General features: G+C 51.4%; 52 protein-coding genes and 1 other annotated feature (2 of these 53 only partly in view). Of the genes, 13 read left to right on the top strand and 39 right to left on the bottom strand.

Annotated features, from left to right (window positions below; genetic code table 11):
• From msrA to ACAN56_RS16500, 3 genes are all read right to left on the bottom strand, one after another.
• Positions 1-802, bottom strand: the 5' portion of a protein-coding gene (msrA, locus tag ACAN56_RS16510; protein ID WP_379144201.1) for a peptide-methionine (S)-S-oxide reductase MsrA. 164 nt of this gene lie to the left of the window's left edge; 802 of the gene's 966 nt are visible here — the first part of the coding sequence; the start codon lies at positions 800-802; the stop codon falls past the left edge of the window.
• A 62-nt stretch (positions 803-864) separates the two neighbouring features.
• Complete coding sequence (locus tag ACAN56_RS16505; protein ID WP_038586727.1) at positions 865-1,662, bottom strand: ABC transporter permease; 798 nt, start codon at positions 1,660-1,662, stop codon at positions 865-867.
• Entirely contained in the window at positions 1,659-2,579 is a 921-nt protein-coding gene (locus ACAN56_RS16500) for an ATP-binding cassette domain-containing protein (RefSeq protein WP_379144198.1), read from the bottom strand. The genes ACAN56_RS16505 and ACAN56_RS16500 overlap by 4 nt, the downstream gene beginning before the upstream one ends.
• Before the next feature lie 185 nt (positions 2,580-2,764).
• On the opposite strand from ACAN56_RS16500, the gene ACAN56_RS16495 reads away from it, so the two are divergent.
• The 3 genes from ACAN56_RS16495 to ACAN56_RS16485 all read left to right on the top strand — a co-directional run bounded on the left by ACAN56_RS16495 (position 2,765) and on the right by ACAN56_RS16485 (position 5,189).
• Positions 2,765-3,499, top strand: a complete 735-nt coding sequence (locus ACAN56_RS16495; protein WP_197073655.1) for a LytR/AlgR family response regulator transcription factor — start codon at positions 2,765-2,767, stop codon at positions 3,497-3,499.
• Entirely contained in the window at positions 3,496-4,782 is a 1,287-nt protein-coding gene (locus ACAN56_RS16490) for an ATP-binding protein (RefSeq protein ID WP_379144196.1), read from the top strand. The genes ACAN56_RS16495 and ACAN56_RS16490 overlap by 4 nt, the downstream gene beginning before the upstream one ends.
• Positions 4,783-4,997: 215 nt before the next feature.
• A complete protein-coding gene (locus ACAN56_RS16485; RefSeq protein WP_379144194.1) occupies positions 4,998-5,189 on the top strand; it encodes a hypothetical protein in 192 nt (63 codons plus the stop codon).
• A 29-nt stretch (positions 5,190-5,218) separates the two neighbouring features.
• Here the strand turns inward: ACAN56_RS16485 and ACAN56_RS16480 are convergent, their stop codons facing one another.
• The 10 genes from ACAN56_RS16480 to ACAN56_RS16435 form a co-directional block, all read right to left on the bottom strand.
• On the bottom strand, positions 5,219-5,548 hold the full coding sequence (locus tag ACAN56_RS16480) for a hypothetical protein (RefSeq protein ID WP_038586712.1): 330 nt from the start codon (positions 5,546-5,548) through the stop codon (positions 5,219-5,221).
• Positions 5,535-5,711 carry a hypothetical protein gene (locus ACAN56_RS16475; RefSeq protein WP_156130817.1) on the bottom strand — a complete coding sequence of 59 codons (177 nt, stop codon included), beginning with the start codon at positions 5,709-5,711 and terminating at the stop codon, positions 5,535-5,537. The genes ACAN56_RS16480 and ACAN56_RS16475 overlap by 14 nt, the downstream gene beginning before the upstream one ends.
• Entirely contained in the window at positions 5,708-6,016 is a 309-nt protein-coding gene (locus ACAN56_RS16470) for a hypothetical protein (protein WP_379144191.1), read from the bottom strand. The genes ACAN56_RS16475 and ACAN56_RS16470 overlap by 4 nt, the downstream gene beginning before the upstream one ends.
• Before the next feature lie 233 nt (positions 6,017-6,249).
• Complete coding sequence (gene groL, locus ACAN56_RS16465; protein ID WP_038586705.1) at positions 6,250-7,881, bottom strand: chaperonin GroEL; 1,632 nt, start codon at positions 7,879-7,881, stop codon at positions 6,250-6,252.
• A 189-nt stretch (positions 7,882-8,070) separates the two neighbouring features.
• Entirely contained in the window at positions 8,071-8,352 is a 282-nt protein-coding gene (groES, locus tag ACAN56_RS16460; RefSeq protein ID WP_038586703.1) for a co-chaperone GroES, read from the bottom strand.
• Positions 8,353-8,847: 495 nt separating this feature from the next.
• Complete coding sequence (gene tatC / locus ACAN56_RS16455; protein ID WP_379144186.1) at positions 8,848-9,612, bottom strand: twin-arginine translocase subunit TatC; 765 nt, start codon at positions 9,610-9,612, stop codon at positions 8,848-8,850.
• Positions 9,613-9,723: 111 nt separating this feature from the next.
• Positions 9,724-9,966 (bottom strand): twin-arginine translocase TatA/TatE family subunit, encoded by a 243-nt coding sequence (gene tatA, locus ACAN56_RS16450; RefSeq protein WP_038586698.1) that lies wholly within the window; start codon positions 9,964-9,966, stop codon positions 9,724-9,726.
• Between the two features lie 136 nt (positions 9,967-10,102).
• On the bottom strand, positions 10,103-10,588 hold the full coding sequence (locus ACAN56_RS16445; RefSeq protein WP_038586695.1) for a MogA/MoaB family molybdenum cofactor biosynthesis protein: 486 nt from the start codon (positions 10,586-10,588) through the stop codon (positions 10,103-10,105).
• A 175-nt stretch (positions 10,589-10,763) separates the two neighbouring features.
• A complete protein-coding gene (gene moaC / locus ACAN56_RS16440) occupies positions 10,764-11,237 on the bottom strand; it encodes a cyclic pyranopterin monophosphate synthase MoaC (RefSeq protein ID WP_076113504.1) in 474 nt (157 codons plus the stop codon).
• A complete protein-coding gene (locus ACAN56_RS16435) occupies positions 11,228-11,869 on the bottom strand; it encodes a 5-formyltetrahydrofolate cyclo-ligase (RefSeq protein WP_379144180.1) in 642 nt (213 codons plus the stop codon). The genes moaC and ACAN56_RS16435 overlap by 10 nt, the downstream gene beginning before the upstream one ends.
• A 278-nt stretch (positions 11,870-12,147) precedes the next feature.
• Here ACAN56_RS16435 and ACAN56_RS16430 point away from each other — a divergent pair, with 278 nt between their 5' ends.
• The gene (locus ACAN56_RS16430; protein ID WP_379144178.1) at positions 12,148-14,103 is read left to right on the top strand and encodes an ABC-F family ATP-binding cassette domain-containing protein; all 1,956 of its coding nucleotides are present in this window, start codon (positions 12,148-12,150) and stop codon (positions 14,101-14,103) included.
• A 478-nt stretch (positions 14,104-14,581) separates the two neighbouring features.
• On the opposite strand, the gene ACAN56_RS16425 is transcribed toward ACAN56_RS16430, so the two are convergent.
• The 7 genes from ACAN56_RS16425 to ACAN56_RS16395 all read right to left on the bottom strand — a co-directional run bounded on the left by ACAN56_RS16425 (position 14,582) and on the right by ACAN56_RS16395 (position 21,240).
• Positions 14,582-16,156 carry a 2-isopropylmalate synthase gene (locus tag ACAN56_RS16425; protein ID WP_379144176.1) on the bottom strand — a complete coding sequence of 525 codons (1,575 nt, stop codon included), beginning with the start codon at positions 16,154-16,156 and terminating at the stop codon, positions 14,582-14,584.
• A gap of 419 nt (positions 16,157-16,575) precedes the next feature.
• Positions 16,576-16,868 (bottom strand) — a binding site (T-box leader).
• 447 nt (positions 16,869-17,315) lie between these two features.
• Complete coding sequence (tsaD, locus tag ACAN56_RS16420; protein WP_038586684.1) at positions 17,316-18,365, bottom strand: tRNA (adenosine(37)-N6)-threonylcarbamoyltransferase complex transferase subunit TsaD; 1,050 nt, start codon at positions 18,363-18,365, stop codon at positions 17,316-17,318.
• Positions 18,362-18,886 (bottom strand): ribosomal protein S18-alanine N-acetyltransferase, encoded by a 525-nt coding sequence (rimI, locus tag ACAN56_RS16415; protein WP_379144173.1) that lies wholly within the window; start codon positions 18,884-18,886, stop codon positions 18,362-18,364. Before rimI ends, tsaD begins: the two co-directional genes overlap by 4 nt.
• A complete protein-coding gene (tsaB, locus tag ACAN56_RS16410) occupies positions 18,883-19,716 on the bottom strand; it encodes a tRNA (adenosine(37)-N6)-threonylcarbamoyltransferase complex dimerization subunit type 1 TsaB (RefSeq protein WP_038586679.1) in 834 nt (277 codons plus the stop codon). The genes rimI and tsaB overlap by 4 nt, the downstream gene beginning before the upstream one ends.
• Positions 19,713-20,204: a tRNA (adenosine(37)-N6)-threonylcarbamoyltransferase complex ATPase subunit type 1 TsaE gene (gene tsaE, locus ACAN56_RS16405; RefSeq protein WP_038586676.1), complete on the bottom strand. Its 492-nt coding sequence runs from the start codon at positions 20,202-20,204 to the stop codon at positions 19,713-19,715. Before tsaE ends, tsaB begins: the two co-directional genes overlap by 4 nt.
• Before the next feature lie 304 nt (positions 20,205-20,508).
• On the bottom strand, positions 20,509-20,694 hold the full coding sequence (locus ACAN56_RS16400; protein ID WP_038586673.1) for an H-type small acid-soluble spore protein: 186 nt from the start codon (positions 20,692-20,694) through the stop codon (positions 20,509-20,511).
• A 357-nt stretch (positions 20,695-21,051) separates the two neighbouring features.
• A complete protein-coding gene (locus tag ACAN56_RS16395) occupies positions 21,052-21,240 on the bottom strand; it encodes a hypothetical protein (protein WP_038586670.1) in 189 nt (62 codons plus the stop codon).
• Between the two features lie 152 nt (positions 21,241-21,392).
• Here ACAN56_RS16395 and ku point away from each other — a divergent pair, with 152 nt between their 5' ends.
• The 3 genes from ku to ligD are packed head-to-tail and all read left to right on the top strand — an operon-like array spanning position 21,393 to position 24,304.
• Positions 21,393-22,361, top strand: a complete 969-nt coding sequence (ku, locus tag ACAN56_RS16390; protein ID WP_379144169.1) for a non-homologous end joining protein Ku — start codon at positions 21,393-21,395, stop codon at positions 22,359-22,361.
• A gap of 36 nt (positions 22,362-22,397) precedes the next feature.
• Entirely contained in the window at positions 22,398-23,363 is a 966-nt protein-coding gene (locus ACAN56_RS16385; RefSeq protein WP_038586664.1) for an ATP-dependent DNA ligase, read from the top strand.
• 56 nt (positions 23,364-23,419) lie between these two features.
• Positions 23,420-24,304 (top strand): non-homologous end-joining DNA ligase, encoded by an 885-nt coding sequence (gene ligD, locus ACAN56_RS16380; protein WP_038586661.1) that lies wholly within the window; start codon positions 23,420-23,422, stop codon positions 24,302-24,304.
• Between the two features lie 181 nt (positions 24,305-24,485).
• Here ligD and ACAN56_RS16375 read toward each other — a convergent pair whose 3' ends face one another.
• Together ACAN56_RS16375 and cls are read right to left on the bottom strand one after the other, a co-directional pair.
• The gene (locus ACAN56_RS16375; RefSeq protein ID WP_038586659.1) at positions 24,486-25,394 is read right to left on the bottom strand and encodes a YitT family protein; all 909 of its coding nucleotides are present in this window, start codon (positions 25,392-25,394) and stop codon (positions 24,486-24,488) included.
• A 168-nt stretch (positions 25,395-25,562) separates the two neighbouring features.
• Positions 25,563-26,993, bottom strand: coding sequence for a cardiolipin synthase (gene cls / locus ACAN56_RS16370; RefSeq protein WP_379144165.1), 1,431 nt, complete (start codon positions 26,991-26,993; stop codon positions 25,563-25,565).
• A 315-nt stretch (positions 26,994-27,308) separates the two neighbouring features.
• Between cls and ACAN56_RS16365 the strand changes: the two genes are divergently transcribed.
• Positions 27,309-28,547 carry a M23 family metallopeptidase gene (locus ACAN56_RS16365; protein ID WP_379144162.1) on the top strand — a complete coding sequence of 413 codons (1,239 nt, stop codon included), beginning with the start codon at positions 27,309-27,311 and terminating at the stop codon, positions 28,545-28,547.
• A 13-nt stretch (positions 28,548-28,560) separates the two neighbouring features.
• Entirely contained in the window at positions 28,561-29,010 is a 450-nt protein-coding gene (locus ACAN56_RS16360) for a bactofilin family protein (protein WP_038586653.1), read from the top strand.
• 75 nt (positions 29,011-29,085) lie between these two features.
• Here the strand turns inward: ACAN56_RS16360 and ACAN56_RS16355 are convergent, their stop codons facing one another.
• From ACAN56_RS16355 to ACAN56_RS16335, 5 genes are all read right to left on the bottom strand, one after another.
• Entirely contained in the window at positions 29,086-29,868 is a 783-nt protein-coding gene (locus tag ACAN56_RS16355) for an ABC transporter permease (protein WP_038586650.1), read from the bottom strand.
• On the bottom strand, positions 29,861-30,778 hold the full coding sequence (locus tag ACAN56_RS16350) for an ABC transporter ATP-binding protein (RefSeq protein WP_038598699.1): 918 nt from the start codon (positions 30,776-30,778) through the stop codon (positions 29,861-29,863). Before ACAN56_RS16350 ends, ACAN56_RS16355 begins: the two co-directional genes overlap by 8 nt.
• 159 nt (positions 30,779-30,937) lie before the next feature.
• Entirely contained in the window at positions 30,938-35,533 is a 4,596-nt protein-coding gene (gltB, locus tag ACAN56_RS16345; RefSeq protein WP_379144159.1) for a glutamate synthase large subunit, read from the bottom strand.
• Positions 35,534-36,005: 472 nt separating this feature from the next.
• Positions 36,006-38,360: a YhgE/Pip family protein gene (locus tag ACAN56_RS16340; protein ID WP_379144157.1), complete on the bottom strand. Its 2,355-nt coding sequence runs from the start codon at positions 38,358-38,360 to the stop codon at positions 36,006-36,008.
• A 227-nt stretch (positions 38,361-38,587) separates the two neighbouring features.
• Positions 38,588-39,169, bottom strand: a complete 582-nt coding sequence (locus tag ACAN56_RS16335) for a TetR/AcrR family transcriptional regulator (protein WP_038586643.1) — start codon at positions 39,167-39,169, stop codon at positions 38,588-38,590.
• A 394-nt stretch (positions 39,170-39,563) separates the two neighbouring features.
• On the opposite strand from ACAN56_RS16335, the gene ACAN56_RS16330 reads away from it, so the two are divergent.
• Positions 39,564-40,751, top strand: a complete 1,188-nt coding sequence (locus ACAN56_RS16330) for a UDP-N-acetylglucosamine--LPS N-acetylglucosamine transferase (RefSeq protein WP_038586640.1) — start codon at positions 39,564-39,566, stop codon at positions 40,749-40,751.
• 105 nt (positions 40,752-40,856) lie between these two features.
• On the opposite strand, the gene ACAN56_RS16325 is transcribed toward ACAN56_RS16330, so the two are convergent.
• The 3 genes from ACAN56_RS16325 to thpR form a co-directional block, all read right to left on the bottom strand.
• On the bottom strand, positions 40,857-41,540 hold the full coding sequence (locus ACAN56_RS16325; RefSeq protein WP_038586637.1) for a metal-dependent hydrolase: 684 nt from the start codon (positions 41,538-41,540) through the stop codon (positions 40,857-40,859).
• A 121-nt stretch (positions 41,541-41,661) separates the two neighbouring features.
• Positions 41,662-42,552, bottom strand: a complete 891-nt coding sequence (locus ACAN56_RS16320) for a cell wall hydrolase (RefSeq protein ID WP_038586635.1) — start codon at positions 42,550-42,552, stop codon at positions 41,662-41,664.
• An 82-nt stretch (positions 42,553-42,634) separates the two neighbouring features.
• Positions 42,635-43,204 carry an RNA 2',3'-cyclic phosphodiesterase gene (gene thpR / locus ACAN56_RS16315; RefSeq protein WP_379144152.1) on the bottom strand — a complete coding sequence of 190 codons (570 nt, stop codon included), beginning with the start codon at positions 43,202-43,204 and terminating at the stop codon, positions 42,635-42,637.
• Between the two features lie 126 nt (positions 43,205-43,330).
• On the opposite strand from thpR, the gene ACAN56_RS16310 reads away from it, so the two are divergent.
• Positions 43,331-44,287 (top strand): D-2-hydroxyacid dehydrogenase, encoded by a 957-nt coding sequence (locus ACAN56_RS16310; RefSeq protein ID WP_038586632.1) that lies wholly within the window; start codon positions 43,331-43,333, stop codon positions 44,285-44,287.
• A 140-nt stretch (positions 44,288-44,427) separates the two neighbouring features.
• On the opposite strand, the gene ACAN56_RS16305 is transcribed toward ACAN56_RS16310, so the two are convergent.
• From ACAN56_RS16305 to ACAN56_RS16295, 3 genes are all read right to left on the bottom strand, one after another.
• Positions 44,428-46,203: a methyl-accepting chemotaxis protein gene (locus tag ACAN56_RS16305; protein ID WP_379144149.1), complete on the bottom strand. Its 1,776-nt coding sequence runs from the start codon at positions 46,201-46,203 to the stop codon at positions 44,428-44,430.
• A 270-nt stretch (positions 46,204-46,473) separates the two neighbouring features.
• Positions 46,474-50,766, bottom strand: coding sequence for a glycosyl hydrolase (locus ACAN56_RS16300; protein ID WP_379144146.1), 4,293 nt, complete (start codon positions 50,764-50,766; stop codon positions 46,474-46,476).
• A 418-nt stretch (positions 50,767-51,184) separates the two neighbouring features.
• Positions 51,185-52,594 carry a deoxyguanosinetriphosphate triphosphohydrolase family protein gene (locus ACAN56_RS16295; RefSeq protein WP_038586625.1) on the bottom strand — a complete coding sequence of 470 codons (1,410 nt, stop codon included), beginning with the start codon at positions 52,592-52,594 and terminating at the stop codon, positions 51,185-51,187.
• Positions 52,595-52,789: 195 nt separating this feature from the next.
• Here ACAN56_RS16295 and ACAN56_RS16290 point away from each other — a divergent pair, with 195 nt between their 5' ends.
• Both ACAN56_RS16290 and ACAN56_RS16285 read left to right on the top strand, forming a co-directional pair.
• Positions 52,790-53,563, top strand: a complete 774-nt coding sequence (locus ACAN56_RS16290; RefSeq protein WP_379144318.1) for a polysaccharide deacetylase family protein — start codon at positions 52,790-52,792, stop codon at positions 53,561-53,563.
• A gap of 121 nt (positions 53,564-53,684) precedes the next feature.
• Complete coding sequence (locus tag ACAN56_RS16285) at positions 53,685-54,692, top strand: helix-turn-helix transcriptional regulator (protein WP_379144144.1); 1,008 nt, start codon at positions 53,685-53,687, stop codon at positions 54,690-54,692.
• Between the two features lie 25 nt (positions 54,693-54,717).
• On the opposite strand, the gene ACAN56_RS16280 is transcribed toward ACAN56_RS16285, so the two are convergent.
• From ACAN56_RS16280 to modA, 6 genes are all read right to left on the bottom strand, one after another.
• Positions 54,718-55,104 (bottom strand): hypothetical protein, encoded by a 387-nt coding sequence (locus ACAN56_RS16280; protein WP_038586619.1) that lies wholly within the window; start codon positions 55,102-55,104, stop codon positions 54,718-54,720.
• A 5-nt stretch (positions 55,105-55,109) separates the two neighbouring features.
• On the bottom strand, positions 55,110-55,493 hold the full coding sequence (locus ACAN56_RS16275; RefSeq protein WP_379144141.1) for a hypothetical protein: 384 nt from the start codon (positions 55,491-55,493) through the stop codon (positions 55,110-55,112).
• A gap of 64 nt (positions 55,494-55,557) precedes the next feature.
• A complete protein-coding gene (locus tag ACAN56_RS16270; RefSeq protein ID WP_342438579.1) occupies positions 55,558-55,869 on the bottom strand; it encodes a hypothetical protein in 312 nt (103 codons plus the stop codon).
• A complete protein-coding gene (locus tag ACAN56_RS16265; RefSeq protein ID WP_379144137.1) occupies positions 55,869-56,435 on the bottom strand; it encodes an RNA polymerase sigma factor in 567 nt (188 codons plus the stop codon). The genes ACAN56_RS16270 and ACAN56_RS16265 overlap by 1 nt, the downstream gene beginning before the upstream one ends.
• A gap of 180 nt (positions 56,436-56,615) precedes the next feature.
• The gene (gene modB / locus ACAN56_RS16260; protein ID WP_038586608.1) at positions 56,616-57,278 is read right to left on the bottom strand and encodes a molybdate ABC transporter permease subunit; all 663 of its coding nucleotides are present in this window, start codon (positions 57,276-57,278) and stop codon (positions 56,616-56,618) included.
• Between the two features lie 31 nt (positions 57,279-57,309).
• Positions 57,310-57,671, bottom strand: partial view of a molybdate ABC transporter substrate-binding protein gene (modA, locus tag ACAN56_RS16255; RefSeq protein WP_379144134.1) — the final stretch only. It continues 421 nt past the right edge of the window; only the last 362 of its 783 coding nucleotides appear in the window; its start codon lies off the right edge, out of view; its stop codon occupies positions 57,310-57,312.

Raw genomic sequence — 57,671 nt, 5'->3', positions numbered from 1 at the left:
CCGTCCGTACTTGACCGCTGCTGTAGTCCGCTTCCCTGCGGATCAGCCCCTCCTCAATAGGTCTGGTAAAAGCGGGCCAGCCGGTGCCGGAATCGAATTTATCGGCTGAGTTGAACAGCGGATCGCTGCTCAGCACGTCAACATACAGCCCTTCACGGAAATGGTCCCAATATTCATTCTGGTACGGCGGCTCCGTACCCTTGTTCTGCGTGACTTCGTATTGCAGCCCGGTCAGCTGCTTACGCAGCCGCTCCCGGTCTTCGCGGTTGTTCCAGTGCTGCTCAGTGAATTCGCCTCGGCCCGAGCCCTTCAGATACATTTTATAATCCATCGGGTGGGTCTTATAGTAATCCTGATGTAAAGCCTCCGCCGGATAAAACGGGGCCGCAGGCAGAATCTCCGTCACAATCGGAGCTTTGAACCGCTTGCTTGCCTTCAGCGCCACCTTCGAGGCTTCCGCCTTCTCCCGTTGCTCTTCGCTGTGCACGAAGATCGCCGTCCGGTAGGAATAGCCCCGATCCATGAATTGCCCGCCCTTATCGGTAGGATCTATGAGCTGCCAATATATCTCCAGCAGACGCTCATACGGGAATAGCTCCGGCTCATAGGTGATCTGCACTGCCTCAATATGCCCTGTCGTCTCTGTTCCCACTTCCTCATAAGTCGGATTGACTGTATGCCCGCCGGTATAGCCAGACACCACCGAAACAATGCCCGGCAGCTCGTCGAACGGCTTGACCATACACCAGAAGCAGCCGCCGGCGAAGGTGGCGAGTTGTTGTACAGCTTTGTCTCCATTCATCCAGAACAACTCCCTCCGAATTTAGTCCAGGCACTTCATCATCCGTCCATGCTGGAATTCCATTATATATGAATATCCTGCTTCTCCAAAGAAATCAGGGCCACCGGCAAGCAAACGAGGATAACAATAACCGGAATGAGCACCGCTTGAATGTAATCTCCCGCACCCGACAGCAGGATCTGCTCCGAGTCCGCTACATACATCCCGGAAAATTTCATGATTTGCGTCATCAGGGAATGATCCGATACCCATTTCAAGAATGCCGAAGACGAATCCTTGAGATAACCTGTAAGAAGTAAATTACCGAAAATAAAGAAAAAGGTTGCCACCACAGCGGAAGCCGCTTTACGGATAAGCACCCCCAGCATCATGATTACGGCGCAATAAGCCGCCAAATATAAGATATTCAACCCGAAAGTCCTGACCGCCTGAATGGTGTCGTCTCTTAAGCTCTCCATCCCAATAGGAGATCCGGTAACAAGCGCCGCAGCCAGATATAAGATGGAGAAGAGTCCGAAAAATTGCAGCAGCCACCAAAAAATCGCCAGCAGCTCCAGCATATATTTACCCATATAATACCCCGGCCGGCTCTGCCCCGAAGCGATTATATTCTGCACCGAACCGTATTCAAAACCTTCTGTAGAGAAAAAGCAGGCATGCATCGGGATAACCAGATATAGAAACAGGGAGAATGAACCAGCGAGCTTTAAGGGCTGCATGGGACTGCTTAATTCATACCCGCCATGGTTCCCGATGATCACAACCAGCAGAATCGATCCCAGCACAAACACAGCATTGATGCTTTTGAACGCCAGATCTTTTCGCAAATAATAAATTTCAGCCTGCAAAAAATTCCTCATTGACCTTTGCCTCCAATCAGATCCATATAATAGTGTTCCAGATTAGGCGCGGACAGGTTGAACCCTTCAACCGGAATTCCCTGCTGCAGGAGAACCGTCATCAGCTGCTCCAAATCTGCGGCTGCCTTAGGAATCTCAATGGCCCCGGCAGTATTGATGGAGATGTCTTCAAGCTGCAGCTTCTCCTTCAGAAGAGCCATAGCAGCAGCCGGATGAAGTGTTGAAATTGTAATCATTGACTGTGCCGCTTGCAGTAATTCACCGGCAGAGACCTCTTTGATCAGCCGCCCCTGATGTATGAACCCGTATTTAGTCGCCAGAAGCTGAAGCTCACCCAGAATATGGCTGGAGATCAATATCGTTACCCCCTGCTCATGCGCCAGCAGCTCCAGAATCCTCCGCATTTCCACAATCCCCACAGGGTCCAGCCCGTTGATGGGCTCGTCCAGCACAAGGAACTTCGGATGATTAAGCAGCGCGATGGCGAGGCCGAGACGCTGACGCATGCCGAGGGAATATTGCGAGGTTTTTTTGCTTCCGGCATCCGTTAACGCTACAGTCTGCAGCACCTCCCCGATTCTTGCTTTATCCTGAATTCCGAAGATCCGGCAATAAAAACCCAGGTTCTCCTCGGCGTTCATATGCGGATAAAGAGACGGCGTTTCAATCAGAAACCCAACCTGCCGCCTGGCACGGATGAGCTCCTGCTTTTCCCGCTGCCCAAACAGCGAGACTTCTCCGCTTGTCGGGTGTACAAGCCCGCCGATCACTTTCATCAGCGTACTTTTTCCGGCACCATTCTCCCCGACAAATCCGTAGATATCTCCCTCTTCAATGGTCATATTCAAATGCTGAAGCGCAAACGCGGAGCCATACTTTTTAGTCAGCTCTCTGGTTTCGAACACAAGCGGTTTCAATCAGAACACTCCTTCATCTCGCTGATATGTCTACTCGGCAACCTTATCATGGGTAAACGGTCCGGCCACACCGTCTGCTATTTTTAGGCAGGTTGTTGTCGTTTTTAAGGAGTACTCCATAACATCTGGCCCGTTTTTCCCTGGAAATGTATAATAGAGCGATAAATACGGAACGGAGTGAAGGCATGATTCATATCGCCGTTTGTGACGACGATCTGCAGGCTGCAGGACAGATTGAGAACCTGATTCTAGATGCCCGGCACCAATGTTCGGAAGAGCTGGAGGTATCCCTCTATTACTCCGGGGAAAGTTTCGCCCAGGCTCTTCAGGACGGAGACCGCTTTGACCTTATTTTCATGGATATTGAAATGGGTGGAATGGATGGAATTACAGCGGGGCAAGTGCTGCGGGAAGATGACGGAAATGATCTTGTACAATTGATTTATATCTCCAGCCATGAGCAGTATCATCTGCAGCTGTTCGATGTGCGGCCGTCGGGTTTTATTAAGAAGCCGGTTGAACCGGAAGCATTCATACATAAGCTTATTCCCGCCTTACAAAAGGCCATACGTACCCGCCAGCAGGGCAAAACCAACTTCCTGCCGGTACAGCAAAAAGGAAAGGAGCTGCTGATCCCTTTTCGGGACATCCTCTATTTGGAGAGCAGCATCAGACGGGTTTCCCTTATCACGAAGGACAGGGAGATCCAGTATTACGGCATGCTTAAGGATGAGGCGCGCAAGCTGCCCGGCGGTCATTTCGTGCGGATTCACCAATCTTACATTGTGAACTTTTTCTTTATTAAAGAAATCAGTGCGAAGAGGGTTACGCTAGTCAGCGGCAAGGAGCTGCCGGTCAGTGAGAAGCACAGCTTATCCGTGCGGAAAGCCTACCTCAGCTTTAGGGGGACGCTCGTATGAATACCATGCTGCGGGAAGAGCTGCTGTATCTGATCACTTTTCCGCTGATTCCTGTAATCCTTCATTATTTCTTCAGCCGCAGCTTCACCTGCCGGATCAAGAGCAACCCTTATCTTGTCCTGATCTACGCTCTCTATATGGCTTGTCATCTCGCGCTGCATCACAGCCAGCTTCCGGACATGGTTCTGCTCACCGCAAATACCGGCTTGATCTTCTTGTTATCACTGCTCTACCGGGGGGATAACCTGTGGAGGGGGTATTCCGCCTTTTTTGTTACGGCTCTCATCTTTCTTGGCGAAGCCGTGATGCCGTTTGCGTATACGGATAGCGGATACATAGCAAACCTCTTTCTTTCCAAGCTGCTGGTATTGTCACTCGTATACCTTCTGCTGCGAATCACCAAAGGGGAAGGGCGCGGTAATTTAGCGGGATGGTACTGGAGTCTGCTGCTGGTCTGCCCTGTTCTGAGCGTTATTACTTTGGTCTCGCTGTCGGACAACTTCTTCTTCCAGGCGTATCCCAAGCTGTTCCCCGTGGTACCTACCATGCTGCTGGCGATCAACTGCCTGATTTTTGTGCTCAGCGACCATATCCTGTGCGTGCAGTCCGAGAGAAGCAAACGTCTGCTGCTGGAACAGCAGAACACCTACTATGTTAACCAATATCTGATGACCCGGGACAAGCAGGAGGAAGCCTTCAAATTTCAGCATGACTTCAAAAACATCCTGCTTGGCTTGCGCGCAGGGCTTGCCAAAGATGAAGAAACTTCCGTCCATGAACTGGACCGTCTGCTGGGCACGATTGGACAGCCTGCAGGCAGCTGCGATACCGGAAACCCGGTCATTGATGCGATGATCAGCTACAAGGAGCAAACCGCAGGCAGCTATGACACCCCCTTTCGCTTAGAGCTGAACATTCCGCCGCAGCTTGAGCTGGACACTACGGTGATCAGCGTCATTCTCGGCAATACCCTGGACAATGCAATTGAAGCCTGCCGGGAGACCTTTAATCAGGAGCGTTATGTCTTGATCCATATGCATTATCTGAATGACAGCTTGTTCATAAAAATTCAGAATCCGTATGCCCATGAAATCAGCACCAACCGTTATGGTGAAATCTCTTCGACCAAGGCCGATACACGGTCGCATGGCATCGGACTGCGAAACATCCGGAAAACTGTGGAGGAATGGGGCGGCCTGCTGGATATTTCCTATAACAGCGGTCTGTTTCAAGTGGAGGTCGTTCTGTTCCATATCCCAAGAAAGCTTGCCGCTTCCGGTTGAAGCCGTGCAAAAAAGGGTAACGGAAAGCACAAACCTTTCACTTCAGCCCCATTCTGGTGAAGCTGGTCCGGCGTCTGCCGGTTATGGTGCTGCCGAAATGGACGCGCACCCAGCCCCATCCCATTGCCCTGTCAGACGTGCTGCTAGCTTTGAAGAAGAGCATAGGCAACGCCGCATAAAACGGCCGTGCGATTGATGTAGGCGGCCCTGACAGCATGACCTACAAAGAGATGACGCAGAGAACGGCGAAGGTGATGCATAAGCACAGAACCTTCTATGATATTCCGCTGCTGACCATCAATCTCTCTCGCCTCTGGGTCACGCTGATTACCGGGGCTCCGAAGAAGCTGGCCCCAGCTTATTACATCATGCCGCCCATACCGCCCAAGCCAATCTATCATAGCTAATACAGCACAAAAAGCCACCTCCAGGTGGCTTATTTGTCTTTATTGCTCTCCCAAATGTCCTTATGCGTCCAACCTGCATGTACTAGAAGGAGCAGTGTCAGAATCATAACAAACTCTCTGAGACTATTGGAAGTACTCTCTATGTTGTATCCAAAAACAATATTCAACCGGCCCCACATCAGATTGAGGCAGAGCAGCGCGACGGTAATGTAGGTCACCCATACACTGCGGAGATACAAATTATAACTCCGCTGCGGGCCGCGTCCGATGAAATATTTACTGTAACGGATCACATAGGCGGTGAACACGAAAAATGCAATGGCTTCCAGTGTGAATATAGTTAAATCAATAATTTCCATGAAGATCATCTCCTCTCTTGCCTAAGCCGGAACGGTGCAGGTCAATAAGGCTTTCGATATCATTCGATTCATAGGCTTCCTGGATTCTGCCTAGTTTTTCAATCTCCCGTTTTACACGACTGGGTTTGATCTCGCTCTTTCTGAATATATCGAGGAGCTTCACTTGTCGACGACCTCCTCACCATTGGTTTTATCGGTGCTCCCTCTTTCTATTAGAAGTTTGACGAGTATACGATTGTATTGGTTAAGCTGCTTCTCGTTCTCCTCATCGCGTTTCTGATAGTTCTGAATGATCTTTTCCTTACTGGCTAACTGCCTAACGCTCCAGATTAATGCAATAGAGAGAAGGACATTGAGCACGACTGAACCGCTGTTGTCGTTGAATAGGCCAGTCAATGCGTTCAAATCCATCATCATCCCCCCGTTCGTTGTTGGTTTGAGATTCCTGCTGTTTCCGGGTCTAAGCATAATCTGCTCAACCTGTCCAACCTTTCGGCATAAGGCATATCATACTTCGAGCCGGAAGATCGTATATTGTAATCTATTCTTTTTCTATGATTTTGATTGGGTAAAATAGTATTTTGTTAGAATCGCTCCCGTTCCACCTGAACTATTAATCATTCCTGCTGCATTCAGACAACAAAAAAAACGGGACCTGTGAAGGTCCCGTTTCTTTGGATAAATAAGGTTGTGTAGACGAATTACATCATGCCGCCCATACCGCCCATGCCGCCCATATCTGGCATTCCGCCGCCTTTTTCAGGCTCCGGTTTGTCAGCGATGACAGCTTCGGTGGTCAGGAACATTGCAGCTACGGATGCTGCGTTTTGCAGCGCGTAACGAGTTACTTTGGCAGGGTCAACGATCCCTGCTTCGAACATGTTCACCCACTCATCGGTAGCAGCGTTGTAGCCGATGCCGATAGCTTCTTTTTTCAGACGGTCCACGATTACGGAACCTTCTTGACCAGCGTTTGCTGCGATTGTGCGGACAGGCTCTTCCAGAGCGCGCAGTACAATGTTCACGCCTGTTTTTTCGTCGCCTACTGCATTTACAGCAGCTACAGCAGCATATACGTTCACAAGAGCAGTACCCCCACCGGATACGATACCTTCTTCAACCGCAGCGCGGGTTGCGTTCAGGGCATCTTCGATGCGAAGCTTGCGTTCTTTAAGTTCTGTTTCAGTTGCAGCGCCTACTTTAACAACGGCTACGCCGCCGGCCAATTTAGCCAGACGCTCCTGCAGTTTTTCCTTGTCGAACTCGGAAGTGGTTTCTTCCAGCTGGGAACGGATTTGGCTTACGCGTGCATTGATGTCCGCTTTGTCGCCGCTTCCGTCTACGATTGTAGTGTTTTCTTTGGTTACGCGCACTTGACGGGCGTTACCCAGTTGTTCGATAGAAGTGCTTTTCAGGTCCAGTCCAAGCTTCTCGGTGATCACTTGGCCGCCAGTCAGGGCAGCGATGTCCTGCAGCATAGCTTCGCGGCGGTCGCCAAAGCCAGGAGCTTTAACAGCAACAGCGTTGAATGTTCCGCGCAGTTTGTTCACGATCAGCATCGCCTGTGCTTCGCCTTCGATATCTTCAGCGATGATTACGAGCGGACGCGCCTGTTGTACGATCTTCTCAAGCAGCGGAAGAATTTCTTGCGTGCTGCTGATTTTTTTGTCGGTGATCAGGATGTACGGGTTCTCCAGAACAGCTTCCATTTTGTCCGTATCAGTGATCATATAAGGGGAAATATAGCCACGGTCGAACTGCATGCCTTCAACCACTTCAAGCTCAGTCAGGAATCCGCGGGATTCTTCAACGGTGATTACGCCGTCTTTGCCGACTTTTTCCATAGCTTCAGCAATCAGTTGGCCCACTTCATCGTCAGCAGCGGAGATAGCAGCTACTTGAGCGATAGCCTGGGAGTCTTCGATTGGTTTAGCAATATTCTGCAGTTCAGCAACTGCTGCTTTAACCGCTTTGTCGATCCCTTTGCGGATAACCATCGGGTTAGCGCCTGCAGTTACGTTCTTCAGGCCTTCACGGATCATGGCTTGTGCCAGAACAGTTGCAGTTGTAGTACCGTCACCAGCTACATCGTTGGTTTTGGTAGCAACTTCTTTAACGAGCTGTGCGCCCATGTTCTCGAATGCATCTTCAAGTTCGATTTCTTTGGCGATGGTAACACCGTCATTGGTGATCAGCGGGCTGCCGAATTTCTTCTCAAGCACCACGTTGCGGCCTTTAGGTCCGAGTGTAACTTTTACCGCATTTGCCAAAGCATCAACACCGCGCAACATCGAGCGGCGGGCGTCTTCACTGAATTTAATTTCTTTTGCCATTGTGTAATTAACCTCCTAAATTTTTGTGAACGTTACCTCACTGAATTGGCTTCGACAAAAATCACTTCGAAAGCACACGCTTAAGTTATGTGAGCGTTACTTCTTGAATCGGTATCGTGCAAAACTGGCGTTTGAAAGCATCGCTTAGTTTTGTGTAAGTAATTTAGCTATAACTTATGAACGGTCTTCTTAGTCAAGAATCGCGTGAATGTCGCTTTCTTTCATAATCAAATATTCTTTGCCTTCGTATTTGATTTCAGTTCCGGCATATTTCGAGAAAATCACGCGGTCGCCTTCTTTAACTTCGAGTGGTACACGCACTCCGTCTTTCAATACACCGCTGCCTACAGCGATAATTTTACCCTCTTGCGGTTTCTCCTTAGAGGAGTCCGGAAGCACAATCCCGAAAGAAGTGGTTTCCTCTTGCTCGCTTGGTTCTACCAATACGCGTTCACCTAGTGGTTTGATCATGAAAAATAGCCTCCTTTGAAATTATGTTGTTTACCTTGAAAACATAGATAGGGTACCGGTGAATCCCAAGGATTCATGCGGCAGTTATGAAAATATCGTCTTAAGCGCAGCTTTTAAGCGCTAATCCCATATTTTCGAGCAGCATTAGCACTCAACCCTCTGTAGTGCTAACAACAATTTTTATGATACTCAACTTGAGGACGGATTTCAAGTCCTTTTACGTAAATTGTGATCTGTTTTTGGGAAAAATATGGTTTCAGAGGTTGTCCGACACATACTCTCTTACATTCTATCCAGCAGAAAATAAAATATGCTGCGGATTGCCAGGGCAACGAACGTTTCTCCGCCATTCGGATACTGAGCCTCGCCAATCTGCTGTTAGTATGGAGTTTCAATAGGATATGCACTAGATCCCGCTGGGCAGAAGCCAGCCCCAACTGCAGCAGCCGGCCACAGCCGCAGAGCAGCCCTGCGGGAGTCTTCTCCCCGCCGGGCCTACTCTTTCCTGACGTAGCGCGCCTCCCGCTCGTTGTCCATAGCCAGCTGCTTGCGGTAAACGAACGCAGACAGAAACACGCTGAACTCATACAGCACCAGCAGCGGGATCGTCACCAAAAAGTCCGAGATGAAATCGGGTGGTGTGATGACCACTGCGATGAAGACGAGCGCAAAATAGGCGTATCTCCGCATCTTACGCAGCCGCAGCGGATTGAGAATTCTCAGCTTCGTCAGGAACATAACAAGCAGCGGCAGCTCAAAGAGCAGAGCCAGCGGAATCACCAGGCTGAACATAAAGCTGAAATACTGTGCGATTCCGTAGGTTTCTTCCAGTCCCATGCTGCGGGTGATCGAGATGGTAAACGACAGCGCCATCGGAAATACAATGTAATAGGCAAAGGCAATGCCCAGCAGAAAAAGGATAAACACATAGGGCACATACCGCAAAGCCGCACTCCGCTCCACTTGCCGCAGCCCGGGACTGATGAAAGCCCACAGCTGATAGACGATGAAAGGCAGGGATATCGTTAGCGAAACTGCCATGCCAATCTTCATGTACATGCCAATGCCATCCCAGAAAGAGAAGGCATGCAGTACAAAACCCTGGGCATGGTCCGCATGGATCAAGTATAAATAGATCGGTTTGGCGACGAACAGTCCGCCTATGAGACCCACTACAAAAACAATCAGCACGTAGATAATCCGCCTACGCAGTTCGGTGAGATGTTCAACTACCGACATTTCTTCCGGTTCCAGAGTCATGACAGACACCACCCAATTGACATATATATAGCATGATTAATGGCAGAAAAAAAGGGCGTCTTCCCAGTCTGAAACAGAACTGAGAGAAACGCCCCCGCGTAATGGATGGTATTACTCCGGCAGGCGTCTGTCCTGCGGGAGTTCTGTTGCTAATATGTGCGGGGCCGGCGGAACAGGAGCCTCACTCTTCTTGGCCGGCTCAGGTTCGCTGATAATTTCACGCGCCCCGTCCTTAAATTCGCGGAAGGTCCGCCCGACTGCCCGGCCAAGCTCAGGAAGCTTGTTGGGGCCAAAGAGCAATAGCGCTAAAATGACCAGTAAAATAATTCCGGGAGCACCAATACCGTTTAGCATAGTCATTCCTCCTTGTCACTTTGTCACTTTGTCCGTTCATGATATCGTTAACAATAAATTAATAATACCATAACTTATGTCACACATCCATCTGTTATCCCGGGTGATTCCTGTGACATTACTGGAATTGACAAGTTTATTGACGGTATTGGCCGGTTACCATGAGCAGTGCTTCAGGCAGTTGATCCATTATCGCTGCCAGATTCTCATGGACACCCTTCGGTGTACCCGGCAAATTAACGATCAGCGTTCTCCCGCGAATACCGCAAATGCCGCGGAACAGCATAACCGCGCGGTTCTTCTGCATGACGGTACTACGCATGGCCTCAGAGAGGCCGGGCACCTCCCGCTCAATCACACGCCGTGTAGCTTCCGGCGTAACATCACGAATCGCCAGATCAGTCCCTCCGGTAGTCAGCACCAGATCCGCCTGAAAATAATCCGTAAGTTCAATCAAAGCAGCAATAATCTCATCCTGCTCATCCGGCACGATCCGGTACTCAATAATCTCACCGCCAAGCTCCTCTTCCACCAGCTCCCGAATAACCTGGGCGCTCGTGTCTTCCCGTTCGCCCCTGGCCCCTTTATCGCTGGCCGTCAGGATTGCTGTTTTCCACGCCATAGGTTGTCCCTCCCTCTCTATGTATTATGTATGGAAGGCCTGCAATGTGCTGCCTTCTCGCACTTTCCGCCAAGAAGAACGGCTGCGCCGCCCTTTTTAGCAAATGCTTACGCCTGCGGGTGATACTGTGAATGTCACTCAGGTATCTGCTACTGAGCTAAGCCTATTGCCACTGCTAAGCTTCCAGCGCGTAATCTCCGTTTTTCCCGCCGCTCTTGGATACCAGCATCGTTGGACCGATAATCATGTCCTTTTGCAGCGCCTTGCACATGTCATATACAGTCAGCGCCGCCGCAGAAACCGCAGTCAGCGCCTCCATCTCCACTCCGGTCTTTCCGGTCGTCTTGACGGTTGCTTCTATATAGAGTTCATCTTCGCTGTTATCCGAGAAGCTGATATCAACACCGGTAAGCGGCAGCGGGTGGCACATTGGTATCCAGCTGGAGGTGTTCTTCGCGGCCATAATTCCGGCAACCTGGGCAACAGCCATAACATCGCCTTTGCCGATCTTGCCCGCTTTAATGGCCGCAAGCGTGTTCGGGTCCATCTGCACCTTACTCCGCGCGACAGCTGTCCGCTTGCTAATTTCCTTGTCGCTGACATCCACCATGCGCGCTCTGCCCTGCTCATTGAAATGGGTTAACTCCACAGCTTTCTCTCCTTCCGGCAATGAATAATGCCGTCTTCCGTAATCAGCATGTCCATATAGGCATCATGGTCATCCATCGGCACTTCGTGCACCAGCTGCAGTCCGTACGCCAGTCCGGCCCATACAGGCGGTCTGGCGGATTCCGGAAGCTCCGCTTCCCAAGCTGCCCGCAAGCGGTCATAGTAGCCGCGCCCGTAACCGAGCCGTCCGCCCCGAGAGTCGAAGGCCAGCCCCGGCACGAATACAACATCCGGCACTCCCTCAGGGCACGGGAGCTCTATAGCGCCGGTAATCGGCTCTTGAATCCCGTAAGCTCCCGGCGCCAAATCCCCCCAGGAAGCTACCTCATGCAGGCTCATCCTTCCGCTGGCCTGAATTACCCGGGGCAGCAATATCTTACGCGCTTGCGCCCAAGCCGCGGTGATAAGCGGACGTGTATCCAGCTCCGAGCGGAACGAAACATAGGCCATGAATGAAGATGCTCCTTCCTGCCGGAGCCATTCTGATGCATGACTGCAGGCCAGAGAAGACCATGACGTCCTCTGATCCAAGGACAGACTGTCACGAAGGGCGGCTTTCTCCGCGCGAAGCTCCCGCTTCCACTCAGCTAGCGGGAGCTTTTGGCCCGTCATAGGCAGCCGCCTCCTCTTGTTCATATACCTAGCTTATCATAGTTTGTAAACTCAGTTTACCACTCTTCTCCCCGGTTCGCCAAGGTAGCTTGAATCACGTTGTTAAACGAACCAATGCCCAACTATTTTTCGCTCCAGTACCTTGATTTCCCCTTCGGACGCTGGGGTGCACCTCTCGCGCCGCAAACGCTTTTCATGTAAACTATAGAATAAGTATGTAATATGGCCGAAGCGTTCAAAGCCGAGGCGAAATAAGCAAGGGCGGAGGTTTCATCGGTATGCTTCTTCAAGCGACAGGAATTACGAAATCATATGGGATACAAAGCGTGCTGGACGGCATAAGTCTGCAAGTAAACGAGAAGGAAAGAGTGGGGCTCGTCGGCGTCAACGGCGCCGGCAAATCCACCTTTCTGCAGATTCTCGCAGGCGAGATGTCTTTTGACAGCGGGCAAATTCATAAATCCAAGGAAACCACAATCGGCTACCTGGCCCAGAACAGCGGCCTCCAGTCGGACAAGACCATTCAGGAGGAAATGCTGGCTGTCTTTGCTCCGCTGATTGAAGCGGAAGCCGAGCTGCGGCAGCTGGAAGCCAGTATCGCCGATCCCCGGCTCGCGGAGGATCCCAAGCGGTATGAGGACCTGCTGGAACGGTATGCTAAACGCTCGGATTGGTTCAAGGACCACGGCGGATATGAGATGAATACACGGATTCGCAGCGTGCTTCATGGTATGGGCTTCGGTGAATTTGCACCGGAGACACCTATCGCGACGCTAAGCGGCGGGCAGAAGACACGGCTGGCACTGGCCCGCATCCTGCTTCAGGCTCCCGATCTGCTCATGCTGGATGAGCCGACCAACCATCTGGATATCGAGACGCTCACCTGGCTGGAGGATTACCTGCGCGGCTATGCCGGCGGCATCCTGGTCGTCTCCCATGACCGGTATTTCCTCGACCGGCTGGTCACGACCGTCGTTGAAATTGAACGGCACCAGTCCCGGAGATACACTGGGAACTACAGCCGCTACATGGAGCTGAAAGCTGCGGAGTATGAAATCCGCATGAAGCAATATGAGAAACAGCAGGATGAAATCTCGCGGATGGAGGATTTCGTGCAGCGTAATATCGTGCGCGCCTCCACCACCAAGCGAGCGCAGAGCCGCCGCAAAGCACTCGATAAAATGGACCGCCTCGACAAACCGCTGGGTGATCTCAAGAAGGCCAGCTTCTCCTTCGAGCCTGATTTCATGTCGGGCAAAGAGGTGCTGCAGCTCCGTGACGTCGCTGTGGCCTTCAGCGAAAAATCAGCACCGCTGTTTCAGCACGCTTCCTTCGAGCTGCGGCGCGGCGAAACTGCGGCGCTGATTGGCCCGAACGGGATCGGCAAATCCACGCTGCTGCAGTGCCTGACTGGCACGCGCGAACCTTCGGCCGGAACGGTCAACTGGGGAACAAAAGTGAAAATCGCGTACTACGACCAGGAACAGACCCGGCTGAATCCGCGCAATACGGTGCTGGAAGAGTTATGGAGCGAGTACCCGATGCTGGAAGAAGCGCGAATCCGCACTATCCTCGGTAACTTCCTGTTCAGCGGCGAGGATGTCCTGAAGAAAGTCTCTGCCCTCAGCGGCGGCGAGAAAGCACGGGTAGCACTCTCCAAGCTCATGCTGCGCGGTGCGAACATGCTCATTCTCGATGAGCCGACCAACCATTTGGATCTGGTGAGCCGTGAAGTGCTGGAATCGGCGCTAATCGATTTCGAGGGAACGCTGCTTTTTATCTCCCATGACCGTTATTTTCTTAATAAAATGGCCGAGCGCGTTCTGGAGCTTCACCCCGGCGGCATCGACCAATATCTCGGAAATTATGACGACTATGTCGAGAAGAAGAAGGAGCTTGAAGACATCGCACTGGAGGAAGCCGAACTTGCCTCTGCCAAAGCGTCCCGGAATGCTGACATCGAAGCTTCAGCAGCGGAAAAAGGCACCGCTTCTTCCTATGAAGCCGACAAACAGGCCAAACGCGAGGAACGCAACCGCCAGCGGCGGATTTCCGAGCTGGAAGAGAACATTGCCCGGCTTGAGGAAGACATCGCCCGTGTCGAAAATGAAATGACCAAACCTGAAGTTTATCAGGACTATATGGCGCTTCAAGAACATGAAAGCGACCTGAAGAGCAAGAAAGCAAATCTAACAGAATTATTTAGCGAATGGGAAAACCTTGCTGACGAATAATGTAAATGCGTTAAATAAATATTTTTTAAGTGTTTCTGATTTGTTCAAAAATACTTATCCACAAGCTCATCCACAGATTTCGTGTATAACTCACACTTCAAAAAGGCCCTTGGGGCCTTTTTTTAGGCGTAAAATCGCTATTTTCGTTGTCAAGAACTTTTTATCCACCGAATTATCCACATTATCCACAATTTCCACAAGAAATGTCCTCTGGAGAAATCAGCATTTTGAGGCTTCAAAAAAAGGGCGTTATTGCTGATTTTACACGGTTTTTACACAACTCGGACAGAATATGTGGATAACGTTGTCCACATCTTGACAAAAGATGCATTCGCTAATTTTCTACCTTTTTCGCCAAAAAAATCAGAGGTGCTCCAGCAGTAAAAAGCCCTCATCCTGCTGTGCACAGGATGAGGGCCTTTCCATGTATTCCTCAGTCAGAAAACTCAACGGCCTGAGGAGGATTCTTCGCGCTCCTTTAGGATTCCGCGGCCTGAAATTCCGCTGCCACCGGATCAGCCTCTTCCCCGGCAGACAGCAGCGCCGAATTGCACGCAGCAATGTAGGCAATCCCCGCCGCCATTACAATATCCTGATGGATCGCTGTCCCCCGGAATTTGCAGCCTGCCCATTGCACCATAACAGCAGCCTCAGCCTGAGCGTTCTCACCGCTGCCGAGCGAATGCAGCTCCAGACCGTCAAAGCGGATCTCTTCAGTGATGCCTTGGGCGATCGCTGCAATGACTGCCTCCAGCGGACCGTTGCCGGTGCTGGTATGCGAGGTCTCCTTGCCGCTTTTCAGGTGATGCACCGTAACGGCAGCTACACGGCGCGGCTCACTGCCGGCCAGCACCTGAACCTCGCCCAGCCCGTAGACCTGCGCCTGCTGCCCTGTTGTGCTGCTGACCATCCGCAGCAGTTCGTCGTCGCTGACGGCCTTTTGACGGTCAGCGGTCTCCTTGAACGATTCGTAGAGCGCATCAAGCTCTGCCGAATCCAAGGCAATGCCGTACTTCGCTGCCCGGTCCTTCAGCGCATGTCTGCCGGAGTGCTTACCCAGAATGATCATGCTGCGCGGAATGCCCAGCCGTTCAGGGTCCATGATCTCATAGGTGCTGCGGTCCTTCAGCAGGCCGTCCTGATGAATCCCCGATTCATGCTGGAAGGCGTTTCTGCCGACAACCGGCTTATTGTAGGCAATCGGAAAATGCATCGCCCCGCTGATGATCCGGGAAGTATCGTACAGCTTTTCGAGGACAATTCCCGTCTCTGCGCCAAGGACGTCCCCGCGGGTTTCCAGAGCCATAACCAATTCCTCCAATGCACAGTTGCCTGTACGTTCACCAACGCCGTTGACCGTGACCTCGATTTGGGTCGCGCCGCCCTCGATCGCTGCCAGGCTGTTCGCTACAGCAAGGCCCAAATCGTTGTGGCAATGGGCACTGTAGCTCACGTTCCCGCCGCCTCTGGCACCCAGCCGCACCCGGCGGAACATCTCTCCGTATTCCTGCGGCAGCGCATAGCCGACTGTATCCGGCAGATTAATAATAGTCGCCCCTTCTTCAATGACCGCTTCCACCATCTCGATCAGATCGTCGATCCCTGTCCGTGCGGCATCCATGGCGGTAAATTCCACGACATCGCTGAACTGGCGGGCATAGGCTGTCATTTCGCGGGCGGCAGCAACCACCTCGGGTCTGCTTTTGCGCAGCTGATGGCGCAGGTGAATGTCGGAAGAGGAGATGAACAGGTGAATCCGCCGGCGCTGCGCGTCCCGGGTTGCCCGGACTGCGGCATCGATGTCACCTTTGACCGCGCGGGCGAAGCCGCAAATCTCTACGCCCTCCACCTTGCGGGAAATCGTCTCCACCGCTGCAAAATCACCCGGACTCGAGACCGGAAAACCCGGCTCCAGCACATCGACACCCAGTTCGGCGAGCTTGTAGGCCAATATTATCTTTTGCTCGGGAGTCAGGCTCGCACCGGGGGCCTGCTCACCATCTCGCAGTGTCGTGTCAAAAATCTGTATACGTTTCTTCACCGGAATAATCATGGAATAACCTCCTGAAAGTGGGTTGATTGACCGCATTCCCTTAGTGTGAGTATGCATTTTGCTGAGTTGGTCAGCGTAGTGGTCTGAGCTTTTGTATTACATTTTGTATTACATTTTGGATTACATTTTTGTATTTCCGCTTGTATTACAGTTTGTATTACAGTCTGTCTAACACATTGTCATCCTGTCTGTCTCATACTTTGTCTTCCAGTCTGGTCTTACGTTTTCTTCCCTGGCACTTCTTGCGCAGAACCACACGTCGACTTGCGGCCCTGCTGATTTCCCGCCCACTGCTGCCGGCAGCAAGTAGAGAGTGGACCTCCCGCAGCATGCGGAAAGCCGTCACTCTCAAACGCCGTTACCGGAGGTGTCCGGTCCCCCGTTCACCTCCTGAACAACGCAAAAACCCGCCGTCTCAATAAAGAGACGGCGGGTCACCCCTCCGCGGTACCACTCTTTTTGACGCATAGGCTCCTGGTAATGCCAAGCCCAGCTGCGTCCAGCTCTTCCCCATGTATCCCGTACCGGTTTCATAAGGAACCGACCACGATACATGAAGGTCCGTTAACGGGGACAACCGTTGCGGCGTACCTCTTGCCTTTCCGCCGCTCCGCTCCCGGGCGAGATTCAATGTTTTCCGGTGACTGCGTCGCACCACCCCGCAGCTCTCTGTTCACCTTCGTCATCTACTGCTCCCGTTCATTGCGTGTATTGATATTGATTTTGACCTCTGAATCCCTGAAAATCCATACAAAAAAGCCTGCCATCTCATTCAAGAGACGACAGGCTGTTAACCTTCGCGGTACCACTCTTGTTGATATCACGGATCAGCCAAATCTCTGCCATCCTAAGATATCCACTTTACAGCCAAGTAAGATCATCCGGCCTCATAATAATTCCGCCCGTCTTACCCGACCACCCTCTCACGGAGGTAACCCGTAACGGTGTACGAAAGGTACGGCAATCCTGCACGCCGTTCAACGCTCCTGTGAACAGGAGGCCCCTGCTTCCACCGCTCCGCTCCCGGACGAGTTCAGGGCTCCTTCGACTGCGTCGCACCTGCCCGCAGCTCTCTTATCCCGGAGTTTCCTTACTGCTTCCATTCATCGCGTTTGTTTCGTTTAATTGCCCTTGATTATACCCGCGCCTCCAGATGCTGTCAATAGGCGGCTACCGACCACTTCTCCAGCGACAAGCCGGGATCGGCCACCATGTCCAGCGGTGTGTCTCCGTCATGCACCCATTTGACATAGGCCGCGGCGCCGATCATCGCCGCATTGTCGGTGCAGTACACCGGCGGCGGGATGATCAGTTCGATCTTTTCCCTGTCACAACGGGCAATCAGCGCTTCACGCAAGCCCTTGTTCGCGGCAACCCCGCCGCACAGCAGCAGCTGTTTGGCCTCGCAGGCTTTTACGGCACGGACGGCTTTCTCTACAAGCACCTCGACAACCGACTCCTGGAAACCGCGGGCGATGCCGGCAACATCCGGTGTGAGCCCCTTCATCTTGCTCTGGTTGACTACATTCAGCACAGCCGACTTCAGACCGCTGAAGCTGAAATCATAGGAATCCGGCTCCAGCCAGACCCGCGGCAGCGGCACAGCTTCCTCCGCCTCCCGGGCCAGCCGGTCTACATGGGGGCCGCCGGGATAAGGAAAACCAAGCGCCCGCGCCACTTTGTCATAAGCCTCGCCTACTGCATCGTCACGGGTTCGTCCAATAATCCGGAATTCCCCTTCCCGTTCCATGTTCACGAGTTCAGTGTGTCCCCCGGACACAACAAGAGTCATGCAGGGATACTGCAATTCCTTGACCAGCCGGTTGGCATAAATATGCCCGGCAATATGGTGCGTGCCGATCAGCGGCTTGCCCCAGGCCAGTGCAAGGCTCTTGGCCGCAACTACGCCAACCAGCAGCGCGCCGACCAGCCCAGGACCCTGCGTTACGGCAACCGCGGTCAGCTGTTGCGGCTCAACACCCGCCGCTGCCAGCGCTTCTTCGATCACCAGCGTTATAACCTCGACATGCTTGCGTGAAGCCACCTCAGGAACTACCCCGCCGAACGCACGGTGTGTCTCAATCTGGCTTGAAATAATATTCGACAACACCTCGCTGCCGTCCTTGATGACCGCGACCGATGTCTCGTCACAGCTGGTTTCAATGGCTAATATAAGTACAGGCTGAGCTCCGCCCGTTTCTGTTTTCATTTCAGATCCACGCTTCCTTCCATCATTCCATGCTCCTCGTAATCCGGCAGATCCGCCCACATAATAAGCGCATCCTCACGGTTGTCCGAATAGTAGCCCTTGCGGGTACCCGCGGGCCGGAAGCCTTTTTTTCGATATAAATTCTGGGCTACCTCGTTGGAGACCCGCACCTCCAGCGTAATCGACTTCATGCCTAAATAAGCGGCTGTCTTCATCAGTTCATCCAGCAGCCTGTCCCCCCATTTGCGTCCCCGGTAGGCCTCGAGCAGGGCGATGTTTGTCACATGGGCTTCGTCCACAATTGCCCACATTCCGGCGTACCCGATAATATGGCTCTCCAGCTCCATAACCATATATTTAGCGAAATGATTATGCGTCAGCTCGTTGCGGAACGCTTCCTCGGTCCATGGCATAGTGAAGGCTTCCCGCTCAATTACAAGAATTTCGGGAATATCCTCCAGCTTCATCAGGCGGAAAATTAGCTCGCTACCCTGGTCTCTAATTGGCTCCGATTCCGTCATCTTTTGTTCAGGCTCCCTTCACTGCTCCGGCGCAGATTCTCTTCCGCTTCGGAAAGCTGGGTATAGTTCGGGATTAACCCGTGAATATCATCACTTCCCGCCAGCAGCCGTTCCTCACCGAGGTAGCCTGTCCAGCGGCCTTCCAGCTCATAAGGCACGGCCCGCACACAACCTTCTTCCATCAATGTACGAAGGCTGTCCTCACTGCCGTGCAGCTCGGTCTCCCCGACAAACCACAGGATACGCGGCTTTACACCCTCTGCCGCTGCCTGCTTAAGCCGTACTTCCAGCTGCAGCACCCAGTCTGCCATAAGGCGGATCGCATCGGGCTCAAGCCGCTTCGGGGCCTCATCGCCATTGGCGGCAAACAACGCCGTATAGGCTTGGCCCCGGCGCGCGTCGAGCAGCGGAATAATCCAGTCCGGGCCGGTCCCGGCCTTCTCCGGCATCTGTCCTCCGGCTTCCGGGTGCTGCTGCGCAAGAGCGGCGCCCAGGCCTCCCCAGGCCAGTGCATGCAGGCTCGACACGCCCGCTACCGGAACCTTCCAGGCCCAGGCCAGCGTCTTCGCTGCTGTAACCGCAATGCGCGTTCCCGTATACGAACCGGGCCCGACTCCGACGGAGACTCCAGCCAGCATATCTGAGGTAGTCCCCGAAGCCTGCAGCGCCTCCTGAATAATCGGCAGCAGATGAACCGAATGGTTCCGCTCCCCGGATGCATTAATTTCATGCAAAAGCCTGCCGTCTCCGGTGATAGCCACACCCAGGACAGCCGTTGATGTATCCAGCGACAAAAACCGCTTGCGCGGCTCTTTATTTTCATTCGTCATCTTTCTTTACCCCACTTCTGGATCAGAGCCCGGCAGACCTCGCCGTAAGGCTCTCCGATTCCGGTAACCGTGATCAGTCGTTCGTCCGGCCCGGCTGTTTCCATGTATATATGCAGATGCCGCGGCGGCATCAACTCTTGTATAATGCTGCTCCATTCCACCAGGCAAACGCCCTGTCCGTAAAAATATTCATCCAGCCCCAGCTCGTCCGCTTCCTGAAGCGAAATCCGGTATACATCCATATGATACAGCGGCAATCTGCCTTCATATTCTTTAATAATTGTAAAAGTAGGACTGTTTACAATCCCTTGTACGCCCAAATGGCGGGCATACCTCTGCGAGAATGCCGTTTTGCCCGCACCCAAATCGCCGTCCAGGCCGATAACCATCCCCGCCGTTGAAGCAGCAGCGACAGCGGCAGCGAGCAGCTCCGTATCCTGCAAGCTGTAAGAACGGTAAGTAAACACCGTTTCAACATTATTGTCCAAGCTGCAACTACCACCTTTTAGAATATACCTTGCCGGTAACAATACTCTTAATTATATCGGTATGGTACTGCTACCGCAACAACCCGCTCTACTCCTTTCCCTCGGCAGCAAAGCCCCCGTTGCCGGTCTTTCCTATGCTGCAAGTGCAGTTATCCTTTCCCGGGCGCAGGGAGAGCAGGTTATGCGAGTCCACTTATTCTAACGGTTTCATAATCCGAATGCAGCGACAATTGGCAAATACAAAAAACCGATTGAATAGGGGGTTATCCCTTCAACCGGTTGGGTTCATTGCCTGTCATTAATTCTAACTTCCCTGCTCCTCCAGCCGTTCCACACCGACGGTATGCGTATTGGTCGGACGAGAGCCGACCTGCACCGTAGCCATGCCATTGTCCGCATCAACATGCTCAATCCATACCGGCTCTCCATCCAAATGCACGGAGATCATATCTTTGGAGGCATAAATAGCCTTCGCCCGTTGTACATCCATTTTTTTGGCTCCTTAAAGTTTTGTGAGCATATGCTCCATTGATTATCATCGTACACAACTATATAAGTTGAACTTTAGATTTACCGAGCCGGCATAGAACGCAACTGCGGTGAATATTTGGACTTCCGGCCGCTGTTGTCTACAGATTTCTTGATTTTTACCGCTATTTGCGGTTGAAATCCGTAGACAAAGGCGGTCGCTATCGCTCCTACAGTTCCAAAATTCCCCTCCGCTGCTTTTGCCTCTAGGTAGTTCTTTAGTTCAACTAATATAGCTTCGGGAAGCTTGCGCTTTATTTTTGTAAATATACGCTTTTTTGCACCCTAGCTTGATTCCATTCCTTCACAACATCACACGTCAATGTTCCTCTGTCTCCTCCTCGGCAGTAGGCGGTTCACCAATCGTCGCCACGGCATCGAGGTGCTCTGACTCATCACTTAACCCATTGTCCTCCCGTACCGCAATAATATTCTCCCAGTCCACGACCTCTGCCGGGATATCCTGCTCCGATAAGCTGTCAATCCAATCATTCGGTCCACGCCCCATATAATACCTCCGCTGCGTTCCTGATTCTTTTTTCATCCTTCAAGGTTTGCTGACTTTATTTTTTCCCATGCTTCGCAAAAAATGCATCCGGCTAGAAAAAGCCCCGCCGCCCCATACTAAGCCAAAGCACTTATTATCAGGAGGCGATATCCATGCATACCGTTTGGAAAGGAGCCATCAGCTTCGGGCTTGTACATGTTCCGGTCAAAATGTTCTCCGCCACAGAGGATAAGGACATTTCCCTGCGTTATATCCACAAGGAATGCGGCAGTCCGCTGTCATACGTGCGCAAATGTCCCGTGTGTGACAAGGAAGTAGCCTGGGAAGAAATCGGCAAAGGCTATGAGTATGAGAAGGGAAAGTTTGTCCTCTTCGACAAAGAGGAGCTGGATCAGCTTACCGAGGAGAGCAGCAAAAGCATCACCATTTTAGACTTTGTGGATTTAACGGAGATCGACCCGATTTATTTTCAAAAGACCTATTATCTTTCTCCCGATCAAGCCGGGATGAACGCCTACCGGCTGCTGATGGAAGCAATGCGCCAGACCGGAAAGATCGGCATTGCCAAAATTTCCATCCGCTCTAAAAGCAGTCTCGCCGCCATCCGCGTCTTGTCGGACTGCCTGGCGATTGAAACCATCTATTATCCCGACGAGGTGCGGCCCGTCTCCCAGGTTCCAGGCCTGCCGGAAGCCGGCATGGTCAATGACAAGGAGCTGGATATGGCCAAACTGCTCATATCCCAGCTGTCTACACCCTTCGAGCCGGCAAAATACACCGATGATTACCGCCAGCGGATGCTGGATCTGATCTCCCATAAAATTGCCGGTGAAGAATTCCATATTGCTCCGGCGCGGCAGGAGAGCAATGTAATCGACCTGATGGCCGCGCTGCAGGCCAGTATCGAAGCGGTTCAGCATATCCCGACAGACCCCGGACCCTCCCCGTCCGGTGCTGCGGCCAAACCGCAAACAGCCGCTGCCAGGAAAAAAACCGCCAAGGCCAAAACAACAGCCGCCGCTCCTGCAGCCGCTGTGCTTAACGAAGCAACCGGACCGATTCCGGTCATTTCACCTAAGCCGAAACGCCGCAGCGCCAAGAGCAAAGACACAGTTTCCTAAGCTTATTAGCCTATATTTCCTTTAGGAGGGGTTGCAATGAAGCTGCAGCCAGTCATTCCATTTGAGCCTGTACTGGCCGCGCAGCTTCCGTCCGGCGGCGAGTGGATCGCACAAATCAAATGGGACGGTGTGCGCATGCTTTCTTATTACGATGGCAGCCATGCAGAGCTCATTAACCGTCGGGGCAACCGCCGCACGCCGCAGTATCCCGAGCTGGCCGAGCCCCGCAGCTATTGCCGGGCCGGCTCTTTTATCCTGGACGGAGAAGTCATTGCGCTCAGTGCCGGCAAACCTTCCTTTCATGAGGTCATGCGCCGCGACAGCCTGAAGAATGAAGCTGCCATCCGGGCGGTTAGACCGCAGGTTCCGGTTCTATATATGGTGTTTGACATCCTGTATTGCAACGGACTATGGCTGCTTGATCAGCCCTTATCCCGGAGGCAGCAGTACTTAAATGAAATGCTGCTGCCCCATCCCCATGTCCAGAATGTGCCGAGCTATGCCAATCCGGCGGAGCTGTTCTCCGCAGCCCAGAGCGGCAGTCTGGAAGGCATCGTATGCAAGGACGTGAATAGTACTTACGCGCCGGGAGGGAAGGACAAACGCTGGCAGAAGCGGAAAATCATTTCCGATGTAACTGCCGTCGCCGGCGGGGTAACCTTTCGTGACGGGATTGTAAATGCGCTGCTCTTCGGCCTGTACGACGACGAAGGTAAGCTGCATTACATCGGTCATGCCGGTGCGGGCAGAATGACGGCGGCGGATTGGCGGAACGTGACTGCGGCAGCCCACCGCCTCACCGTCCCGAAGATGCCTTTTGCAGCCCTGCCCCAGCGCAGCAAGGATGCGGTATGGATCAAGCCCGAGCTGGTCTTCAAGCTTCATTTTTTGGAATGGAACAGCTCGGGTACCTTTCGCCAACCAGTCATTCAGGCACAAGTGGATTTGCCGCCGCAGTCTTGCCGGATAGAGCAGAAGGGGCAATTAGAAACAAGGGATTAAGCGCAAAAAGTGTGCGCTGCAGCTATGTACGAGGAAGGGAAGGGAGGAGATCCGGCATGCCGGCAACAATCAAAGGCTCCATTACTGTAGCCGGACAAGAAATTACGATAACGAACCCCGATAAACCATTATGGCCCGAGGCAGGGATTACCAAACGGATCTATCTGGAAAAGCTGGCCGCACTCTCCCCTTATTTACTGCGCTATTGCCGGGACCGGCTGCTGACGGTAATTCGCTACCCCCACGGCATTTCCGGCATGTCGTTTTATCAAAAAAACGCCCCGGACCCCCTGCCGGACTTTGTCCGAACGGCGGTACAGGACAAAATCAACTATATCGTGCTTCAGGGCTTGCCGGAGCTGCTCTGGCTGGGCAATCTGGCTGCACTGGAGTTTCACCCTTCCCTGCATTATGCGGGAAGCGGGCTTCCCTGTGAATGGATGATTGATCTTGATCCCTCCCTTGAGGTGGAGCCGCGGATCATGGAAGCGGCCGCCACTGTCGGTGAAGTGCTGAAATCGCTGGGACTGGCTTCCGTTCCGAAGACTTCGGGGGCCACAGGTGTGCAGATCATCATTCCTATCCGGCCTGGTGTTACTTTCGATGACTTGCGCAAGATCGGGCATTTTGTGGGACGTTATGTCACAGAGAAACGTCCCGATCTGTTCACCCTGGAGCGGCTGAAGAAACACCGCGGCGACAAAATTTATTTTGATTATCTTCAGCACTACGGAGGCAAAACCCTTGCCGCTCCTTATACACCGCGTGCCAGACCGCTGGCCACTGTTTCTACTCCCCTCTTATGGGAAGAGGTGCAGCGCAATGTCTCCCCTGCAGATTTTCATCTGCTGAATATTGAGGAACGCCTCAGCCGCATGGGCGATTTAATTGTTGGTGTACCGCCTCAGCCGGTAGAGAACATTATCTCCCGGCTCCCTTGATTCTGAAACAGCAATAAGCCCGCAACTGCCTTTTCAGGCTGCGGGCTTATCAGGCGTCCAGCTTTTGGACGGAAGGTATTATATATGAGAATACGGCGCTGCCAAACGCAACCGCCCTATTGATTACTCTGACTTTCGTAAATATACCTTCCTTCGGATAGCGTTCAGGTTGTGAGAATCGCTAGTGGATTGATTTTTTCTTAAAGCGGCCGCCTTTAACATCATGGATATTGCCAATTGCGATAAAGGCATCGGAATCCCAATCCTCAACAATCGACTTCAGTTTGGCTTCTTCCAAACGGGTGATTACCACAAAGATCACTTTCTTGTTCTCACCGGAGAAGCCGCCTTCCCCATCAAGATAGGTAACGCCGCGTCCCAGACGCTCGGTCAGCGCTTCGCCGATATCACGGAATTTATCGCTGATAATCCATACCGACTTGGATTGATCAAGCCCCTCAAGCGTAATATCAATCAGCTTAAACGCAATATAGTAAGCAATTAGAGAAAACATCGCATTATTCCAGCCGAACACGAAACCTGCGCTTGAAAGAATAAACAGGTTGAAAAACATAACTACCTCACCTACGGAAAACGGCAGCTTCTTAGACACGAGAATGGCGACAATCTCTGTACCATCAAGTGATCCCCCGTAACGTACAACGAGTCCTACACCCACGCCGAGAATGACGCCCCCAAACACTGCGGCAAGCAGCGGTTCCACCGTTATGGGATTTACAGGATGGAGCAGCTGAGTACCGATGGACATTACTACTACGGAAAATAATGTGGATAAGGCAAAGGTTTTGCCAATCTGCTTATAACCTATAACCAGAAACGGCAAGTTAAGCAGCGTCAGCAAAATCCCGAGCGGGATGTCAAAAATATCGGACAGCATAATAGAAATACCCGTAATTCCGCCGTCAATCAACTGATTGGGAACAAGAAAAATCTCCAGTGCAACAGACATCATACCCGCCCCGAGCACCATCATAATAATCCGCTGGGCCAGTCTGGCGGTCTTCAAAGCCCCCGACTTCTGCGGTTTCTTCTGTTCCTCACTCGTAAAGACTTTTTGGCTTACAGTCATAGAACTCCCCCTATAAAAAAGTATAAACAAGAATAATCGAAAGCATAATTGTTAAGCTATACTTTCTTAAATTTCTTCTTATACCTATATTATATCATAAAAGAAGCTAAAATAAGGAACGGAACATGTTCGCGCCTTCGAAAAGTTAGGGTTTTGACCCTTTTTCCGTCATAATAGCGGCGAAAGCAGCTGACAGAGCCCTTGAATCAACTTGACATTTCGTCCCCTCCTGCTAAATTTTGCAGGGTCAATAAATTCGCTATGCTTGAGATCATTCTGGAACGCTGACTTAAGCGAATTAATGATCTCCGGCTGGAGCAGCACCGCGGTAAGCTCGAAGTTGGAGTAGAAGCTGCGCATGTCCAGATTGGCACTGCCCACAGTAGCCAGCAGATCGTCTATGATCATGACTTTGGCATGCATAAATCCCTTCTTGTAGCGGTAGAATTTCACCCCGGCATCCTGCAGATTCTCCAGATAGGATAAAGAAGCATTATAAACCAGCCTGTTGTCTGGTGTGGCAGGAATGATAATTCTCACATCCACACCGCTGAGCACAGCATTCTTAAGGGCCCGGCAAATCGTCGGATCGGGAATGAAATACGGTGAAGCAATCCAGATTCGCTGCCTGGCTGCACACAATGCGGCAAAATACATCTCCAGTGAGGCATCTATTGCTCCATCCGGACCGCTTGCCACAATCAGCACAGACTCCTGTTCTTCACAGCTGTGCTTTGGAAAAAAGCGGGGATGGCTCAGGGCGTCTCCTGCCGCCAATCTCCAATCCTTAAGGAACACGTATTGCAGATTATAAACTGCATCTCCTTCAAGCCGCAGGTGGGTATCACGCCAGTAGCCCAGCTTGGGATCCTTGCCCAGATAATCATCCCCGACATTCAATCCGCCCGTATATCCTATTAGACCATCAACAACCAGTATTTTGCGGTGATTGCGGTAATTAAAGCGGCGGTCCATGAGTGAGGTCAGCGGCGGCAGAAAGAAATGGACCTCTACGCCCGCATTTTTTAAGGTGCGGATAAATCTGCGGCTCAGCTTATGACCGCCGAGACCGTCGCATAGCAGACGCACTTTAACCCCCTGGCGGCACTTACGGATCATGACTTCTTGAAACCGCTCACCGGTGACATCATCCCGAAAAATATAAAACTCCAGATGGATATTCTCCCGCGCCGTTTCCATCGCTTCCAGCATATCCTCATAGGCTTCTTGGCCGCTGGAAAGTATCCGGCACTTATTGCGTCCGGTAACTGGACTTTCCGAGAGCCCGGAGAGCAGATGCAGCAGTTCATCGCGGCCTTCAAACTCCGGGTTGCCGATATCTGACGTATTTTTCACGATCTGAATTTTGCCGGAGACATGGGCGCGAATTTCACGAAGCAGCGGCGTGCAGCGTTTGCCGATCCTACGGCTCTGCCAATAATCATGGCCCAAAAAATAATAGAACAACAGCCCGGCAGGCGGACAACAGAATGTAATAAACAGCCAGGCCAGCGCTCTTTGCGGACGGCGGTGCTCCAGCAGCAGTATTACGGCAATCTGCAGAATAAAAAGGCATAAAATAATTGCAAATATTCTCAAGGCGCACACCTCCTGAAAGTCTATAATAGCTGTCTCCTGCCTGAGCTTCGTACAAGCCGGGTTTGGGGCTTTGGTACCCGCATCACTTTGTTCACCATGAAAAACCGGGAATTAGCTGCACCCAAGCCAATTCTAGTACAGGTTTTGCCGTAACTCTCCTTCTTTATTCAACCAAACCGTTGTCATGTTCACCAAAGGCCTGGAATACATAGAGTAGTAGCACAATTCGGATGAGCCCATTTAATAGCCAACACTCGCAGGCACGGAGTTTTAGTTACCACGAGGCGGCTGCACAAGCCGCAGAAAGGAGTAGCTATGAAGAGTCAGCCCGATCATAACCGGATTACACTGCTCGTCGTCCGCGAAGCCGGACGTCCGGTCAGACAACTTCAGCTATCGAGGCCGCTTGCCCTGGCCCTCCCGGCCGCAGCCGCCCTGTCTATCTCCAGTCTGGTCACCTCCATGCATTTTCATGCCTCCCGCTCGATTGCGGAGCTGGAATCGGAAGCAGCAGCGCTATCCCTGACTAATCTTCGAATGGAAATGAAGGTCGCCGACAAGGACCAGACACTCCAGCAGCTCCGCAGTCAGGTGACTGAGCTGTCGGAGGAGGCCGAGAACATCAAAGACAAGCTAAAAAGTGTCAGTGAGCTGGAAGCGCAGCTCCAGTCGCTGATTGACAAGGAGAGCAGTTCTACCACTGGAAAAGACTCAGGTAAAGGTACAGGCACAGACTCCGATACCGAAAAGACATCCTCCTCCAATGCGTCATCAGGGACGCTCTCTCATGCCACTGCTTCATTGGATACCGTAGACGGATCTGCTCCAGCCGTTGCAACAGCGCTAAAAGGTGTGAATTTCACGGCTGCTGCAGCGGCTTCCAATCCTTCTTCGCTGTCCGGTGTAAGCTACCGGATCGGTGCGCTTTCATCGGTACTAGGCAGTAAGGTAACCCCACAGGTAGGCGGTGAATATATCGCGGTCTATCAGGAGGATCCCTTGGAGCTGGTCCGGCAAACTAAAGACGATTTTGCCGAAATCCGCAGCATGCTTGAAGAGATGGTGAACAGCATCTCCACCACGATTACCCAGGCCGAGAGGGCAAACAGCGTTCAAGCCAACCTTCAGGCCAAAAAAGCGCTCGCCGAAAAAGCCCGCTTGGCACCGGCCGTGATCTGGCCCACCCATTCCAATGTGATCACCTCAAGCTTCGGCTACCGCTCCGACCCTTTCAAGGGCGTTTCCGCCTATCATTCCGGCATTGATATTGCCGGTGATATCGGTGATCCTGTCTATGCAGCAATGGCCGGTGTGGTCACCGCCTCCGATCAGATGGGTGCAAGAGGAAAATACATTATTATCGAGCATCCGAACGGGCTGGAGACCTGGTATATGCATTTGAACGGAATGACCGTCAAAGCCGGTGACAAGGTGAACAAAGGCGAGCAAATCGGAATGCTGGGCAATACGGGGCGCAGTACAGGTCCCCATCTTCATTTTCAGGTGGTAAAACAGAACAAGGCGGTGAATCCGCTCAATTATGTAAAACCCTAAGGAGGAATTAATAGTGTGGAATAAACCAAAGCAGCAGGCATCCTTTAAGTCTACTGACTCGCTGATCGGTCTTGGAGGTACACTGGAGGGCAAGGTGCAGTGTGATACCAACTTGCGGATTGAAGGCAATTTCAGCGGGGAAATTCAGTGCCAGGGGACAGTGACCGTAGGTGAACAAGGAACGGTCCGTTCCAGCATTAAAGCTCAGGAGATCATTATAGCCGGCAAAGTGTTCGGCGATGTTACCGCCGACCGCCGCCTCACCATGACTGGAACCGGACAACTCCACGGCAACATCCTTGCAGGGACGCTCAGCATTATGGAGGGAAGTGTGCTTAACGGTTCCATAGGCATGGCAGAACAGCCCGCCCCGGAGAAAGCGGGCGGACTGCAGGAGGATAAGAATAAGGGCAAGGCAGGTAAACGTGCCTCCAAGGCGCAGAGCAAGCTGGAAGCCGGCTAAATGGTTTGAACCTGTCTAGGCTCATTCCCGCAGCTTCCCATGTACACCCGCCTCACATTCCATCTACGTACGGTCTTAAGCGGCGACATCCCTTTTACGGAACACGATCCAGGAAACCGCCAGAAACAGCAGATAATATACAGCCAGCACGGCGGCAGAGAACCCAAGGGTTACACCGCCAGGACCGGCATCGCTCAATATATATCCCCGCAAATCCATGTGGGTAAAGATCAGATACTTAGCCCACTCATACCTTTCCGGGCTAAAGATGACGATAAATAAATTTTTGGTAAACATAATAAACAAAGACAGACCGATCGCCAGTCCGCTTGCCCGGAAGACACTGGATACCATAAAGGCAAGCGCAGCGGTTAGAAACAGCTCAACATAGCGGCAGAGCACATCGAGGAAGGAGTATTCAACCGGACTCCAATTTCCGAAGTTAGACGCTTCCGCTGAAGAGGAGAAGATCAATGACGAACCATAAGCGAAAGCAATTAATATTGCTGTGCTGAGCAGACTAAAGAGGATCATGGAAATATATTTTGAGAGCAGTATTTTGGAGCGGCTCCACGGGCGAATCAGCAAAAGCTTGATTGTTCCCCAGGAAAATTCGCCCGCCACGGAGTCGGATGCAACTACAACCGTGAAGATCGTATTCAGGAAAAAGGCAACGCTCACGGTCGTCTGAAAGCTCTCCCATAGTCCCATCCTGGACATATCACCACTGCTGGTAAAATAGAACAGTGCCGGAAACAGCGCACTCATTAAAGCCAGAATGAACAACATAATCCATGTACGAACACGGCTGTAAATCTTGATATTCTCATTATGTATGAGAGCAGCGAACTCACCCAATGCCTTCACCTCCTGTAATTTCCAAGAATTGATCTTCCAGTGAGCGGGACAGCGCCTTGATGCTGTAGACCTTGATGCCGCCTGCCACCAGCTTCGCATTCAGTTCGGCCACTTCCTCACGGCTCGCCACGACGGCCAGACCGCCTTCTCTCAATACTCCACGGCCAATCAGGCTAAACGCCGCTTCCGGATCGCTCACCTCAAACAGTGTTTCCCCAGCTGGCATCACTGCGTCTCCCACTGTCTTCAGCTGTTTCACATCTACAAGCCGGCCATTCTGGATAATTGCGACACTGTCGCACATCAGCTCCATTTCGGACAACAAATGGCTGGAGACAAACACCGTTGTTCCCTCATCTTGGCAAAGACGGCGCAAATAATCGCGAAGCTCACGGATCCCTTGCGGATCAAGCCCGTTTGTCGGCTCATCCAGAATCAGCAGCTTCGGCCGATGCAGCAGGGCCTGAGCGACACCAAGCCGCTGGCGCATGCCCAGAGAATAGGTTTTTACTTTATCATGAATTCTCTGTCCAAGCCCGACGAGCTCCACAACCTCATTGATCCGCTGCTTGTCTACACCCGGCACCATGCGCGCATACTGGCGCAAATTCTGGTATCCGGTCAAGAACTTATACATCTCAGGATTCTCAACAATGGCACCGATATTGGCTACCGCTTCTTCGAAATGATCCTTGATGCTGCGGCCGCAGATCAGAATGTCTCCCTGGCTGATCGAAATAAGCCCTACCATCATGCGAATCGTCGTCGTTTTCCCGGCGCCGTTCGGTCCAAGAAACCCAAAAATTTGACCGGACGGAATGTCCAGCGTTAAATTGCTGACCAGCGTTTTGGAACCTATTTTTTTGGTGACGCCCATTAGGCTGGCTACAGGCTTCGACACTTCTGCCATATTTGGCATTATTTCACTTCCTTTCATTAGTTTGCATTACTATATTACCACAACTTACCTTTTTCATGAAAATCAAGAAAAATACATTACATAATAAAGGACCGTACCCCTTCATTACAAAAGGATACGGTCCCTTGTTCTTCGACAATTGCTTAAAGATTAGCCACCGACACGGGCAAGCTCACGCATGTTGGCTTCAAAGGCTGCCATTAGGGCAGCTTCGCCAGTCAAGCCGGTTTGCTCAACTTTGCGAATTTGCTCCATCATCCGTTTGTAATCCTTTGGAATCACACGGGCAAAATTCGGCAGAGCCGCTTCCCAGCCATCCAGAATCCGTCTTCCCGCAGCACTGTTAGTAAGCTCCGTATGACGGGCAATCAGACTGTGCAGTTCAGCGATTTCGTCCGGTTCTTCGACCCGCTCCAGAAGCACCATTTCCAGGTTGCAGCGTTTGATGAAGTTGTTGTTCGGATCGTATACATAAGCGATACCGCCTGACATCCCCGCTGCAAAGTTGCGGCCGGTTTCACCGAGCACAACTACGCGTCCACCGGTCATATATTCACAGCCATGGTCGCCCACGCCTTCAACGACGACATTCGCACCGGAGTTGCGGACGGCAAACCGTTCGCCGGCGATGCCGCTGATGTAAGCTTCGCCGCCGGTCGCTCCGTAAAGCGCCGTATTCCCGATAATAATATTGTCCTCAGCAGCGAAGGTTGCCTTCGGCGATGGCTTAATAATCAGCTTGCCGCCGGACAGCCCTTTGCCCACATAGTCATTGGAGTCGCCTTCGACTGTAATCGTAATCCCCTTCGGCATGAACGCGCCCAGACTTTGTCCGGCAGATCCGCTGAAATGCAGGCGGATCGTATCATCTGGCAGACCTGCCGCACCATATTTGCGCGTCAGTTCGCTGCCCAGAATCGTTCCTACCGCACGGTTCACGTTCGTGATTGGCAGTGAAGCTTCAACCACCGTACCGAATTCCAATGCAGGTGCGGCCAGCTCCAGCAGCTTCGAAACGTCGAGCGTTTCTTCAAGACCATGGTTCTGGCGTTTGCTGCGGAAACGTGTGCTTCCTTCCGGCATTGCCGGAGTATGAAGCAGGCTGCTCAGATCGACGCCTTTCTTCTTCCAATGACTCGAAGCGCGTACGGCGTCGAGGCAATCGGTGCGTCCAACCATTTCTTCAATGGTGCGGAAACCAAGCTCAGCCATAATCTCACGCAGATCCTGCGCCACGAACGTCATGAAGTTAACAACATGCTGTGGATCGCCTGTAAAGTTCTTACGCAGATCCGGATTCTGTGTTGCTACACCGACCGGACAGGTATCCATCTGGCACACCCGCATCATGATGCAGCCTACGGCTACAAGCGGAGCAGTAGCGAATCCATATTCTTCAGCACCCAGCAATACTGCTACTGCCAGGTCACGGCCACTAAGCATTTTGCCGTCTGTCTCGAGCACGACACGGTCGCGGAGGTTATTCAGCATCAGTGTCTGATGGGTCTCAGCGAGACCAAGCTCCCAAGGCAGACCGGCATGGCGGATAGAGTTCATCGGCGATGCGCCGGTTCCTCCGTCATAACCGCTGATCAGAATGATATCCGCACGGCCTTTGGCTACACCGGCAGCGATGGTTCCGACGCCTACCTCAGACACCAGCTTCACGTTAATGCTGGCACGCGGATTGGCATTCTTCAGATCGTAGATCAGCTCTGCCAAATCCTCAATGGAATAAATATCATGATGCGGCGGCGGTGAGATCAGACCTACGCCTGCTGTGGAGCCGCGCACTTCTGCCACCCATGGATATACCTTGCGGCCCGGCAGCTGTCCGCCTTCACCAGGTTTGGCACCCTGTGCCATTTTGATCTGAATTTCATCCGCATTCACGAGATAGTTCGAAGTTACCCCGAAACGTCCCGATGCGACCTGTTTGATCGCACTGCGGCGGGAATCACCGTTGCTGTCCGGAATAAAGCGTGCCGGATCTTCGCCGCCCTCACCGGTGTTGCTCTTGCCGCCGATGCGGTTCATGGCGATTGCCAGCGTCTCATGTGCTTCCTTACTGATCGAACCAAAGGACATCGCACCGGTCTTGAACCGTTTCATAATTGATTCTGCCGGTTCCACCTCTTCCAGCGGAACTGGCTGATTTGTCGATTTGAATTGCAGCATGGAGCGCAGCGTCTGATGTTTCTCGCTTTCACCCTGAACAAGTGCTGCATATTTCTTGTACATATTGTAATCGCCGCTCCGCACGGAGTGCTGAAGCAGATGGATGGTCTGCGGGTTGAACAGATGCTCTTCCCCGTCGCTGCGCCATTGGTACTCGCCGCCGGAATCAAGCACTTTATCGTTGCCGTCTTTGTCGGTGAAGGCGCGGTTATGATGAATCAGCGCTTCTGCCGCCACTTCTTCAAGGCCGATACCGCCAATACGGGAAGGCGTCCAGGTAAAGTAACGGTCGACGAATTCCGAATTCAGTCCGACAGCTTCAAAGATCTGTGCGCCACGGTACGATTGAATAGTAGAGATACCCATTTTGGACAGTATTTTCACTACGCTCTTTGTCGCAGCCTTAATGTAGTTCTTCACAGCCTTCTCATGCGAAATTCCGCGCAGCAGGCCCTGGCTGATCATGTCATCCAGACTTTCGAAGGCCAGATACGGATTGACCGCACTTACGCCATAGCCCAGAAGAAGCGCATAATGATGGACTTCACGGGGTTCGCCGGACTCCAGCAAAATGCTGACCTTCGTACGTGTTCCCGAGCGGATCAGATGGTGATGCAGGCTGGATACAGCCAGCAGCGCCGGGATGGCCGCATTCTCGCGGTCCACACCGCGGTCGGACAGAATAAGAATATTATGTCCTTTGGCCATTACGCGGTCAGCAGCCTCATTCATGCGCTCAAGTGCGATACGCAGTCCTTCCGCTCCAAGCTCAGCCGGGAACAGAATCGGAATGGACATCGATTTGAAGCCCGCACGGCGGACATGGCGGATCTTGGCGAAATCCTCATTCGATAAAATCGGCGATTCCAGGGAGATCTGTCGACAGCTCTCCGGTTCTGGTTTCAGCAGGTTGCGTTCCGGTCCGATTGTCGTAGCAGTTGACGTTACCAATTCTTCGCGAATTGCATCAATCGGCGGATTGGTTACCTGTGCGAACATTTGTTTAAAGTAGTTGTAAAGACGCTGCGGACGATCCGACAGCACAGCCAGCGGAGCATCATAGCCCATGGAGCCGACAGCTTCGGCACCGGTTGAAGCCATAGGCTCCAGCACCTTGCGCAAATCCTCAAAGGTGTAGCCGAAGGATTGCTGCAGCTGTTGCACATTGTCATGTTTCGGGTTCGGCAGCTCAGGTGCATCCGGAAGCTCGTCAAGTCCGATCAGATGCTCATCCAGCCATTGGCGGTAAGGCTGCTCGGAAGCAATGGACGCTTTCACTTCTTCGTCAGAAATAATCCGGCCCTGCTTCGTATCCACGAGCAGCATCCGGCCTGGTCTCAGGCGGTCTTTATATAGTACATTCTCTGCCGGAATATCAAGAACTCCTGCTTCAGAGGATAAAATAATCATATCGTCTTTGGTTACATAATAACGGGCAGGACGCAGACCGTTACGGTCAAGAATGGCTCCGATTTGCACACCGTCGGTGAAGCCCATCGCGGCAGGCCCGTCCCACGGCTCCATCAAGGTGCTGTGGTATTCATAGAACGCCTTCTTCTGCTCATCCATGCTGTCATGGTTGCTCCAAGGCTCAGGTACCATCATCATGGCCACATGCGGCAAGGAACGTCCGCTGAGATACAGGAACTCGAACGTATTGTCGAACATGGCGGTGTCGGAACCGTCCGGATTAACAACCGGCTTGATCTTGCTGAGGTCTTCTCCGAATACTTCACTCTTGAACAGAGACTGGCGGGCGTGCATCCAGTTCACATTCCCCCGCAGGGTGTTGATCTCACCATTGTGGATCATGAAACGGTAGGGATGGGCACGCTCCCAGCTCGGGAACGTATTGGTGCTGAACCGGGAGTGGACAAGCGCAATCGCGGATTCCAGCTCTTTGTTCTGCAGATCCAGATAGAACTGGCCTACCTGCTCAGTTGTGAGCATGCCTTTATATACGATCTTACGACAGGACATACTTGGCACGTAGAAGGACTCACCCTCTTCGGTACCGCCATAGCGGATTGCAAGTTCTGCGCGTTTGCGGATTACATACAGCTTGCGTTCAAAAGCCAATTCATCCTTGACGCCTGCGGAACGGCCGATGAATACCTGACGGACATAAGGCTTCGCTGCCTTGGCAGTTTTGCCCAGCATTTCGTCAAAGGTAGGCACATCGCGATAGCCAAGCACCTCTTGGCCTTCTTCTGCAATAATGCCGCTCAAGAGCGCCTCGTGGCGGGTCCGGATCTCCTCGTTATGAGACAGAAAGATCATACCCACGCCATAGCGGCCCTGCTCCGGCAGTTCAAAGCCAAGCTTAGCGGCTTCCCCTGCAAAGAAACGGTGCGGAATTTGCAGCATGATGCCGGCTCCGTCACCGGAGTTCGGCTCGCTACCCTGGCCCCCCCGATGCTCCATATTGAAGAGCATAGTCAAAGCGTTACTTACAATATCATGGGACGGTGTGCCTTTAATATGGGCAACAAATCCCATGCCGCATGCATCTTTTTCGAACTGGGGATCATAAAGGCCCTGTTTGCCGGGCAGTTCAGTGTGTCTCATTGTACGCAACCTTTCTATAATAAAGTAGAAGTTATCATCGGAAGAACCCGCTTGCCGATCTGCATAATGGCGGCATCACTTTCACAAAAAATATAAGGAAAAAGCAAAGCGCAAAGCTCTACTTACATTATATTTACAGGAAAATATTTCAGAGAAAAATCTTAATAATTATTCAAGGCAGATTGGTTATATTATTTTATCATCGACCTGACATGAGCGCAATTTAAACTTTTTTATGAGTTTGATTAACAATTGCTTTTGCGGTACAGCTTTAGTGAATAAAAGCGTAAAAAATCTTTACAATGTATAATTATGCATTAAAACCGAATAAGTTCTTATGCAATGAAAACGCTTATTCCGTTTTCTTTCCATAACATGTCATTTTAATGTCGCATATCATTTCCGCAATAAGCAAAGAACGCCCCCTTAAGGAGCGTCCTCTGCTTATTGTTATATTATTGCTATTAACCGATTATACAGTCAAAACTTGTTCACTTTTCATAGCAGCTTCACTTTCATGACTGCGGGTCATGAAATAGGTGAACGTAAGGGCCAGGAATACAAGGCCGTAGATCGCAAGCAGTCCTGCATCGTTCCACATTACACCCGTATCTCCCGTGGAAATTACTGCCTTGAATCCTCTGACGCTGTAGGTCATAGGAAGAAGCGGATTGAAGAATTTCATCCAGTTCGGAATCAATTCAAGCGGGAACGTACCTGCACTTGTCGTCAATTGGAAGATAAGGATGACAATAGCCACAAAACGTCCCGGCTGATCCAGCCAGGTTACAATCGCCTGGATCATCCACATGAAGGCAAGACTGGTAATGAAGATAAATGCATAGAAGAGCGGTACATTCTGCACTTCAAGACCCAATCCGTACAGAACAATAACTGCAGCGAGCAGCGCCTGAAGCACACTCATCATCGTGAATGTAAGCGTACGGCTGACAAACCGGTTGAACCGGCTGGCACCGATCACTTCGGAATCGCGCATTGGAATAATAATCGTGCTGATCAGTGCACCTACAAACAGTCCAAGGGACAGGAAGTAAGGCGCAAAGCCTGTGCCGTAGTTTGGCACGGCATTCACTTTAACTTCTTCAATCTCCACAGGCTGGGCGAACATCGATACCAACGCGTCGGTCTTATTCACCGAACTGGTCTGTGATGCGGCATCGCCAAGCTTCGTTGCAAGTTCTCCTGAACCGGCCTTCAGATCATCAAGACCATCCTTCAGCTGGCCTGCTCCAGCGCTTAGCTTCTTCGAGCCATCGGCTACAGAGGTCAGACCGCTGCTCAGCTGTCCGGCTCCGTTCAGCAGCTTCGAAGTTCCGGCTTCCAGCGCCTTGCCGCCATCGGCCAGCTTCGCACCGCCAGCTGCAGCTTCATCCAGCTTCGCGCCGAACTGCTTCATTCCTGCGGCAAGTGTAGTGCCGCCGGTTTCCAGCTTCGTTGCACCGGCCACGAGCTGTTTTTGTCCTTCCAGCAGCTGCGTGCTGCCGGCATTCAGCTGCTGCGCTCCGTCATGCAGCTGACTGACTCCAGCATCCAGCTGCTCAGAACCGGTATGCAGCTGTCCTGCACCCTGCACAAGCTGCTCCTGCCCGCTGTGGAGCGCTGATGCGCCTTCCACGAGTTGCTGCTGGCTTTGATCCAGCTGCGCGCTGCCTTGAGCGACTGCCGTACTTGCAGCCAGCAGCTTTTGCACCTCAGGGCTGGCTGCAAGCTGAGGATTCGATTTGGCCAGCTGCTGCAGGCCATCGGCCACTGCTTTGGCTCCCGCGCTCACTTTCGCGCTGCCATCCTTGGAAGCCTTCAGACCGGCTTCCAGCTTGGCGCTGCCTTCGACGGAAGAAGTAAGTCCCGCTTCCAGCTTAGCACTGCCATCGACAACCGACTTCGTGCCAGCTTGAAGCTTAGTCGTACCTTCTACAGCTGATGCTGTACCAGCCTGAAGTGAAGCTGCTCCGGTTTCCGTCTTCTTAAGACCTTCACTCAGTTGCTTGCTGCCTGCTGCAGTCTGTGATACACCAGCCTGCAGTTTCTTGTGTGCAGCAGACAATTGCTGGAGTCCGCCTGCCAGTGTGCTGCTGCCGTTGTGTATGGCGGCGGCACCCGTGTTCAGATCGCTCACACCTTTCGTAAGCGGCGCTACACCATCGAGCAGTTTACCTGTGCCCTCAGTCAGTACTACCAGATTATCCTTCAGCTTCAGCGCGCCGTCATCCAGCTTGCTTGCGCCATCGGCAATTTTTGTTGCGCCGTCTCCGGCGTCGCCAAGCCCGCTGGCGATCTTGGTAATTTTATCGAATACGGATTCTGTATAAGCTTCTGTTATTTTGGCCGATACTTTTGTCTTAATATCCTTTACCGCAGTTCCGCCAATTTGGCCGGCAAGGAAATTGAAGCCTTCGTTCGGTTCATAAATAATTTTGGCCGGCTGGGGATCAGTACCCAGCAGGGTTGTTGCATTTGCTGAAAAATCTTCAGGCACAATGATCGCCATATAATAAGTACTGTCGTCAAGTCCCGCTTTTGCCTGGTCACGGGTTACGAAATTCCATTCGAACCCGTCGGTTTTCTTAAGTTCTTCTATCAGGTCATTCCCGGCAGTTAGCTTTGAGCCTTCGTAGTCGGCACCTTTATCTTCATTTACGACAGCGACCGGCAGTTCATTCATTTTACCGTAGGGATCCCAGAATGCTTTCAGGAACAACCCGCTGTACAGCACCGGAACGAATAGGACAACAAACATTGGGATCAGCACTTTAGGATTCTTCAGCACTGCCCCAAGGTCCTTGAAAAACACGGATAAAGATTTCATTCTGGTTCTCTCCTTATAATCGTTTGCTCTCTTTTAAAATGCTATGAATCTTCAATTCTTGCTATTGTATTGAAAGTTACAGTAATACCATATGACTATTTTCCCCAATTGGTCAGTCCGGGGTAAAAAAAAACCTTTCCGGTTTTTGTTACCACTGCCGTCTAAATAAAAGAACATCCAGGGAAAGCAGACGGTTGACGATGCCATCCCTATTCCAGCTCCAAACCTTACTTTGCTGTTGCCAGCCCTTCGGACAAGAACAAGTGAAAATAATGTTTGATTTGCTCTTTGTTCAAAGGCACATGCACCTTGTTAAGTTCAGCAGTCAGCACAATGTAAAGTCTAAACATTACAACAGATACGATCTTGGGGTCGCAAGGTTTGATTTCGCCTTGACGAATCGCCTGTTCCACCTCCCGTTTCAAATAGTCAAGCACAACACTCTCGATCTTGTCGAGTCCTTCACCAGCCTGCGGCGTTCCGAAATCGCGACTTTCCTGGGAAAGCTTAATGAACAGCTCGTGTTCGCTTCGAAATTCCAGCAAAGCATCCAGAACCCTGTGCAGGTTATCAAAAAAAGGCTTATCCTTTTTGATTTCCCGCTCGGCGATTTTTTTCATTTCGACAATGACATCACGCAGGATTTCATCGAACAGCTGCTCCTTATTCGTGAAAAAGGTATAAATCGTTCCTTTTCCCACATTCGCAATCTTGGCGACTTGATCCATTGTAGTTGCCTTATAGCCAAATAATGAAAAACATTTCGTCGCGGCTTTAAGCACCTGCTGCCTTCGATCTACCACAGCCACCCGTACACTCCCTTTCCTCGGAAATATCGCTGTAACCGCATTTTGACCATTTTACTAATCCGGTCATTCGGTCATTACTTACTTTAACATGATGCCTCCGCGTTTGCAATACTTTAACCAATGTATATTTTTTTAATTTATTGCAGTGATTTAACTTTCTATTTACGTCTTATCTGTATAATGTAAGAAGAAACATCTGTCTCGTCTTTGAAAAAGGGCGGTTTCCCTGCGGGAAATGGAAGAATAGAATGGCCGGACACACATAGTCTTATATTATGAGATTAACAGCTAATTTCGCTGTATAATAGAAGAGATGATTATATAGAGGTATCTCCAATCCGCCAAAGAAGAGAACCCGCAATTCTACCTATGAAGGAAAGTAGCAGGTGAACTTATGCGAAAGAAAAGAGTACTGCTGTTTTCGGAAGGCTTCGGCACGGGCCATACAGGGGCAGCCTATGCTCTCGCCGAAGGAATAAAGCTGTTGAATCCGGATGTACAATGCCGGGTCATCGAGCTGGGAAAATTCCTGAATCCTACGGTCGCTCCTTGGATTCTTTCCGCTTACCGTAAAACAGTCAGCAGCCAGCCCAAGCTGGTTGGCATGATGTATAAGACCCAATACAATAAATCACTGAACCGGTTGACGAAGCTGGCGCTTCACCGGGTTTTTTATACACATGCCTTACAGGTTATCGAGCAACTTAAGCCGGATTTAATTATTTGCACACATCCCATTCCCGCAGCCGTCATTTCGAGGTTGAAGCGGCAAGGGCTGAATGTCCCGCTCTTTACACTCATAACGGATTATGACGCACACGCCACCTGGGTCAACGCTGAAGCTGACCGGTATCTAGTCTCTACTCCACGGGTAAAATCAATTCTGACCGGCCGCGGGGTATCTCCCGAGCTTGTGACGGTCACCGGCATACCGGTGCATCCGAAGTTCTGGGAGCGTTCCAACAAGACGCAGCTCCGCAAGGAACTCGGGCTCGCCGATATTCCTACCGTGCTCATTATGGGCGGAGGCTGGGGACTCATGTTCGGCAAGGATGTTATGGACTCGCTCACGGCCCGAATGGATGATATCCAGCTGATCTTCTGCATGGGCAGCAACGACAAGCTTGTGGCCAAGATGCAGGCCAATCCCCTGCTGAACCATCCCAACGTGAGGATACTTGGTTACAGCAGTGAAATCAACAAGCTGATGGACGCCTCCGATCTGCTGATTACGAAGCCCGGTGGAATGACCTGCACGGAAGGCCAGGCCAAAGGAATACCGATGCTCTTCTACAGCGCTATTCCCGGCCAGGAAGAGAAGAATTGCCAGTATTTCGTGGAGCTTGGCTTAGCCGAGGTGCTGGATTCGAATGTCGTGGACAAATGGTTCTCCCTCCTGCTGCGTGAATATGCCGGACTGGAGGAGCTGCGGAAGCGCCGGCTGGCTCCAGAGCGCCAGCAACCGCATAATTGCGCCTCTACGGTACTGCAGCTGCTGGGCAAACCGGCTGATGGAAGAACCGATTTGCGGGGAGCGCGGACACCGGCCCGCAATGAAGAGGCCGTCTATGTTACCCCTTAAGCTCGAATGTTTGCCGCCAGCTCTGCCTGAACTGTAAAGCCAAAAGAACCTCCAATCCGTTAAAGTATGGATTGGGGGTTCTTTTATTATACCGTCAGCAGGAGTTTAGATTTCCATACTTTCCCCTGCTTGCAGCGGATAGCCCTGAATCCCCTCCTGCCGCAGCCGGTCACAGAACTCTGCGCCATCCTGGGCAATCGCCGGAAATGTATTGTAATGCAGCGGAATCACTTTGTCCGCACGAAGCCATCTTGCCGCCAGCAGCGCATCGTCAGGCCCCATCGTAAGCATGTCCCCGATAGGCAGCGCCGCTATATCAATGGCGTTTCGTTCTCCGATCAGACGCATATCTCCGAACAACGCCGTGTCTCCGGCATGAAATAAGGTTTTGCCTCCGATGGTGAGCAGAATGCCCGCCGGTTGTCCGGCATAAATCCAGGTATCCCCTTCTGTAATGGAGGAGGAATGAAAGGCCTGGGTATATTTCACGGTGATTCCTTTATAGGTATGGCTGCCGCCGGTATTCATGTGTTTGACCTGCGCACCTTTGATGCGGCAATATTCTGCCAGTTCATAGACAGCAAAGATCGGACAGTCATTCTTCGCGGCAATCTCCAGCGCATCTCCAAAATGATCGGAATGTCCGTGGGTGAGCAGAACAGCATCGACCGAAAGCTCATCGGGTGAGATCCCCGAATTCGGATTTCCCGACAAAAAAGGATCAATAATAACCTTGACTTCCTCCGTCTCAACAAGCAGCGCCGAATGACCGTAATAGGTGATTTTCATAGAGTGATCCTCCTAAAAGTTTTGCGGAATTATACTTCTTGGAATGGCTGTGCAGCAAAACTGGCTTCGAAAGCATTCGCTAAGTTTTGCGGAATTATGCTTCTCGTTCTTTGAAATCAAATTATTTATAAAAGGTATGATTGCCGATGGTCTTGGCGTACTCCTGCGAATGGTGGACCGTCAGATCCTGTGCCAGCTTCAGCGACAGGAAGAAATACGTATCATCCGTCACCTCTTTAACTCCAGAGAGCGCAGCATTTACCGCTTTAATGCTGTCCTTATTAGGTTTGACACGTTTAAGACGCCCGTTTGCCACAGGACTGAACTGGCTTTTCTGATAAATGACCTTATAAATGGTGTCGGGAAAATTGGCTGACCGCAGCCGGTTCAGAACAACGTTGGCAACTGCCACCTTGCCCTGGTACGGTTCGCCTTCTGCTTCTGCCATAACGATTTTTTGCAGCAGTAGCAGGTCTTCATCGGATACGGCGTAGCTCCAGGTTGCTTGCGCTTGCTGTTCCTGGCTTAATAACTGCGTCCGGGAGAAGAACAATTTAGCGGGGGGATGTTGCTGAGATGCCGTTTTCGATTGTTTTACGGTCTGGCTCCCCTTGGCTGCCGCCTGTCCGAGCGCTTTCTGCGCTGTTGCCGGCGGTGCCTTCACCACAGTAGCCTTAGTCTGAATGGTTACCTTCTTGGCTGCGCTTTGCGGCTTCAGCTTATCGGGAGTGAACCAATTCACGGCTGGGTTGCTGTTCCAGTTAAGCCTCAGACCAGCAACTGTGGTGTAGAGCATGGGTTTGGGTGTTTCGGTTATCCTCTTGGCGCCGGTTGTGGCAGGATGCGACAGGACAGATGCGGCAGATGCATGGGTTGTCTGTAATTTATTCATTGGTACTGTATTTTTGCCCTCTGATACACGCTCGGAGTTCATCAGGCTTATTGAAGAGAAACACACTAGAATAACGCCAACGAGCAGCGCAATACAGCGATTTTGTTTAAAAATAACCATTTTTTACCTCCTATTTTACGGCACATTCCTATTGTATGTAACCGAAAATGGAAGCTTTGAAAACTTTCTTGTCGATTTTAATTTAGAAAAATGTCAATTTTTCAATCATTTCATACATAGGAATGGCATGCATTCTAGTAGCATACACCACAAAAGCATCTACCGTCCAGTCCTTTTCCGAACAATTGTTCTCCTTTTCTCCTCCACAGTGGCGTAAATCCGGCAGCTCTTCGGCGCTGAAGGGCTGCTCGCCCCGGTATTTCCGGGCCAGGGTAATATGGGGATTGTACTCCCTTGTCTCGGCTTTAAAACCCAAGCCAGAAGTCGCATTAACCACGTCCCGCTGCAGTTCCCCAAGTCTCGCAAGCTCGCCGGAAACCCCTGCCCAGAGCACCTTAGGCGCATGCGGAAGACCAAAGGTCCCCCAGTTCTCCAAGCTTAATCGAAACGGCTTGCTCTTTCCGGATATTTCCTCGAGCGCTTTGAGAAGTGCAGGAATTTCTTTTCTGGGTGTGTCACCGAGAAACTGCAGGGTAATATGATAATCTTCAGAATGTGTCCATTTTGCAAATTTCAGCTTTGCGGAGCATTTTTCAGACTCTTTTTCCAATAATCCACTCAGGTTTGAAGGGACTTTTACGGCAATAAACAAGCGCTCCATATCTCGCTCAGACCTATTACGCTCCATAAAAATTTCACCTTTCCAGACAGATTTGTTATCCTTATTCTATACATTATCAGCCAATCCTATAAAAAAGTATAACGGGAGGGAACCATCATGACGAAATCCATTGTTTGTTTACAGCCCCTTACATCCCAGCAGCAGAAGCTTATTCTCGACGCCGCCCCAGGTTATACCCTCACACTAGGAAACGCCAAAAACCCGGATTTGGAGCTTCTGGCCAATGCAGAAATTGTAATCGGCTGGGGCAAGGGCATCAGCGACACGCTGCTGCGGCCGGATTCACCGCTGCGTTGGGTTCAGACTTGGTCGGCTGGTGTTGAGAAACTCCCGCTTGATCGTTTGGAGGAGCGCGGAATCCTGCTCACGAACGCCAGTGGCGTTCACGCCGAGCCGATCACAGCTGTAATCTTTGGCTTTATGCTGCTCTTCACCCGTAATTTGCATACAGCCGTACGCAACCAGCAGAACCGCCGCTGGCATTCGGAAGGCAATGAAAGTGAATTAACCGGCAAAACAGCCGTCATTGCCGGCACCGGCTCCATCGGCAGTGAAACGGCAAGAATCGCCAAGGCTTTCCGGATGAAGACCATCGGCATAAGCCGTTCCGGTAAACCGGTTGCCGATTTTGACCAGGTCTACACCACTGACGAGCTGCCTGACGCAGTCCGCCAAGGCGATTTCGTGATCAACACGCTGCCGCTCACCGACGAAACACAAGGGTTGTTTAATGCGGAAATCTTCTCCAACTGCAAGCAAGGCGCTTATTATATCAACATCGGCCGGGGAGCCACCACCCATACCGAAGACTTGATGGCCGCGCTGAAGAGCGGCCAGTTGGCCGGAGCGGGGCTGGATGTCTTTGAGACCGAACCCCTGCCGCAGGATCATCCGTTATGGGGAATGGAGCAGGTGGTAATCACCCCGCACTGTGCCGGCACAACAGACCGGTATGCCGACCGCGTTGTTGATATTTTCACAGACAACCTGCAGTCCTATCTGCAAGATGGCGCCCCTTCGCGCAATAGGGTTGACTATAGCCGCCAGTACTGACGGCAGCTCACTCTATTGACTGGCGGCCAAACAACGTGCAGCAAGCTTCTGCCGTCACATTTATAACAAGTACAAGCACAAACAGCCCCTCACAGGCACATTTACTCCTTGCGTAAATGAACCCGTGAGGGGCTGTCTTCTTATACCTGAAAACGAGTTACCGATTCACTAAGCTCGGTCAGCAGTGTTTTCAACTGCCCTATGCCAGCTGCAACTTCATTGGTGGCGCTGAGCTGCTCGTGGGCCGAAGCTGAGGTTTCTTCCACACCTGCCGCCGATTGCTGGGCTAGGGCTGAAATATGCTGGCTGAACTCGTTCATCGTTTCGCTTGCTGCGGTCATCTGCTGAAGATTACCGCCCATCTCTTCAATGGTGCCGGACATCACATGCACCGATTTGTTGATGTCATCCAAAGCTTCGCCTGTCTCAGCAATTTGCCGGCTGCCTTCTTCTGTCCTCATGACCCCCATGCGCAAATGCTCGACCACCTCTTTGGAGTCCAGCTGAATGCCTTGCGTAATCCCGGTGATTTCCGATACCGTCCGCTGCACTTCCTCCGAAAGCTTCCGCACCTCTTGCGCCACAACCGCAAATCCGCGCCCGCTGTCTCCGGCTCTGGCTGCTTCAATCGCAGCGTTGATTGCCAGGAGATGCGTCTGTTCGGAAATGCTGCGGATCGAGCCAACCAGCCGGAAGATCCCCTCATTCTTGCGGTTCAGCTCCTCCACCGTTTCCATGGATTGTGATACGGCTTCGGCGATTTGCCCCATTTGTGCCACTGAGCTCTCCATTAATTGCTTGCCTCTGTCACCCTTTGTCCGCACCTGCCCGGAATGAAGCGACAGATCCATTCCTTTGACTGCAAAGGCCTCAATCAGCATATTCAGATCCTCTATCGCTTTGGATGCTTCTACAGCTGCCTCCGCCTGGCTTCCAGAAGCTTTGGCCAACTCCTCCATGGTAAGGGCAATCTGCTGGCTGCCCTCCTTTGTATCGGAAATATTGCGGACCAGCTCATCCCCCTGCCGCGCGATAATACTGGAAACACTACGGATCTGACTCACAATCTCCAGCAATGTCCGGTTCGTATCGTTTACCGTCCTGGCAAGCAAACCGATTTCATCCTGATTTGCGATCAAGGTATCCTCTGACGTCAAATCACCGCCTGATATTTGTTGCAAATGAACGGTTACCTGCTTCAGCGGATTGATGATTGTGCACCGGATAACCATATTAATCAGACCGATCACAACCAGCACTACCACTACAGTAATCAGATTCACAATAATGGAAGTATGAAAAATCTCAACGGAACGCTCGCCCTCTTCAGATGCGGCTTTCTGGCTGAGATCAACCAGAGCATCCATATCGGTCTGCATCGAATTAAACGCCGTAATCCCTTTTTGCGAGACCTCCAGTGCCAGTTCTTCGTCGCCTGCACCGCTCTGCTTGATCGCCTGGTTGTTAATAGTCATAAATTCATCCCATTTATGATTCAGCGACTGCAGCAGCTCCTTCTGATCCTTGTCCCGCAGCGTATTTCTATAGTTGGTCATAGATTCGGCCACTTTACGGATAAATTGGTCACGTTCTGCTTCCAGCTTCTTTTTCTGTGCAGCATCGGTGCTTAAAATATGCTGCATACTGACCGCCATGATATGTTCGGTGTAATAATTGACATTATGTATTTCTTCCAGCGCAGGGACCATTTGTTCAACAATATTTCCGGTATTCTTTTGCATACCGTTCATTAAATAGAGGGAGGTTCCTCCGATAATCAAGACCAGCAAAGCCAAAACAACGTACCCGGAAGCTATTTTGAAGCCTATGCTTTGCTTCCCCCTGGATGTTACCCCCTTCAATGTCCCATTAACGAATTTGTGTACAGATCCCTTAAGTCCCAGATCCTTTCTCATTTGCGCATCCTCCTCAAACTTTTCCGAAAACCTTACATGTAATTCCAATCTGTTACATTTCATTTTCAAGAATGGGCAAACAAACAGATCTACCTTTTATTTCGGCAGATTGAAATGAGAAATTTATATAATGTAAGATATTCATTGCTGTCTCTTTAGAACATACCAAAAGACCCAAAGCGCACCGTATAGGGGCTTCGGGTCTTCTGCAACGCCGCTGAGTCTGCTGGCTTTCACCTTGAGTCTTTAGCCTTATTCATTTGAAACCGGTTAATCAATATCTGCCCCGGCTGCGGCAAGCATCACTTCCTGCAGATACAACTCCGCCGTTCCTTCGCCGTTTGTGATCCCTTCAAGCTTGATGCCGATCGTCTTTACGGCAGTCAGGTCAACCCCTGCTGCTTCAGCGGCGGACGGCAACGAAATACTCAAAGTTGTATACCCTTTGGAGTCCACTGTTAGGGGCGCTCCGCTGTCCGACCATACCCAGCCAGCTCCTGTCTTGATGAACAAGCGCGCTTTAGCCGCGCCGCCCGACAGTTTGACCTTTGCGTTTATCGTATGGAGACCCGCAATATTCAGCTTCACCGGATCTACAGCGAGTTCAAAGGAGCCGTTGTCAACCTGATCGAACTGAACGCCAACCGCCTGCTCCTCCTCCGAAAATTCCGGAGCTTTGGCGCCCGCTTGATCATCATTTGCCGTCACCCAGCCTGTGATATCTTCAGCGCTTCTGAACTGGTACAGAACTCCAGGCGCATGCGCATCCGGCTGTCCGCCAGTTTCCCCGGACATATCCGGAAGTGCCGGGTCATATACCGCTTTAATGTCATCAAAGTATAGAACACCTTTATGGGACTGCCCATCCATAGCGTTCACATACAGATTGAAGTTTTGCACCTGCTTCAGTCTTTCCTCTGTGAGCGCACCGCCTTTGCCCCAGCTCATTTCGGTCAAATTCTTCAGGCTTAATACAACCTGTCCGTTCTGATCCGGAGTAATCACGGGATAAGCTTCGAAATATCCGCCGTCAATGACCAGCTGGACAACCAGCTTGAGCGGCTCTCCCTTTTCCGCGTAAGAGCTGCTGCCGTCGGAAGCAACCCACAGACTGACCGCGTTGTAAGTGGACCAATCCAGGGAACCAAGGTTCTTACCGATTCCCGTATAACCGGCACTATCAATGCTATAGTGCATTTTCAATCCATAACCGCCGGTATTTTTGCGTTCCGCGCTTAAAGCTACGCTGACATCGTCGCCGCCGGCTTTAGGATATTTTGCCGCAAGTGCATCATCGCTTGCACCGTAGGATTCATAATCATCCACCAGCGCATGGTCTGCTACCGGCGCACGGTAGGTATTGTAAAGGCTGATATCATCTACATAAATAGGCAGAGCTCCTTCAGAGACCAGTCCGCTCCCTACAATGGAAATGGCCAGACCGGCTGCCGCTGCAGACTTCTCGGCATTATCTAAGTCAATAGAGGCAGCAAACCTGTAGTATGACGAGCCGTCCACCGTTACTTTTTCCAGGCTGGATAACGTTTTATAACTGGAATCCATGCCATACTTGGTATTCCAATCTTCCGGAAGTTGAACAACGCCGCGGATAGCGGCATTTCCGGTTTCATTCTGGGCAGATTCAGGAATCAGCAGATTGAATTTCACACGGCCCACTTTGGCCAGGTCTACCCCGTCCAGTGCCGCAGATGTAAGCTGCAGCTTCAGCTCCTGCCAGGTATCCCCGGAGGCCAATCCTTCCGAGATATTCAGATTCAGCTTTCCGTCTCCGTCCAGAACCGCATGCTTGAACTCCGTCTTGATCGTCTCGCCGTTTCCAGCTAGAGCGGACCAGCTGCCATTGTTCTGGATGAGCTGCAGATCATCAGCCGTGTTGAACTTGATCTCTTTTACCGGCACCTCGCCGATCTTCACAAATACGGAGATGCTTTGCGTAAGCAGCGTGTCACCCGGTCCATAAGCTTTTACCGTAATGTCGGTGGAACTGCCGTTCAAGCTGGAATCCGGCTGCCAGACCGCAGCGTAATAGCCGTCCGCTCCCAGTGTCATTTCTTGTTCAACTGTGGACTTTCCGATTGTATAAGTGACCTTAACCGGTGTGAAATTAGCCGTTTTCGAACGGATGACTGTCGTGCCCTCAGTTACTGTACCGATATTATTCGGTGTAACGATATGCAGAAACGGTTCTTTCACTGCAACATTGACCGCACGGGAATACTTGTTGTCATCCTTCACATCCCCCGCAAAGGCAGTAGCAGCATCATTATAGAAATTCACAAAGTCCGGAAGAAGCTCGTGATCGGCTTTATTCGGAACATTCTTGTAAGGAACATACAGATTATTGCCTTCGCCAAAGTTGGCCCAGGTCAGCATGTAGGAAATCTTCGCCGCATCCGGATCCGCCTTGATGGCGTTCAATAACTTCGTAAACCACTGCAGCTCATTATTTCCCGTTGTTTTCATTCCTGCGGCGCTGTATCCGTATTCCGAGAGGGTCACAATCTTACCCTTATCCTGAGCCAGGCCGGAAATCATCTTCAAATCTTTCACAAGGCCATTCAGAAAAGACTCGGAACCTGCGTTGTCCTTGTTGTCGTATTGGTCCATACCGAGAATATCCACATATTGATCGCCCGGATAAGTCGTCAAATATTCACTTTCGTTGCCGTTAAACGGACCATTCGGGGAAAATACATACAGGAAGTTGTGGACTCCCTTAATGTCCCGCAGATATTCAACGGTGTATCGGTACAGCTCAGCATATTCGCTTTTTGTAGTCGTTGCCGCCCCCCACCAGAACCAGCCTCCATTCTGCTCATGGAACGGACGGAACAACACCGGAATCAGGTTGCCGTCGTCATCTTTGAGATTGCTCGCGAAGTCGGCAATCCGGTCGAGATAGGTATTGAATCCGCTGTTCTTATCACCGCCCGGCAGAATACGTGCCACTACCGATGAGGCTGCCCCGGGGGAATTGCCCGTATCATTAAAGCTTCCGCCAGTCACAAAATTATAAGGATGCGTGCTCAGCGTCAAGATACCGCCCAGCTCATGTGCCTGCTTCATCGCAGCGGTGAGACCCAGCCTGCTGGCTTCATGATTCCCGCTCACTCCGGGAGGAGCTTCGTATCCGTCCAGGCTGAGCGTATCCCAGCCAAACACAGCCGGATAATCGCCTACCGAGCTGTACACATCCGAGATTACAGTCCCCGCTTTATCCTTGCCGGCAAAAGATACGGTCGTATCATGCTGATGCCCGAACATAATCTGTTTGCCGCTGGTTTCATCCAGATAAGCGAACAGGGATTTCGTTGCGGCGGATGCAGCCGGGTCAGCAATGTTGACGGTAACGGCAGGCGTCCCAGTTCCACCTCCTCCAGTGCTGCCTGAACCATTAGAGCCGGATACGGTTCCGGTGGCGGCTCCGTTTGTTGTACTGCCAGAGGTCGTAAAACCGCCATTTCTTACCGAGAAGGTTCCAGTCGTCAATGCTTGCCCGTTAAAACTGACAGAAGAAGCACGAACATCAAGCTTGCTGATTGTCCCCTTGCCTGTTACCGCCGTATCGGAAGCACCGCTGCCGATGACAACCTCAGCAATCTCCGCTTCTGCGCCCACCTCAAGAATTGCAGCGCTTTCAACAGCCAGCTGAGCAATCGTTGTATGGCCTTCAGCAATGATGCCGACTTTCCCGCCCGGACGATTCAGGTTGACCAACGCCAGCTTGGAGTTGTTGAAATGAATCGAATTCTCACCACCGGAAATATAAACCGCGCCTTGAACAGTTACATTCTCCAGAGTGGCTTCTCCGCTCTCAATGCCAGGGGCCAAATACAGATTCCCCGAGATACGGGCATCCTTTAGCAGTACTCCGCTGCGGTTGATCAGAACATTGCCCTGAATGTCGCCCCCGGCAACCGTTCCAGCCTCGTGATAGTAGCGGCTGACCAGCCTGTCGACAATGCTGAGCAATTCTGCTCTTGTGATAAGGCGGTCAGGCCGGAAGGATCCGTCCGGATAACCATTCAAAGTCCCCTGCAGCGCCTGGATCGCCTCATTCGCATACAGGCTGATGCCGGCACTGTCCGTAAAAGCAAGAGCAGCAGCGCCATTGCCCGGTGTAAGCGAAAAGACCGAAGCGAGCAATACAGCAGTATCCTGGCGGGTCAACTTTGTATCCGCTTTCGCTTTGTTGTCCGGGAAGCCTTTATAATAACCGGCCTGCTTCGCTACAGCCAGATCTTTGGCATACCATGCGCCTGCCGGCACATCCGAGAAATTGGATTCGGGCAAGGCACTAAATCCGAAAAGCTTGTTAATAATACTCGTCATCTCAGCGCGGGTAACATTGTTATCGGGCTTAAAGCTGCCGTCCGGATATCCTTGCAGCACTCCATTCCCCTGCCATTTCGCGATGCTCTCTTTGGCCCAGTGGGTTGCAAGTTTTTCCTGGCGGGCATTGCCGGCCAGTGCAGGTACAGCCATCGAAAACATCATGAGGGCCGTAAGAAACAGCAGGAAACTCTTCTTAAACTTCTTCAAGACTTCATCCTCCTTTTGTGTAAGGGCTTTCAATTATAACGATAACTCCCCGGTAATATTAGCATTATTATAATAAATAAACAATAACAAAATTAAATAAATACTTTAAATTTAATCTTGATTCTTTCAATCCAAAACTTTTTCTCACACCACATAAACAAAAAACCTTAATTAACAAGGATTATTTAGGTACTCCAGAAATTAAAAATCAACTACACTCATTCATATCATCACCAAATATATAATAACAAAAAAATAACAACATACAGCAACGAAAGACCAGAATTCTAAAACAGGGACCAGAAATCAAAAGCAAAGACCAGAAAACGCATAAACAGGACTCCCTGGAGAGCCCTGTTTATGTTAAAAGGTAGCATTCTTAGCGTTTCTTAGTCTTCTTATCCAAGCTTTGCCTGTCCTAGTCCAGATCGTAAATAGAACCGACCTTCAGACCATAAAGCTCATTGTAGATTTTCTCGGCAAAAGCATCTGTCATTCCGGCAATATAATCAATCACCATATGCTCCCACGTCCAGATCGGCCTCTGCGACCGCTGATCCTTCTCAAAGCGCTGCAGCCAGTCACTCGGGATAATCGCCTTCGACGTTTCAGGATCGAGGAATGCGCCCCAAAGCCGCCGCAAAATCCACTCGCTGCGTTTCTGCAGCCGCTGCACACGCAGGTCGCGAATCATCGTGACCCAGGCGAAGCTTTTGAGCACACTGACCGTCCGCAGCATGTCCTCATCCTCTTTGTCCTCCTTGATAAAGGTGACCTTCTTCCAGTCTCCGTCGTGAATCACGCCTAAGCTGGCGACAAAGGTGCTGACCCAGTAGGCTTTAACCTCACGCCGGGTGCGGGAGTAATCATTTTCACAGGTCGGCATTTTCTCCATCCATACCCGCAGGAATGAGCTCAGCACCTCTTCGACTTTGGCATGGATAGCCTCTGACTTCCAGCCTTCCCAGAACAAATCCTCCAGCGTGGTAATCTTCTCGACGATCAGCCGCTGGATATAGGCATCATGCATAAAGTGCTCATGGACCTCGATTTTGCCGGCCTTTATGCCATCCTCCAAATCATGGGCGGAATAGGCGATGTCGTCGCAGAGGTCCATAAGTTGGGCTTCCAGCGTCTTCTTGCCTTCCGGCACCCCCCATTCCTTGCGGACTTCCCTGATATAATCCCATTCATGAAGATACATGCCTTTCTTGAGTACCGTGCCGGGAAAAGGATACTTGTTGATACCCAGCAGCACTGCGTCGGAAAGGTTCAGGCCGTCGATGTTCTCGCGCTTCTCCAGAAACATGATCAGCCGGAAATTATGGGCATTGCCCTCAAAATGCTCATATTGCCGTTTCAGATTTTCGTGGATCGTCTGCCTCTGCAGCGGACCCGCGCCGGATTTCAGCGCTTCCTCCTCAGTCTTTTTGGCCACAAGCTGCTCCAAAATATTATCGAGCACTTCTTCCCCTTTGTGGCCGAATGGCGGGTGGCCGAAATCATGCGCGATGGCTGCACATTCCACCACTTCGGGATCGATTACAAGACCCGGGTTGTCCGCCTGCCCCGTTTCCACCTCCGGGTAAGAGCGCAGCAGGCTCTTGGCGGCTTCACGGGCAATTTGTGCTACTTCCAGGGAATGAGTCAGGCGCGTGCGGTAATAATCGCCGGTTCCGGCGCCGAACACCTGTGATTTGCCTTGCAGCCGGCGAAAAGTCGGCGAATGAATCAGGCGCGAATAATCGCGCTCATATGCGGCTCTAGAGGTTTCCAGTCGGGTAATCTCCGGATATTGCCGATGCTCTCTTTTCTCAATAAGTGTCATATCCGCTGCCCCTATCCATTGATCTGTATTTAGTACTTCATTATAAGTCATTTTAGGCAGAACTTTCACTCTAAAATAGAAAGTTGAGCAACTGCCCGGCCGCAGTGAATAGTTTGTAAGGTGCATGGAGCATTCTAAAGCAAAATAACCCGGTACCTTTGCCAGGGGTCATGTATGGAGTGAAAGGTGAATCTTATGAAAACAGGCCGCAGAATAACCTATACCACAATAACAGCATTCATGCTTCTGCTTGGGCTTACTAACATCGCACTAGCCAGTCCAAATATTAAAAACCGCTATTATTATGAGCAGCGAGGAGACATGATCTGGGAAGTTCCCACCAGTCAAAAAGTAATAGCACTGACCTTCGACGACGGACCCGATCCTTCCGAGACCATTCAGATTCTGGATGTACTGCATAAATACAATGCCAAATGCACCTTTTTTGCTATCGGCAAAAAAATCGCCGCCTATCCCGAGGTAGCCAAGCAGGTGATTGCCGAGGGGCATGAGCTGGCTAACCATACTTACAACCATGTGTATTTCAAGAAGCCTATTTCCGAGCAGCAGATTCTGCAGGAGCTGGAGTTGACCGAAAAGGAAATCATAAAGATCTCAGGCAAACACAGCAGCCTGTTCAGACCGCCTGGCGGCATGTACGATGATACGCTGATTGATGTATCCAACAATATGGGCCTCAAGCCGGTGCTGTGGTCCTGGCATCAGGATACCCGCGACTGGAACCGTCCTGGCGTGTGGAGTATCTACAGCAAAGTCATCCGCAATGCAAAAAACGGCGATATCGTACTGTTCCATGATTATGTACACGGACAGTCGCAGACGGGCGAAGCGCTCAAAATCATCCTGCCCGAGCTTGCAAAACGGGGCTTCCGGTTCGTCACCGTTTCCGAACTGATTGAATTATCCGATGCACAGCAGGTGAAGCAAGGCCGACATCTTGCTTTTTGAATACTTTTGCCGGCCTCTCCGTGGCTCTTTAATTGCGATTGACCTCAAAATAAGGTAGTCTTGAGCTATTATTATGACTTTATGATCGCTGCTGCAGTCCATCCTTTAGGAGGCTTTATCCATGTCTGAGAACACTTCCTATACTACCGAGGAAATCGCCCGGTTATTGAAGATATCCAAGCTCAAGGTTTATGATTTGATCAAAAAGGGCGAGCTGCCCTCTTACCGTGTCGGTAAGCAAATGCGTGTCGACCTCTCCGATCTGGAGGCCTACAAGCAGAATTCGCGCAGCGGAGCTTCGGCCGGTCCGCCTGCTGGTGATGCAGCCGCATTACCCCATACTCCCTTTGCGCTGCCGCCAGCCACTTTTACAGCACCGCTGCACTTTTCCCAGCCGCCTGCGTTTACCGGTAAATCCGCCGGAGTCAATGTGGTCATTACCGGACAGGATATGTCGCTGGACATTCTGGCTACCCACCTGGAGCGCAGCCAGCCCTCTTCCCGGCCGCTTCGTTCCTATGCCGGCAGTCTGGACAGCCTGATTGCGATGTATCATGGGGAGTCTGACATTGTCAGCACCCACCTGTTAGACGGAGATACAGGAGAATATAACCTGCCCTATATCCGCAAGCTGCTTGTCGGCTTCTCCTATGTAGTGGTGCATATGCTGGCGCGAAGTGCAGGATTTTACGTGCTAAAGGGCAATCCGAAGGGCATCTGTGACTGGTCGGATCTCCAGCAGAAGGGCCTCCGGCTGATTAACCGCGAGCGCGGCTCCGGTGCGCGGGTGCTGCTGGACGAGCAGCTGCGCCTGCACAGTATCCAATCCGCCCAGTTAAGCGGTTATGACACTATAGAGAACAGCCATTTGGCTGTAGCCGGAATGGTGGCACGGGGTGAGGCTGACGTCGGCATCGGCACAGAAAAAGCCGCCAAGATTATTGACGGCATTGAATTCATTCCGCTCATTCAGGAGCGTTATGATCTTGTAATGATCAAGAAGCCGGAGCATGAGCAATGGATCGGGACAGTCATCGACATTTTACGGTCATCGGCTTTCAAGAACGAACTCAGCTCCATTCACGGCTATGACCTTACCGATACCGGAAGGGTCATTTACGAGACTTAAGTAGAACGCAGCCAGACGGCCCTTCCTACTCGGCTTCAGTGGAATATAGGATTTTATAACTTCCTTTGGTCGCGGTACCGACAATTTCGAGCTTGTATTTGCCGTCCTTTTCAATCTCCACCTTCTCTTCTGCAGCCTCATTCGTACGAAGCTCTTTCACAAGCTCATGATCGGGATCATACAGCTTCATGGACAGCTTGCCTTTATCCACTTTGGAGGTATAATCCAGCAGCAGAGTTTCCCCTTCTTTGAGCTTCAGCGTCTTCGTTTCCGTACCTGACAGCAGCTTATAGGATGCCTTAATTTGTTTACCACTGCTTGATCCAACGAACATCAGCCTTTTTTCGCAGCCCGTAAGCAGCAAAGCTGATGTCAGTACTGCGAGTATCAGCAAGCTCCACTTTTTGTTCATTTCATTCACTCCCCGGTTCTAATCATGTGCCCGCAATGCGGGCAATATTCCTCTTGAGCACTCACGCCGCCATCTCTTTTGTGCTGCTGTCTGACCACAAAGTAGATCAGCAGCCCGATTAAATTGGGAATGTAGATTACAGCAGTCATCCACAACCAGGTGTTCATCCCCATACGCGAAGCATCCCTGTAGATGAATACGGCTATAGCTCCATTCAAACCAATGAGCAGCAGCACAGCCAGCCCCATAAACAAAAACCAGCCACGTTCCTCGCTAAGGACATCCGACATATAGGGAAACATCCAATATCCCATTAAGGCCAGAGTAAGCAAGAAGCCGGTTGTAAGAACCCAAAAAAGCAATTTGCCAAGCGGCTTATGTCTCTTCATATGCCGTCCTCCTTTGAGAATAATGCGGATGTCTGGTGTCCGCCTGCCCCATATACCTGAAAAGTCATGCCCGGGCTGCTGCACCCGATCTGCCGGACAGGCAGAACAGCAGCGCTGCGGCAGCAGATGTCTGAACGAGACCGAAGGCCAGCAGAAGGGCCAGCTTCCATAGCAGGGGAAGAGGACCTGTCAGCACGCAGGCTCCCAGCAGCATTAGCACAATAACTTGAATCCCCACGACAGCGATAATACTTCTTCCCAATCTTTCTGCAGCCGTTATTTTCCGGAGCGTATCCGCAACAAGCCGGGGAGGAGCCAGGGCCGGTTCATTAAAATATTGGCTTAGCAGCTGATCCTGCGCTTCCTCTTCATTCATCACGTTTCCTCCTTTACATGCTGCATGGAGGTTTGCAGCAGCTTCTTCCCTTGATTGAGCCTTGACTTGACCGTTCCCACGGGAATGCCAAGCATCTCCGCAATCTCCTCATAGCTGAATTCGTTGTAATAATAGAGAACCAGCGGCGCCAAATACCGCTTGGATAACGCACGCAGCCCTTGCTCCAGCTCGGCGTTCTGTTCATTCCGCAGCAAGGCCTCTTCCGTGAGAGGCGAGGAATCCCGGATGTTCAGGAAATCCGCCTGGAAAGATGCCTCACCCAGAAAACGGTGCTGGAATTTTTTCCATCTGCGGTAGCGGTCCCTATGCAGATTGACCGTAACCTGAAACAGCCAGGCTTTAAAGGAACGCTCACAATCATATTTCTCCAGCTTGCGGATGACCCGGACCCACACCTCCTGAAACAGGTCCTCGGCATCCTGGGCATTCAGGGTAAGGTGGCGGCAAAACCGGTACAAATCATCCTTGTATCTGTCGACGAGCAGTCCCAGCATTTCACGGCGGCCGGACCGGCAACCTTCAATGAGTTGTTTATCGGTAATCATGTGCCCCCGCCCACCCTTTCAATTAACATTACGAATGAACTCCAGGCTTTGTTCGAAATTTCACATAATCATTTATTAGCCGTCCTCAAATGTTCTGTTCTCTCTATGATCATAGTAAATAACCTCCGGTCTCGCCATGATGCTTGATGGCAAAACCGGAGGTTATCCGTATACTTCGATTCAAGAACGGCGATTGACAAACATCAGCATAACGGCTGAGATTACGATAATCGAGCATACCCACATCCAGGCGAGCGTCATGTCGCCGCCGTCGACGGCCACATATATGGCGGTGGGCACCGTCTGTGTACGGCCGGGAATATTGCCTGCTACCATGATCGTAGCTCCAAATTCGCCAAGCCCGCGGGCAAAGCCGAGCACATACCCTGCAGCCAGAGAACGGCTGGCAAGCGGCAGCGTTACATAACGCAGTACCTGCAGTTCACTGGCACCCTGCGCACGCGCCGCATCCTCAAGATCCTTTTCCACATCCTCAAATCCGGCCTTAACGGTCCGGTAGACCAGCGGAAAGGCCACAACCACCGCAGCAATAACGGCAGCCCCCCAGGTAAAGAGAATGGTATGCTCTGTGAACTGCTCATACAACCTGCCAATCCAGCTCCGACGTCCCAAAATGACCAGAAGCACAAAGCCGACCACGGTAGGGGGCAGTACAAGCGGCAGCAGCAGAATGGTCTCGACCAGACTGTATCCGGGGAACCTCCGGCCCGCCATCTTTTTGGCCGCGAAGGTTGCCAGAAGGAATACGATGATGCTCGTGATTACAGAGATTTTGACCGAAAGCCAGACCGGGGCGAAAAAATCAGTCCAATTGATCTCCATCCGCTTTCACCCCGCTTAAGTTCGATTAGAATTACTTGGCAAGCTGAAAGCCGTAGCCGGTAAAAATATCGCTTGCCGCCTTGGCTTGCACGTAGTTATAGAATGCTTTGGCCTCTGCCTGATGTTTGGAATCCTTAACGATCCCGACCGGATAATTGATTGCTTTGTGCACCTGTGCCCCTACAGTAAGGGCGATCTTCACTTTCTTGGAGGTTAGGGCATCCGTCTTATACACAAATCCGGCATCAGCATTGCCTGTTTCCACGTAGGAGAGCACCTGGCGGACATCCTTGGCGAATACCAGTTTACTCTGCAGCGTGTCCCATACATTCTTCGCAGTCAATGACTGCTGCGCATATTGGCCCGCCGGCACCGATTCCGGTTGTCCGACAG

Origin of the sequence: Paenibacillus paludis, from assembly GCF_042610515.1 — a bacterium.
In the GTDB taxonomy this organism is placed as follows: Bacteria; Bacillota; Bacilli; order Paenibacillales; family Paenibacillaceae; genus Paenibacillus_AQ.
Note: the sequence above shows the minus strand (reverse complement) of the source record. Positions and strands in the feature narration are given on the sequence as shown.

Bases quoted from the DNA above. Each gene is read 5' to 3' on its own strand.
- ACAN56_RS16310 (WP_038586632.1), top strand. From the start codon at position 43,331: ATGACGAAATCCATTGTTTGTTTACAGCCCCTTACATCCCAGCAGCAG.
- ku (WP_379144169.1), top strand. From the start codon at position 21,393: ATGCATACCGTTTGGAAAGGAGCCATCAGCTTCGGGCTTGTACATGTT.
- ACAN56_RS16490 (WP_379144196.1), top strand. From the start codon at position 3,496: ATGAATACCATGCTGCGGGAAGAGCTGCTGTATCTGATCACTTTTCCG.
- tsaB (WP_038586679.1), bottom strand. From the start codon at position 19,716: ATGACGAATGAAAATAAAGAGCCGCGCAAGCGGTTTTTGTCGCTGGAT.
- ACAN56_RS16340 (WP_379144157.1), bottom strand. From the start codon at position 38,360: ATGAAATCTTTATCCGTGTTTTTCAAGGACCTTGGGGCAGTGCTGAAG.
- ACAN56_RS16495 (WP_197073655.1), top strand. From the start codon at position 2,765: ATGATTCATATCGCCGTTTGTGACGACGATCTGCAGGCTGCAGGACAG.
- tsaD (WP_038586684.1), bottom strand. From the start codon at position 18,365: ATGAAAACAGAAACGGGCGGAGCTCAGCCTGTACTTATATTAGCCATT.
- ACAN56_RS16280 (WP_038586619.1), bottom strand. From the start codon at position 55,104: ATGAACAAAAAGTGGAGCTTGCTGATACTCGCAGTACTGACATCAGCT.
- ACAN56_RS16365 (WP_379144162.1), top strand. From the start codon at position 27,309: ATGAAGAGTCAGCCCGATCATAACCGGATTACACTGCTCGTCGTCCGC.
- ACAN56_RS16385 (WP_038586664.1), top strand. From the start codon at position 22,398: ATGAAGCTGCAGCCAGTCATTCCATTTGAGCCTGTACTGGCCGCGCAG.
- ACAN56_RS16290 (WP_379144318.1), top strand. From the start codon at position 52,790: ATGAAAACAGGCCGCAGAATAACCTATACCACAATAACAGCATTCATG.
- groL (WP_038586705.1), bottom strand. From the start codon at position 7,881: ATGGCAAAAGAAATTAAATTCAGTGAAGACGCCCGCCGCTCGATGTTG.
- ACAN56_RS16395 (WP_038586670.1), bottom strand. From the start codon at position 21,240: ATGGGGCGTGGACCGAATGATTGGATTGACAGCTTATCGGAGCAGGAT.
- groES (WP_038586703.1), bottom strand. From the start codon at position 8,352: ATGATCAAACCACTAGGTGAACGCGTATTGGTAGAACCAAGCGAGCAA.
- ACAN56_RS16375 (WP_038586659.1), bottom strand. From the start codon at position 25,394: ATGACTGTAAGCCAAAAAGTCTTTACGAGTGAGGAACAGAAGAAACCG.
- ACAN56_RS16270 (WP_342438579.1), bottom strand. From the start codon at position 55,869: ATGAATGAAGAGGAAGCGCAGGATCAGCTGCTAAGCCAATATTTTAAT.
- ACAN56_RS16305 (WP_379144149.1), bottom strand. From the start codon at position 46,203: ATGAGAAAGGATCTGGGACTTAAGGGATCTGTACACAAATTCGTTAAT.
- ACAN56_RS16295 (WP_038586625.1), bottom strand. From the start codon at position 52,594: ATGACACTTATTGAGAAAAGAGAGCATCGGCAATATCCGGAGATTACC.
- tatA (WP_038586698.1), bottom strand. From the start codon at position 9,966: ATGCTAAACGGTATTGGTGCTCCCGGAATTATTTTACTGGTCATTTTA.
- ligD (WP_038586661.1), top strand. From the start codon at position 23,420: ATGCCGGCAACAATCAAAGGCTCCATTACTGTAGCCGGACAAGAAATT.
- ACAN56_RS16430 (WP_379144178.1), top strand. From the start codon at position 12,148: ATGCTTCTTCAAGCGACAGGAATTACGAAATCATATGGGATACAAAGC.
- ACAN56_RS16330 (WP_038586640.1), top strand. From the start codon at position 39,564: ATGCGAAAGAAAAGAGTACTGCTGTTTTCGGAAGGCTTCGGCACGGGC.
- ACAN56_RS16485 (WP_379144194.1), top strand. From the start codon at position 4,998: ATGACCTACAAAGAGATGACGCAGAGAACGGCGAAGGTGATGCATAAG.
- ACAN56_RS16505 (WP_038586727.1), bottom strand. From the start codon at position 1,662: ATGAGGAATTTTTTGCAGGCTGAAATTTATTATTTGCGAAAAGATCTG.
- rimI (WP_379144173.1), bottom strand. From the start codon at position 18,886: ATGACGGAATCGGAGCCAATTAGAGACCAGGGTAGCGAGCTAATTTTC.
- ACAN56_RS16350 (WP_038598699.1), bottom strand. From the start codon at position 30,778: ATGGCAGAAGTGTCGAAGCCTGTAGCCAGCCTAATGGGCGTCACCAAA.
- ACAN56_RS16480 (WP_038586712.1), bottom strand. From the start codon at position 5,548: ATGGAAATTATTGATTTAACTATATTCACACTGGAAGCCATTGCATTT.
- ACAN56_RS16265 (WP_379144137.1), bottom strand. From the start codon at position 56,435: ATGATTACCGATAAACAACTCATTGAAGGTTGCCGGTCCGGCCGCCGT.
- ACAN56_RS16445 (WP_038586695.1), bottom strand. From the start codon at position 10,588: ATGGCGTGGAAAACAGCAATCCTGACGGCCAGCGATAAAGGGGCCAGG.
- ACAN56_RS16435 (WP_379144180.1), bottom strand. From the start codon at position 11,869: ATGACGGGCCAAAAGCTCCCGCTAGCTGAGTGGAAGCGGGAGCTTCGC.
- ACAN56_RS16285 (WP_379144144.1), top strand. From the start codon at position 53,685: ATGTCTGAGAACACTTCCTATACTACCGAGGAAATCGCCCGGTTATTG.
- ACAN56_RS16425 (WP_379144176.1), bottom strand. From the start codon at position 16,156: ATGATTATTCCGGTGAAGAAACGTATACAGATTTTTGACACGACACTG.
- ACAN56_RS16400 (WP_038586673.1), bottom strand. From the start codon at position 20,694: ATGGATGTACAACGGGCGAAGGCTATTTATGCCTCCAAAGATATGATC.
- modB (WP_038586608.1), bottom strand. From the start codon at position 57,278: ATGGAGATCAATTGGACTGATTTTTTCGCCCCGGTCTGGCTTTCGGTC.
- ACAN56_RS16470 (WP_379144191.1), bottom strand. From the start codon at position 6,016: ATGCTTAGACCCGGAAACAGCAGGAATCTCAAACCAACAACGAACGGG.
- ACAN56_RS16275 (WP_379144141.1), bottom strand. From the start codon at position 55,493: ATGAAGAGACATAAGCCGCTTGGCAAATTGCTTTTTTGGGTTCTTACA.
- ACAN56_RS16320 (WP_038586635.1), bottom strand. From the start codon at position 42,552: ATGGTTATTTTTAAACAAAATCGCTGTATTGCGCTGCTCGTTGGCGTT.
- gltB (WP_379144159.1), bottom strand. From the start codon at position 35,533: ATGAGACACACTGAACTGCCCGGCAAACAGGGCCTTTATGATCCCCAG.
- tatC (WP_379144186.1), bottom strand. From the start codon at position 9,612: ATGACTCTGGAACCGGAAGAAATGTCGGTAGTTGAACATCTCACCGAA.
- ACAN56_RS16325 (WP_038586637.1), bottom strand. From the start codon at position 41,540: ATGAAAATCACCTATTACGGTCATTCGGCGCTGCTTGTTGAGACGGAG.